At 68.3% G+C, this 55053-nt stretch carries 59 protein-coding genes and 3 pseudogenes (2 of these 62 cut by a window edge); 34 read left to right on the top strand and 28 right to left on the bottom strand.

Annotated elements, in window-relative coordinates; genetic code table 11:
* From SALPAC2_RS0114360 to SALPAC2_RS0114325, 8 genes are all read left to right on the top strand, one after another.
* On the top strand, positions 1-602 hold the 3' end of the coding sequence (locus SALPAC2_RS0114360) for a sensor histidine kinase (RefSeq protein WP_018217336.1). 739 nt of this gene lie to the left of the window's left edge; 602 of the gene's 1341 nt are visible here — the last part of the coding sequence; its start codon lies off the left edge, out of view; the stop codon is at positions 600-602.
* Positions 599-1234: a response regulator gene (locus SALPAC2_RS0114355; protein WP_018217335.1), complete on the top strand. Its 636-nt coding sequence runs from the start codon at positions 599-601 to the stop codon at positions 1232-1234. The genes SALPAC2_RS0114360 and SALPAC2_RS0114355 overlap by 4 nt, the downstream gene beginning before the upstream one ends.
* Positions 1235-1785: 551 nt before the next feature.
* Positions 1786-1947, top strand: coding sequence for a hypothetical protein (locus SALPAC2_RS27320; protein WP_162561345.1), 162 nt, complete (start codon positions 1786-1788; stop codon positions 1945-1947).
* 85 nt (positions 1948-2032) lie between these two features.
* Positions 2033-2953, top strand: coding sequence for a phosphotransferase (locus SALPAC2_RS0114345; RefSeq protein ID WP_018217334.1), 921 nt, complete (start codon positions 2033-2035; stop codon positions 2951-2953).
* Positions 2954-3147: 194 nt separating this feature from the next.
* Entirely contained in the window at positions 3148-4074 is a 927-nt protein-coding gene (locus SALPAC2_RS0114340) for an aminoglycoside phosphotransferase family protein (protein WP_033661864.1), read from the top strand.
* A 423-nt stretch (positions 4075-4497) separates the two neighbouring features.
* Positions 4498-5115 carry a DUF4097 family beta strand repeat-containing protein gene (locus SALPAC2_RS0114335; protein ID WP_018217332.1) on the top strand — a complete coding sequence of 206 codons (618 nt, stop codon included), beginning with the start codon at positions 4498-4500 and terminating at the stop codon, positions 5113-5115.
* 323 nt (positions 5116-5438) lie between these two features.
* Entirely contained in the window at positions 5439-5771 is a 333-nt protein-coding gene (locus SALPAC2_RS0114330) for an ArsR/SmtB family transcription factor (protein ID WP_018217331.1), read from the top strand.
* Between the two features lie 11 nt (positions 5772-5782).
* Positions 5783-6088: a hypothetical protein gene (locus SALPAC2_RS0114325; protein WP_397540874.1), complete on the top strand. Its 306-nt coding sequence runs from the start codon at positions 5783-5785 to the stop codon at positions 6086-6088.
* A 24-nt stretch (positions 6089-6112) separates the two neighbouring features.
* On the opposite strand, the gene SALPAC2_RS26215 is transcribed toward SALPAC2_RS0114325, so the two are convergent.
* The 3 genes from SALPAC2_RS26215 to SALPAC2_RS0114310 all read right to left on the bottom strand — a co-directional run bounded on the left by SALPAC2_RS26215 (position 6113) and on the right by SALPAC2_RS0114310 (position 8522).
* Complete coding sequence (locus tag SALPAC2_RS26215; RefSeq protein WP_162561343.1) at positions 6113-6778, bottom strand: GOLPH3/VPS74 family protein; 666 nt, start codon at positions 6776-6778, stop codon at positions 6113-6115.
* An 86-nt stretch (positions 6779-6864) separates the two neighbouring features.
* Positions 6865-7998, bottom strand: a complete 1134-nt coding sequence (locus tag SALPAC2_RS0114315; RefSeq protein WP_018217328.1) for a TolB-like translocation protein — start codon at positions 7996-7998, stop codon at positions 6865-6867.
* Complete coding sequence (locus SALPAC2_RS0114310; RefSeq protein WP_018217327.1) at positions 7995-8522, bottom strand: SigE family RNA polymerase sigma factor; 528 nt, start codon at positions 8520-8522, stop codon at positions 7995-7997. Before SALPAC2_RS0114310 ends, SALPAC2_RS0114315 begins: the two co-directional genes overlap by 4 nt.
* A gap of 144 nt (positions 8523-8666) precedes the next feature.
* Between SALPAC2_RS0114310 and SALPAC2_RS0114305 the strand changes: the two genes are divergently transcribed.
* From SALPAC2_RS0114305 to SALPAC2_RS0114250, 11 genes are all read left to right on the top strand, one after another.
* Positions 8667-10160 carry an MFS transporter gene (locus SALPAC2_RS0114305; protein WP_018217326.1) on the top strand — a complete coding sequence of 498 codons (1494 nt, stop codon included), beginning with the start codon at positions 8667-8669 and terminating at the stop codon, positions 10158-10160.
* A 145-nt stretch (positions 10161-10305) separates the two neighbouring features.
* Positions 10306-10992 carry an ABC transporter ATP-binding protein gene (locus SALPAC2_RS0114300; protein WP_018217325.1) on the top strand — a complete coding sequence of 229 codons (687 nt, stop codon included), beginning with the start codon at positions 10306-10308 and terminating at the stop codon, positions 10990-10992.
* On the top strand, positions 10989-12557 hold the full coding sequence (locus SALPAC2_RS0114295) for a DUF6297 family protein (protein WP_018217324.1): 1569 nt from the start codon (positions 10989-10991) through the stop codon (positions 12555-12557). The genes SALPAC2_RS0114300 and SALPAC2_RS0114295 overlap by 4 nt, the downstream gene beginning before the upstream one ends.
* 190 nt (positions 12558-12747) lie before the next feature.
* Positions 12748-13293 (top strand): RNA polymerase sigma factor, encoded by a 546-nt coding sequence (locus SALPAC2_RS0114290; RefSeq protein ID WP_033661855.1) that lies wholly within the window; start codon positions 12748-12750, stop codon positions 13291-13293.
* The gene (locus SALPAC2_RS24845) at positions 13290-14156 is read left to right on the top strand and encodes a cupin domain-containing protein (RefSeq protein WP_018217322.1); all 867 of its coding nucleotides are present in this window, start codon (positions 13290-13292) and stop codon (positions 14154-14156) included. The genes SALPAC2_RS0114290 and SALPAC2_RS24845 overlap by 4 nt, the downstream gene beginning before the upstream one ends.
* Before the next feature lie 30 nt (positions 14157-14186).
* Positions 14187-15074, top strand: coding sequence for an ATP-binding cassette domain-containing protein (locus SALPAC2_RS0114275; protein WP_018217321.1), 888 nt, complete (start codon positions 14187-14189; stop codon positions 15072-15074).
* Entirely contained in the window at positions 15071-16651 is a 1581-nt protein-coding gene (locus tag SALPAC2_RS0114270) for a hypothetical protein (protein ID WP_018217320.1), read from the top strand. The genes SALPAC2_RS0114275 and SALPAC2_RS0114270 overlap by 4 nt, the downstream gene beginning before the upstream one ends.
* Entirely contained in the window at positions 16645-17328 is a 684-nt protein-coding gene (locus tag SALPAC2_RS0114265) for a hypothetical protein (RefSeq protein ID WP_027657304.1), read from the top strand. The genes SALPAC2_RS0114270 and SALPAC2_RS0114265 overlap by 7 nt, the downstream gene beginning before the upstream one ends.
* Positions 17329-17604: 276 nt before the next feature.
* A complete protein-coding gene (locus tag SALPAC2_RS0114260) occupies positions 17605-18852 on the top strand; it encodes an MFS transporter (RefSeq protein ID WP_018217318.1) in 1248 nt (415 codons plus the stop codon).
* Between the two features lie 135 nt (positions 18853-18987).
* Positions 18988-19173, top strand: a complete 186-nt coding sequence (locus SALPAC2_RS0114255) for a hypothetical protein (RefSeq protein WP_018217317.1) — start codon at positions 18988-18990, stop codon at positions 19171-19173.
* Positions 19170-20024: an ABC transporter permease gene (locus SALPAC2_RS0114250; RefSeq protein ID WP_018217316.1), complete on the top strand. Its 855-nt coding sequence runs from the start codon at positions 19170-19172 to the stop codon at positions 20022-20024. Before SALPAC2_RS0114255 ends, SALPAC2_RS0114250 begins: the two co-directional genes overlap by 4 nt.
* Before the next feature lie 34 nt (positions 20025-20058).
* On the opposite strand, the gene SALPAC2_RS0114245 is transcribed toward SALPAC2_RS0114250, so the two are convergent.
* The 3 genes from SALPAC2_RS0114245 to SALPAC2_RS0114235 all read right to left on the bottom strand — a co-directional run bounded on the left by SALPAC2_RS0114245 (position 20059) and on the right by SALPAC2_RS0114235 (position 22244).
* The gene (locus SALPAC2_RS0114245; RefSeq protein WP_018217315.1) at positions 20059-20667 is read right to left on the bottom strand and encodes a mycothiol-dependent nitroreductase Rv2466c family protein; all 609 of its coding nucleotides are present in this window, start codon (positions 20665-20667) and stop codon (positions 20059-20061) included.
* A 349-nt stretch (positions 20668-21016) separates the two neighbouring features.
* Positions 21017-21343 (bottom strand): thiamine-binding protein, encoded by a 327-nt coding sequence (locus SALPAC2_RS0114240; RefSeq protein WP_018217313.1) that lies wholly within the window; start codon positions 21341-21343, stop codon positions 21017-21019.
* Between the two features lie 193 nt (positions 21344-21536).
* Complete coding sequence (locus tag SALPAC2_RS0114235; RefSeq protein ID WP_018217312.1) at positions 21537-22244, bottom strand: DUF4386 domain-containing protein; 708 nt, start codon at positions 22242-22244, stop codon at positions 21537-21539.
* A 185-nt stretch (positions 22245-22429) separates the two neighbouring features.
* On the opposite strand from SALPAC2_RS0114235, the gene SALPAC2_RS24840 reads away from it, so the two are divergent.
* Complete coding sequence (locus tag SALPAC2_RS24840) at positions 22430-25429, top strand: ATP-binding protein (protein WP_033775283.1); 3000 nt, start codon at positions 22430-22432, stop codon at positions 25427-25429.
* Here the strand turns inward: SALPAC2_RS24840 and SALPAC2_RS0114225 are convergent.
* Together SALPAC2_RS0114225 and SALPAC2_RS0114220 are read right to left on the bottom strand one after the other, a co-directional pair.
* Positions 25380-26192 carry a nucleoside-diphosphate kinase gene (locus SALPAC2_RS0114225; protein WP_018217310.1) on the bottom strand — a complete coding sequence of 271 codons (813 nt, stop codon included), beginning with the start codon at positions 26190-26192 and terminating at the stop codon, positions 25380-25382. The two genes, SALPAC2_RS24840 and SALPAC2_RS0114225, sit on opposite strands and share 50 nt — an antisense overlap.
* Positions 26193-26603: 411 nt before the next feature.
* Positions 26604-27050, bottom strand: coding sequence for a hypothetical protein (locus SALPAC2_RS0114220; RefSeq protein WP_109745457.1), 447 nt, complete (start codon positions 27048-27050; stop codon positions 26604-26606).
* Positions 27051-27605: 555 nt separating this feature from the next.
* On the opposite strand from SALPAC2_RS0114220, the gene SALPAC2_RS26700 reads away from it, so the two are divergent.
* Positions 27606-28349: a DUF4097 family beta strand repeat-containing protein gene (locus SALPAC2_RS26700; RefSeq protein ID WP_223874148.1), complete on the top strand. Its 744-nt coding sequence runs from the start codon at positions 27606-27608 to the stop codon at positions 28347-28349.
* Between the two features lie 194 nt (positions 28350-28543).
* On the opposite strand, the gene SALPAC2_RS0114210 is transcribed toward SALPAC2_RS26700, so the two are convergent.
* Complete coding sequence (locus SALPAC2_RS0114210; protein ID WP_018217307.1) at positions 28544-28975, bottom strand: DUF2000 domain-containing protein; 432 nt, start codon at positions 28973-28975, stop codon at positions 28544-28546.
* 6 nt (positions 28976-28981) lie between these two features.
* Between SALPAC2_RS0114210 and SALPAC2_RS0114205 the strand changes: the two genes are divergently transcribed.
* Positions 28982-29827 carry a helix-turn-helix domain-containing protein gene (locus tag SALPAC2_RS0114205; RefSeq protein ID WP_018217306.1) on the top strand — a complete coding sequence of 282 codons (846 nt, stop codon included), beginning with the start codon at positions 28982-28984 and terminating at the stop codon, positions 29825-29827.
* A 137-nt stretch (positions 29828-29964) separates the two neighbouring features.
* Here the strand turns inward: SALPAC2_RS0114205 and SALPAC2_RS0114200 are convergent, their stop codons facing one another.
* The 3 genes from SALPAC2_RS0114200 to SALPAC2_RS27315 all read right to left on the bottom strand — a co-directional run bounded on the left by SALPAC2_RS0114200 (position 29965) and on the right by SALPAC2_RS27315 (position 32418).
* Positions 29965-30633, bottom strand: a complete 669-nt coding sequence (locus SALPAC2_RS0114200; RefSeq protein WP_018217305.1) for a dTMP kinase — start codon at positions 30631-30633, stop codon at positions 29965-29967.
* A 66-nt stretch (positions 30634-30699) separates the two neighbouring features.
* The gene (locus tag SALPAC2_RS0114195; protein ID WP_223874150.1) at positions 30700-31713 is read right to left on the bottom strand and encodes an aldo/keto reductase; all 1014 of its coding nucleotides are present in this window, start codon (positions 31711-31713) and stop codon (positions 30700-30702) included.
* Between the two features lie 63 nt (positions 31714-31776).
* Complete coding sequence (locus SALPAC2_RS27315; protein WP_162561341.1) at positions 31777-32418, bottom strand: hypothetical protein; 642 nt, start codon at positions 32416-32418, stop codon at positions 31777-31779.
* A gap of 197 nt (positions 32419-32615) precedes the next feature.
* On the opposite strand from SALPAC2_RS27315, the gene SALPAC2_RS0114185 reads away from it, so the two are divergent.
* The 5 genes from SALPAC2_RS0114185 (at position 32616) to SALPAC2_RS0114165 (ending at position 35920) form a co-directional block, all read left to right on the top strand.
* On the top strand, positions 32616-33803 hold the full coding sequence (locus tag SALPAC2_RS0114185) for a sensor histidine kinase (RefSeq protein WP_018217302.1): 1188 nt from the start codon (positions 32616-32618) through the stop codon (positions 33801-33803).
* 130 nt (positions 33804-33933) lie between these two features.
* Positions 33934-34665 carry a DUF4097 family beta strand repeat-containing protein gene (locus SALPAC2_RS0114180; RefSeq protein ID WP_018217301.1) on the top strand — a complete coding sequence of 244 codons (732 nt, stop codon included), beginning with the start codon at positions 33934-33936 and terminating at the stop codon, positions 34663-34665.
* 64 nt (positions 34666-34729) lie between these two features.
* Positions 34730-35035, top strand: a complete 306-nt coding sequence (locus SALPAC2_RS27930; RefSeq protein ID WP_018217300.1) for a hypothetical protein — start codon at positions 34730-34732, stop codon at positions 35033-35035.
* A 30-nt stretch (positions 35036-35065) separates the two neighbouring features.
* A complete protein-coding gene (locus SALPAC2_RS28210) occupies positions 35066-35197 on the top strand; it encodes a hypothetical protein (protein WP_018217299.1) in 132 nt (43 codons plus the stop codon).
* Between the two features lie 51 nt (positions 35198-35248).
* Complete coding sequence (locus SALPAC2_RS0114165) at positions 35249-35920, top strand: response regulator (protein ID WP_018217298.1); 672 nt, start codon at positions 35249-35251, stop codon at positions 35918-35920.
* 144 nt (positions 35921-36064) lie between these two features.
* Here the strand turns inward: SALPAC2_RS0114165 and SALPAC2_RS0114160 are convergent, their stop codons facing one another.
* From SALPAC2_RS0114160 to SALPAC2_RS24830, 4 genes are all read right to left on the bottom strand, one after another.
* Positions 36065-36781 carry a GAP family protein gene (locus SALPAC2_RS0114160; protein ID WP_080636923.1) on the bottom strand — a complete coding sequence of 239 codons (717 nt, stop codon included), beginning with the start codon at positions 36779-36781 and terminating at the stop codon, positions 36065-36067.
* A gap of 237 nt (positions 36782-37018) precedes the next feature.
* Positions 37019-38263 (bottom strand): MFS transporter, encoded by a 1245-nt coding sequence (locus tag SALPAC2_RS24835; protein ID WP_018217295.1) that lies wholly within the window; start codon positions 38261-38263, stop codon positions 37019-37021.
* Positions 38260-38529 carry a hypothetical protein gene (locus tag SALPAC2_RS0114145; RefSeq protein WP_018217294.1) on the bottom strand — a complete coding sequence of 90 codons (270 nt, stop codon included), beginning with the start codon at positions 38527-38529 and terminating at the stop codon, positions 38260-38262. The genes SALPAC2_RS24835 and SALPAC2_RS0114145 overlap by 4 nt, the downstream gene beginning before the upstream one ends.
* Positions 38526-39752: a Gfo/Idh/MocA family protein gene (locus SALPAC2_RS24830; protein ID WP_109745459.1), complete on the bottom strand. Its 1227-nt coding sequence runs from the start codon at positions 39750-39752 to the stop codon at positions 38526-38528. The genes SALPAC2_RS0114145 and SALPAC2_RS24830 overlap by 4 nt, the downstream gene beginning before the upstream one ends.
* A 233-nt stretch (positions 39753-39985) precedes the next feature.
* Here SALPAC2_RS24830 and SALPAC2_RS28515 point away from each other — a divergent pair, with 233 nt between their 5' ends.
* Entirely contained in the window at positions 39986-40108 is a 123-nt protein-coding gene (locus tag SALPAC2_RS28515) for a hypothetical protein (protein WP_397540893.1), read from the top strand.
* Positions 40109-40135: 27 nt separating this feature from the next.
* Here the strand turns inward: SALPAC2_RS28515 and SALPAC2_RS0114135 are convergent, their stop codons facing one another.
* On the bottom strand, positions 40136-41323 hold the full coding sequence (locus SALPAC2_RS0114135; protein ID WP_018217292.1) for an MFS transporter: 1188 nt from the start codon (positions 41321-41323) through the stop codon (positions 40136-40138).
* Between the two features lie 258 nt (positions 41324-41581).
* Here SALPAC2_RS0114135 and SALPAC2_RS0114130 point away from each other — a divergent pair, with 258 nt between their 5' ends.
* The 4 genes from SALPAC2_RS0114130 (at position 41582) to SALPAC2_RS0114115 (ending at position 45077) form a co-directional block, all read left to right on the top strand.
* The gene (locus SALPAC2_RS0114130; protein ID WP_018217291.1) at positions 41582-41986 is read left to right on the top strand and encodes a VOC family protein; all 405 of its coding nucleotides are present in this window, start codon (positions 41582-41584) and stop codon (positions 41984-41986) included.
* A gap of 156 nt (positions 41987-42142) precedes the next feature.
* Positions 42143-42949, top strand: a complete 807-nt coding sequence (locus SALPAC2_RS0114125; protein ID WP_018217290.1) for an alpha/beta fold hydrolase — start codon at positions 42143-42145, stop codon at positions 42947-42949.
* On the top strand, positions 42946-43908 hold the full coding sequence (locus SALPAC2_RS0114120) for an adenosine kinase (RefSeq protein ID WP_050563101.1): 963 nt from the start codon (positions 42946-42948) through the stop codon (positions 43906-43908). Before SALPAC2_RS0114125 ends, SALPAC2_RS0114120 begins: the two co-directional genes overlap by 4 nt.
* Positions 43909-44000: 92 nt before the next feature.
* Positions 44001-45077 (top strand): nucleoside-diphosphate kinase, encoded by a 1077-nt coding sequence (locus SALPAC2_RS0114115; RefSeq protein WP_018217288.1) that lies wholly within the window; start codon positions 44001-44003, stop codon positions 45075-45077.
* A gap of 74 nt (positions 45078-45151) precedes the next feature.
* On the opposite strand, the gene SALPAC2_RS24825 is transcribed toward SALPAC2_RS0114115, so the two are convergent.
* Positions 45152-45640, bottom strand: coding sequence for a TetR/AcrR family transcriptional regulator C-terminal domain-containing protein (locus SALPAC2_RS24825; protein ID WP_263404678.1), 489 nt, complete (start codon positions 45638-45640; stop codon positions 45152-45154).
* Positions 45626-45724, bottom strand: a pseudogene (locus SALPAC2_RS28205) (TetR family transcriptional regulator); the annotation flags it as partial. The gene SALPAC2_RS24825 and the pseudogene SALPAC2_RS28205, both read right to left, overlap by 15 nt.
* 115 nt (positions 45725-45839) lie before the next feature.
* Between SALPAC2_RS28205 and SALPAC2_RS26200 the strand changes: the two are divergent.
* Positions 45840-46016: pseudogene (locus SALPAC2_RS26200) on the top strand (ATP-binding cassette domain-containing protein); the annotation flags it as partial.
* Between the two features lie 148 nt (positions 46017-46164).
* On the opposite strand, the gene SALPAC2_RS0114100 reads toward SALPAC2_RS26200, so the two are convergent.
* The 7 genes from SALPAC2_RS0114100 to SALPAC2_RS0114070 form a co-directional block, all read right to left on the bottom strand.
* Positions 46165-47442 (bottom strand): MFS transporter, encoded by a 1278-nt coding sequence (locus tag SALPAC2_RS0114100; protein WP_026184731.1) that lies wholly within the window; start codon positions 47440-47442, stop codon positions 46165-46167.
* Between the two features lie 576 nt (positions 47443-48018).
* Positions 48019-48462: a hypothetical protein gene (locus SALPAC2_RS0114095; protein WP_018217284.1), complete on the bottom strand. Its 444-nt coding sequence runs from the start codon at positions 48460-48462 to the stop codon at positions 48019-48021.
* 629 nt (positions 48463-49091) lie between these two features.
* Positions 49092-49214, bottom strand: a complete 123-nt coding sequence (locus SALPAC2_RS28200) for a hypothetical protein (RefSeq protein ID WP_018217283.1) — start codon at positions 49212-49214, stop codon at positions 49092-49094.
* Entirely contained in the window at positions 49195-49755 is a 561-nt protein-coding gene (locus tag SALPAC2_RS0114085; RefSeq protein WP_018217282.1) for a DUF2087 domain-containing protein, read from the bottom strand. Before SALPAC2_RS0114085 ends, SALPAC2_RS28200 begins: the two co-directional genes overlap by 20 nt.
* A gap of 193 nt (positions 49756-49948) precedes the next feature.
* Complete coding sequence (locus SALPAC2_RS0114080; RefSeq protein WP_018217281.1) at positions 49949-50863, bottom strand: NADP-dependent oxidoreductase; 915 nt, start codon at positions 50861-50863, stop codon at positions 49949-49951.
* Between the two features lie 199 nt (positions 50864-51062).
* Positions 51063-51542: a YqeB family protein gene (locus tag SALPAC2_RS0114075; RefSeq protein WP_033662052.1), complete on the bottom strand. Its 480-nt coding sequence runs from the start codon at positions 51540-51542 to the stop codon at positions 51063-51065.
* A gap of 487 nt (positions 51543-52029) precedes the next feature.
* Complete coding sequence (locus SALPAC2_RS0114070; protein WP_018217279.1) at positions 52030-52446, bottom strand: hypothetical protein; 417 nt, start codon at positions 52444-52446, stop codon at positions 52030-52032.
* A gap of 494 nt (positions 52447-52940) precedes the next feature.
* Here SALPAC2_RS0114070 and SALPAC2_RS0114065 point away from each other — a divergent pair, with 494 nt between their 5' ends.
* Positions 52941-53807 (top strand): NAD(P)H-binding protein, encoded by an 867-nt coding sequence (locus SALPAC2_RS0114065; protein ID WP_033662057.1) that lies wholly within the window; start codon positions 52941-52943, stop codon positions 53805-53807.
* A 196-nt stretch (positions 53808-54003) separates the two neighbouring features.
* Here SALPAC2_RS0114065 and SALPAC2_RS0114055 read toward each other — a convergent pair whose 3' ends face one another.
* On the bottom strand, positions 54004-54417 hold the full coding sequence (locus SALPAC2_RS0114055; RefSeq protein WP_018217276.1) for a RidA family protein: 414 nt from the start codon (positions 54415-54417) through the stop codon (positions 54004-54006).
* A gap of 273 nt (positions 54418-54690) precedes the next feature.
* Positions 54691-55053: pseudogene (locus SALPAC2_RS26695) on the bottom strand (condensation domain-containing protein) (its annotated part continues 126 nt past the right edge of the window); the annotation flags it as partial.

Raw genomic sequence — 55053 nt, 5'->3', positions numbered from 1 at the left:
TGCACGCCGAGCGGCAGCGACTCGCCGCGGACATCCACGACACCATCGCGCAGGGGCTGTCCAGCGTGTTGATGCTGATGCAGGCGGCCGAGGCCGATCTCGAACAGTCACCTGGGAAGGCGCGGCGACACCTGGCCCTGGCGATGGAGACCGCTCGCGACAACCTGACCGAGGCGCGGGCGCTGGTCGGTGCGCTCACGCCGGCCGCGCTCGACGACTCCTCGCTGGCGCAGGCGCTGCGTCGGCTCGTTGACCGCTTCCGCGCGGAGACCGGCCTGCACGCGGAGTTCGCCACCGAACTCCACGGACCACCGCTGCCCAAGGCGCTCGAGGTGGTGCTGCTGCGTACGGCGCAGGAGTCACTCACGAACGTCCGCAAGCACGCCCGGGCCAACGCGGTTGTCGTACGGCTGGAGCGCCACGACGGGTCGGTGGTACTGGAGACGCAGGACGACGGGTGCGGCCGGGCCGTGACGGCGGAATCGGGAGGCTACGGGTTGGCGGCGATGCGCAGTCGCGTCGAGCAGATGTCCGGCACGGTGACGGTGAGCTCCGAGCCCGGTTCGGGCACCCTGGTCCGGGTGGAGGTACCGGTCTCGTGATCTCGGTGCTGTTGGTGGACGACCACCCGGTCGTACGGGCCGGTGTCCGCGGCATGCTCGGCGGCGAGCCGGACATCACCGTCGTCGGCGAGGCCGCCTCCGGGGCCGAGGCGCTCACGTCGGTGCGGGCCCTGCACCCGGATGTGGTGTTGATGGACCTCCGCATGCCGGGCCTCGACGGGGTGGGCGCCACCGGTCAGCTGCGCACGGTGGCACCGGACACGCGGGTGCTGGTGCTCACGACGTACGAGTCTGACGCGGACGTGCTGCGAGCCGTCGAGGCGGGCGCCACCGGGTATCTCCTGAAGGACTCCTCGCGTACCGACCTGCTCGGTGCCATCCGGGCGGCCGCGCGGGGCGAGACGGTGCTGTCACCGACGGTCGCGACCCGGCTGCTGAACCAGGTGCGGCACCCGAAGCGGGACGTGCTGTCACCGCGCGAGGTCAACGTTCTGCGCCTCGTGGCAGTTGGCATGTCTAATCCAGACATCGCCCGGGCCCTGACCATCGCCGAGGCCACGGTCAAGACGCATCTGCTGCGCGCGTTCGCGAAACTCGGCGTCTCCGACCGCACGGCGGCGGTCACGAAGGCGATGTCGCTGGGGCTCATCTCACCCGACGCCGGCACCTGACTCTGCCGGAGGGGTGGAGCTTCAGCATGGCCAGCCACCTGTTTTTGCGAGCCCGAGCTTGGTACGGTTGACCATCGCGAATGGTTCGAAATTCTTCAGAAATGAATGAGGATTTAATGGCGCAGGGATTTATCTTCGGCGTTGCAGCCACTATTGCGGGTTACCTTCTTTTCCGCGCCTTCAGTAAGCATGGCTAGGGTCGGCACTTCGTTACCGTAAGGGGTGTCCAAGGAGTGGACCGGCGCCCCCGGGGGCCAGCCCAGGCGGGCGCTGTTCCGCACGCTGTCGAGCTGCCCTCACGGATGGGGCGCAGGAATACCCCGCGCCCGTCCGGCTGGCAGCCCGCCCGGTGCCTGGCCTACCGCCGAAGGGCCGCGCCGGCCGCAACCTGTCGCGCTCGGCAGTGCTGGCGGGTGGCCTGGCGCTCGGCGCCGCGGGTTTCGGTGTTAGCAGGAGGCAGGCAACGATTCCGTAGCGGACAAAGTAGAACGGCAGCACCAGCAACCAAATCTCCAACGACGTAGATCCAAACAGGATCTAGCATCGTCGGCATGACGAAGCGACTGGTGCAGCTCAACATGAAGGCACGAAACGATGCCGCGTTGGGGCAATTCTGGGCGGATGTCCCCGGCTGGGAGATATCCAGTGCGGCGCTCGCCGTGACGAACCTCGAACCGGCAGGTTCGGATCAGGGTGACAAACATGTGGGATAGGCCAGAAAGCCTGAATGAGGATGAACTGCGCGCGGTGCTGCGTACAGGATGGTGCATTCGCGTCGAATCACTGACCCACCTTCCGGTGGGCTTCGGCAGTCACCATTGGTCGGCGACCGATCAGCGTGGCTCGGAGTGGTTCGTCAAAGTTGACGACCTCGGCTTCGTGGCGGACGGGCGGGACGAGGAGTTCGGCCGGCTCAGCCGCTCCCAGGAGACCGCCCTGGCCCTACACCACGACGCGGGACTTGGCTTTGTGCTCGCGCCCGTTCCGGCCGAGAACGGGGCACCGTTGTGGAGACTGTCGTCCCGGTACGCCCTGTCGGTGTTTCCGGCCATCGCGGGAACCGCCGGGCAGTTCGGCCCCCATCGGCGTGAGGAACTCGCCGAGGTGACCGGGCTTGTCGCCGAGGTGCACCGGGCCACTCCCGCGGTCGCGCAGCTGGCGCCCCGCGCCGACCTGCTGCTGCCCGGCAGGGACGGGCTGAACGCGGCCCTCGCCGACCTGGGGCGACCCTGGACCGGTGGCCCGCACTCCGCGGCTGCCCGGGAACTGTTACTTCGGCACGAGGAGCGGGTCCGGCAGTGGCTGGAGAGGTTCGACCAGCTCGTTGCCGAGGTACGCGGTGACGGGTCCGACTGGGTGGTCACCCACGGTGAGCCGCATCCCGGCAACGTCCTGCGCTCACCCACCGGGGCCTGGCTGATCGACTGGGCCACCGTGCAGCTGGCGCCCCCGGAGCGGGACGTGTGGATGCTCACCGACGCGTTCGCCGGAATGCTCCGGGAGGAACCCACGGGCGCGGACGCGCAGGTGCACTCCCGGTACCGCCGGATCAGCGGCCGTACCGTGTCGCCGGCCGGGATCGCCCTCTACCGGCTCTGGTGGCCGCTCGCCGACGTCGCTGCCTTCCTCGGCGACCTCCGCCGTCCACACGGTGACGGTGCGGACGCCGCCGCGGCGCTGAGGTACCTCACCGGCAACCTGGAGAGCGCGTTGGCCTGAGCCCGCCGCTGCGGCACCGAGCGAACCAGGGCATCGCTGGCTGGTCCTCCCGGTTGGTCCCGAGGCGTAGGCGATTCCGGAGCGTAGCGATGGTGCAATCACGATTGCCACTGTCCGGTGGTTAACCTGTGGACGCGCTGCGGGTTAACCACGACGATGTCCCGGACTGTGGCGACCCGGGAAAGGCGGAACGCATGGATCGAAACGCGATCACGCCGGATCTGATCCGGGAACTGCTCGAGGAGCAGTTCCCGCAGTGGGCGCAGTTGCCGATCCGACCGGTCGAACGGCCTGGGTGGGACAACATCACCATGCGGCTGGGCGACACCATGTCGGTTCGCCTGCCCAGCGCCGAGATGTACTCGGCGCAGGTGGAAAAGGAGCACCGTTGGCTGCCCAGCTTGCGCAGGTACCTGCCGGTGGACATTCCCCGGCCGCTCGGTCGCGGAGAGCCCGGTTCGCGCTTCCCGCGCCCCTGGTCGGTGTACGAGTGGCTGCCTGGTCACCACGCGACCGTTGATCGAGTACCGGACCTCGTGGGGCTGGCAGTTGAACTTGGTCGCTTCCTGGCTGCCCTCTACGCGGTAGATGGAACGGGCGGGCCGGCGGCGGGTCGGCACAGCTTCTACCGCGGCGCCAGCCTTTCCCACTGGGACGAGTCGGCGTGGACAGCGATCGACGCTCTCGCGGACGTTATCGATGCGCCCGGCGCGACGGAGGTGTGGAAGACCGCTCAGGAGAGCAGTTGGACCGGTTCACCGGTCTGGTATCACGGTGACATGAGCGCCGCCAATCTGCTGGTGCAGGGCGGCCGGTTGAGCGCGGTGATCGACTTCGGCACCTGTGGAGTCGGGGACCCGGCGTGCGACCTGGTGATCGCCTGGTCGTTCTTCCACGGCGACAGCCGTGCGGCCTTCCGGCGGGAAGTGAGCCTCGACGACGCCACCTGGGCGCGCGCCCGGGGCTGGATGCTCTGGAAGGCTGCCGTCACGCTGCAGCACGCCTTTGTCGAGACCCCCGACCTGATGGGATCGGCCGGCATGCAGTTCGGATGGCGCACCGGCGCGCTTCAGGTGATCGAGGACGTCCTGGCGGAGCATCGGCACGCGACGGCGCACTGATCAAGCCACCCCACGGTGTCGACCAGTGCGCCGTCGCCGTGGTTGTCGGAACGCTGCACCGGCATCAGGTAGACCGGTGCTGCTGGCTACCTCCGGGACCTTGCGGACGGCATTCATCACGCCTGTCGGCAGGGGGATGCTGGGCCTGACCAGGGTCTGATGAGGACGACCCGGTGCTCACCCGTTCGGTTAACCCGGACACGTGTCTGATTTCTTTGACAGGTCCTGGGGTTGCCTGTAAGGTTTTTCTTACACCTCACCGAGCCTTGGTGAGGGACGGCCTTACCTCTGGTTTAGGTGCGCTCGTTGGCGTTCTTTTGGCGCCGCGATCCGTGTTGCGTTGTGCCTGGCTTAGCGGGCCCAGGCTGGAGGCCGTCCGAATGTGGAACTGGGGAGTCCGGCAAAGCGACGAGGAGAGTTCGAATGAAGGCAAGTGTGAAAGGGCTCGCGATCGTGACGCTTGCGGTCCTCGTCGCGGGCTGTGAACCGGGCGGATCCAACAATAGCTCCGGGAGCACGTACGAGATCAGTGGTGAGGTTACAACCGTGACCCTGACGGGCCGGGGTGGCAACGTGACGCTTACTGCCTCGGACTCCGGTTCGGTCAGGGTTATCGAAGACCTTCGCTACTCTGACTCTGAGCCAGAGACGTCCCACAACGTTACTGGCAGTACGTTGAACCTGGTTGACAACGGTTGTGGCAACGATAATTGTTACGTTAATTATGAGATCGAGTTGCCCCGGCGCACCATGGTGAAGATTCAGACCGACGGCGGTGATATTACCGGTCGTGGCCTTGGCGCGGATACTACGGTAACCACGGCAGGTGGCGATATCGACCTGCAGTACGCCAATTCTGCTGACCTGGTTGACGTGACCAGTGCGGGGGGCAATGTGATGATTAAGGTGCCGTCCGGGCCATACGACGTGGACGCGAGCACCGACGGCGGCGAGCGTGCGGTCTCGGTGCAGGCTGTCGCTGGTTCCGTTCACAAGATCAGGGCTAGGTCCGGTGGTGGCGACGTCACGGTTGCTAGCTGATCAGCCGCAGACGAGGAAGCTGGATTCGCGAGTCACAGCCCGGTCCCGGACGGTCATGCCGTCCGGGACTGGGCTGCTTGCCGGCCATGATTGAGGGCCTCCTGACGTATGTCCGCTTGCCGTCGTTCGAGAGTGCAGTGCCGCGGTAGCGGTTTCACGCGGTCCGCGGTGTCGATCGGCTCTACCGCCGCTGAGCCGGGGGTCGGCCGTGACGCGGTGGAGAGGTTACGAACCCGCGGGCTCAGCGTTTGCTATGACCTGTCAGAACTTGTTGACACCCACTCGATGGATGTGCGAGGCTTTACCGGCGCCGGAAAGAGGTCATGTGGGTGGAAGTCACCGGGGATGATGTGTTGAAAATGTTGACGGCGCTGAGCAATCAACATCGCCTTAGGATTATTGGGATGCTCTCCAGTGAGCGGGAATATGTCAGCCGTCTGGCTGTGCGGTTAGGCATGGGTCGCCCGCTGCTGCACATGCATCTCGCACGGTTGGAGGCTGCAGGTCTCATTGAGGGGAGCCTCGAGCTGTCCGAAGGCGGCAAAGCGGTGAAGTTCTTCGAAGTCGCACCGTTCGCACTGCACCTCACGCCCGAGACGGTGGCGGAAGCTGTGAAGACCCTGACCGACCGGCGTGGCGAGAATGGCGCAGAGTAGTGAAGGCTGGGGTGAGTGCGTTGGCTTCCTTTGACGACGATTGGACGGGCGTAAGCGTAGGCGACGATTGGATGGGCGTCAGCGTATTAGCTGTTGGGTGCATCTCCGTCGTTCTTGTCGTGGTCGTGTGGCAGGTTGCCGCGACGTGGCGGGCGCGGATGCTCTCGGCGCGGGAAAGGCAGAATCAGGAGCTCGTCGTGAAGTGCGTGCGCCTGCTGGAGGAGAACGCGGAGCTGCAGCGGCGCACATTAGCCGAGATCGCTCAGGTACGGGAGGTGACTTCGGCGATGGAGAAGATGATGCGTGCCGTCGGGTGACAGCAAGGTACCGCTTTCGGTTGGCTAGTCATTTAGGTTCGTGACAATCTTGGCAACGGTCGGGCCCCATGGCCCGGCCCGCTTTTCGCTGATCAGTTCCGACAGTGCGCTAGCTGGCCAGCATGAACGGCGCATCGCAGTGAACTGGCGGTCCACGTCTTGAGCGGGTAAATCAGGCACCAGGCCCGAGCTCCAGCCCAGGGCGCTAACCAGCGCACAGAGGCTCGCAGTTCTTTGATCGATATTTCGGGCATCAAGTACTGCGAGCCTGAGGCTTTGCCGCACCTCGGCTAGGGAGGATTCACCCAGGGTGGTCACTTGAAATCGTTCAGCCGGAAGTAGGGAAAACCTCTTTCGGCTCGCTCGAGTCAGTTGTTCATCTCGTGTCAGCTTGGTGATCACGCGGGTTTGGATATCCTTGGTCAAACGAACGACCCAGTGCCGCGGGGCGCGAAGTTTTCGGTCTTGCTCGACCTCGCGAAGTGCCGCATCGTTCAAGGGGTTACTGGTTAGCTCCGCACTCCTGACCACGACGTTGCCCTGGACGTGGTCGAGTTTTTCGGCGACAGACAGGTCTGCCAGCAGCCCGGCCGCCAGGCCAAGCTCGAGATACTCTGGTGGGCCACGAAATGCGCCGTCTTCGCACAAGGCAAGTAATGCCAGTTCCTCAGTTAGCGAAAGTGCAGTCACCCGGCAATAATACCCCAATATTGGTAGTGCGCAATCACCAGTTAAAGTGCATCCCGTGTTGCCGTCGGCCAGGTGTGGGAACGGATTCAGGCTTGAGTGCCGGGTGCCTTGATGACCGCCTCCTGGGGTAGCGTGGTGATCTCCCGGAGGTGTCCGTCTGCCTGGACGGCTATGAGCGTGGTTGCCTGCTGACCTATCAGGGTCTCCACCTTGCCGAATAGGACATCGGATCCATCCGATCCGACCACGTACCAGTATTGGAACCGGTTGTCCCGGGACGGGATGTCCTGGCGGTCGGTAATCTCTCCGGCGGCGTTGACCCGCAGCACTGCCCTGGGGTCGGGCCCCTCGCCGGGATAGGTGGCGACGACCAGCGAGTATCCGCCACCAACGGCGGGGTGCACGGCGTTGTGCCACACCAACGTCTCGGTGGTGTCGAGCCATCGGGTCGCGTCGACGTCAATCGCGCGTGCTGCCGTTCCGGTGCCGGCAGTGAGGGTGATTCGAGTGCTGCGTTGCCGGTCTGGGCCGAGCAGGTCCGGCGTCGTGATCACCTCACCGGTCGGCAGCAACCCGACGATGCGGTCCTCCTCGGCGACGTCCACCGCGGTGCGGGTGCCGGTGTCGAGTCGCAGCACCGTGTACGTGTTGTCCTGCCCGTCGTGGTAGTCGCCGAGCAGTAGCCGGGACGAGTCCACCGACCAGGCCCAGGCGCCAACCCGACGTTGCGGCCCGGACGAAGCGACCGTCCAGACGCGGTCGCCGGTCAGATCGCGGATCTTCATGTCTCGGCCCGCCGGGTAGCTGAGCCACCGGCCGTCTGGGGAGAGCGATGTGTTGTTCGCGGTTATGCCGACCTCGTCCGAGGGCACGAGGTGGTGGGCGCCGGTAGCAAGCACGATCTGGGTCGTGCACATCCGACACGGTGCGTACACCAATGTGGCGGGACCGACCGCGGTCGCGGGTAGGGGCGTTGCGGCCGCCGGTGCTTCGGCGGACGCGGTGACACTGGGTCCGAGGGGCTGTGCGGGTGCCGGGCCCGAATCTGGGCGTACCGCGAGGACGGTGCCGATGGTGATCACGACCGTCAGCACCGCCGGCAACACCAGGATGCTGTTTCGCCGACGGCGACGCGCGACCGCGATCGCCCGTTCCGGGTCTGCGTAGCTACCGGCCTCCTCGGCGAGCTCACGGTAGGCGCTACGGAAGTCTTGGGTCATCTCCTTGCCTCCGATGCGGGATGCGAATCCAACAGGTGCGCCGGCTGTTTTCGGAGGCGTACGAGTGCGTCGTGCGCATGTCGCTTGACCGTGCCCACCGAACACCGCAGTAGTCGAGCGGTGTCGACCTCTGACAGATCTTCGTAGTACCGCAGGTACAGCACTGCCCGTTGACGGGGCGGAAGCAGCGCCAGCAGGCGCGCGAGCGCAGCCTGTTGGGTCACGTGGTCGGCGACATCCGACCCGCCCGACCGGTCCGGCACGCTGGCGCTTGGTAGCTCGATCGGGTGCCGTCGTCGATACCACGAACGGAGCTGGTTCACCATGACAGCTCGGACGTAGGCCTCGGGGCGGCCGTCGCGCTCGATCCGCCGCCAGTGCCGCACGGTCCTGGTCAGGGCCTCCTGCAGGAGATCCTCGGCTGCCTGGTGGTCACCGGTCAGTAGGTAGGCGGCCCGGGAGAGCGCCTGCCCCCGCGACAGAACGAACTCCCGAAATCCCGCGTACTGGTCCTGACCCGACATCTCTGCCCCCTGACCCGTATCCGCTACCTGTCTAACGCCGGTCGGTGGGAGGTGGGTTGAGTCGTTCGAGTTCACGAATGGAAATTCGGCGTGGGTGAGCGTCCTGGGCGCGCGGCTGTGGTCACATCATGGTAAGAAGCGTTCATGTCCCCGGCTCAGGCCGCAGGCCACCGTCGCAGTTCGCGGGTGCTGGCTGCGGCGGGATTGGCCCGAGGCCCGGCCGAGGTGCTGGACTTCCTTTTGCCGCTGTGGGCCGGCGCGGCGATGGGCGCGACGGCTGGCCAGGTCGGCGCATTGGCCGCGACCGAGGCGCTGCTGTCCCTGCTGGGTCGGCCGGCCGCCGGGGTCCTGGCCGATCGTTTCGACCGGGCGCGGGTGGCCGCGGTCGGTGCGATCCTCTTCGGGCTTTCACTCTTCGGGTACGCGCTTGCCAACAACCTTGGCGTGGCGTTCGGCGCTGCTGTCTGCGGCGGAATCGGTGGCGCGCTGTTCTGGGTGGCGCTGCGAGCGCGCGTCGGTGAGCACCTGCGCGACGATGCGGCGATCTTCAGTCGGCTGTTGTCTGCCGAGGGGACCGGCATCTGGATCGGCTTCCTCATCGCGCTGACACTCCTCGACAACGACCGGTACCAGCTGGTTTTCGCCACCGCCGGGGTTGCCTGCCTCCTGGCCGCGGTACTGCTCCTGTCCACCCCGACGCAGATCGGCGGGCGTTCGCGCGTCCAGGCCGACCTGCGACAGGTCACCCGCCGGCTGCGCCCACTGCTCGTCGTGGTGGCGGTCACCGCCACCGTCGAGTTCGGAGTATCTTTGCTGCTCTTGCTGCACCTACAGCGGGGCTTCGGACTCACCGTCGGTCAGATCGCACTGGTCTTTCTGCCCGGTTTCGTCATCCTCACCGCACTGCCACTGCGCCTGTACGCAGTCGTACGGCGGGTCGGACGCGCGGCAACCCTGACCTCGTCGCTGGTGGCGAGCGCCATCGTCGCCGTCGGGCTGGCCTTCGCCGCTAACCCGGTCGTCATTGGGGCACTGTGGGCGGTCTCCGCTGCTTGCTTGGCTGCGGCGATCCCGGTGGAGCAGACCGTCGCCGCCGAGGCCTCCGACGGCAGCCTCGGGCGCGGCATGGGTATCTACCAGAGCGCGACCCTGCTCGGCGCGGTCCTCGGCCCGCTGAGTGCCGGCGCGCTCTACCAGAGTGGTGGTTGGCGTGGGGCCTGCGTCGGCGCGGCCGTCGTGCTCGTGGCGGGAGCGGCGCTCGTCCCCGCCGCACTCCGCCGCGTCGGTGTACCGGACCGGCCACCGCCCCAGTCTGCGGACCTGGTGGCGACGCCGGCGGCGGAGACCGTGCCACCGGCGCCGCCACCGCAGCGCCGCCGCTCGCCGGCAGAGCTGCGGCGTCGCTGGACCGTCCGGGCGGCCGTGTTCATCGCCGGGCAGGTGGCCTTCGCGGCACTCGGCCACTCCTGGCTCGCGGCGGTCGCGAGCGGCCGGTTCACCCTGTGGGAGGCCGTCAACGGCGACCTTGGCGGCGCGCCGTGGCAGATGGGTGCCAGTAGGATCTGGCTGATCATCTTTTTGGTCGACTCGATCTGGACCTGGACCCGCCTGCTCCGCCACCGGCGGTCCGGGGCGTGAGTAACAGCCGGTGTGCGGGCGGGGCCCACCGATGCCGGCGCGGTGCGCCTGCCGCACCCATTTCCTGTCCACAAGTTCAGTAGTGTGCCCATACGCTTACATTCGGCGAAACAGCCGCACCGGAGGGCGGTGGGGAGGAAGGCCAGTGCTTCTCGAGAGCCGTGACCTGTCCGTGGGCTACCGGGGCAAACCCCTGTTCGAGGCCTTACGAATGGATGTCGACTTCGGCGAGGTGTTGGTGGTGACCGGCCGCAACGGCAGCGGCAAATCCTCGCTTCTCCGGTGCCTCGCCGGCCAGCAACGGCCACTCGCCGGCGCGGTAACGCTCGAGGGAGAGCCGGCCGACGACCGCCAGCCCCGCTTCCGCCGGTCCGTCGCCGCCCTCCTCGATGGTGGGGCGTGGTACCCCAACCTGACCGCCGCCGAGCACCTGAGCTTCGTCCAGCTGGTCAACGCCCCGATGCCGGACGGCTGGTTCACCGCCGCTGACCTGGCGGCGGCGCTCGCCCTCGACGGCTTCGCCAACACTGTTCCCGGTCAGCTGTCGTCCGGGCAACGCCAGCGGCTGGCGGTGGCCATGGCGCTGGCCCGGCCGAGCCGGCTGCTGCTGCTCGACGAGCCGGAACGGCACCTCGACGAGCCCGGCCGGGACGGCGTCGGCCGCCTGGTGACCGAGTACGCCGATCGTGGCGGCGCGGTCGTGCTGGTCACCCACGACGCCTCGCTCGCCGCCGGCCCGGGCCGGCGGACGCTCGCACTGGACCGAGACGCCGGCGCCGGACCGGCCGGCACGTCGGAACAGCGAACCCGTCCACGCGGCGGAGCACGATGAGCGTGGTGCGGGCGGCACCCGCCGACCCCGCAGCGTCCGACGGGTGGAACGGGCGGGCCAACCCAGCCGGGCCGGCCCGGCGGTGGCTGAGGCAGCGCCGCCGCGAGCACCGGGGCCAGGTCGGGAACCTCTACTTCCTGTCGTTGTCCGTCCTGGTGGGCATCGCGGTCGCGGCGGGTACGCTACCCCGGCTGCTCAGCGGTCCCGGTCGCGTGGCCGATCCCACGGCGGCCCCACCACTGCTCGCCGTGGGTCTGCTCGGATACGCCCTGGCCCTGACCTGCGCCGCCCGGTTCGGTCCCATCACCGCCACCCCGGCGACGTTGGCGTGGTGGTTGGCCGGTCCGGTCGACCGGCGGGCACTTCTGCTTCCCGGCGCCGCGATGGTGTTGTCGGTCGCCGCCGTCGTCGGTGCGCTGCACGGCGCCTTCGTGGTTACGGTGATCGGCGCGGCTGAACAGACGGCAGCGGCGCTGATGGTGGGTGCCGGCATCGCCGGCGGCGTGCTGACCGGGGCCCTCGCCGTCGTGGTCCAGACTTTGACCGACACCTCGGCGGCGGTGTTGGAGCGGGTCGCGGTGCTCCTCGGCGCGGTGGCCGCGGTCCTGACCATGGTCCGGACGTCGGTGCCGGCGGTGCCGGCGTGGGTAGGCCCGTGGGGCTGGCCGCAGGCCGCCGGGGACGGTCAGGACGGGGCCTGGCTGCTGTGGGCGGTAGCCATGGCCCTGGTGCTAGCCGCGGTCGCCGGGTGGCGGCTCGACCGGCTTCCCCTACGTCGGCTCGCCGCCGGCAGCACGCTGGGGGCGATCGTGGGCGTGGGACTGGTCACCGTCGACCCGGGCATCGCCTCCAGGGCCGCCGAGGAACGCCGGTGGGCCACCCGGCCTCTGAAGGGCGGTGGGCTGCCGAGAATCACGGGCCCCCGCGCCGTGGTCGGCCACGATCTCGTCGTGGCCCGCCGGTCGCCCGAGCATCTCCTCGTCGCCGGGGCGACGCTGCTCCTGCCGACCCTCTTGGGCGTGCTCACCGGCTGGGGCATCGCGCTGGCCGCCGGCTGGCTGCTGAGCGGGCTTGCCGCAGTCGCCCCGTCCACCGTCAACGCGAGACGGGACCGGGACCTGCCGGCATTGCGTCGGCTGCTCAACCTCCCCGGCCCGGCCCTGGTGGGTGCCCGGTCAGTGCTGCCGACGGTCCTCGCCGTCGCGTGGGGTGCGGGAGCCGGCGCCCTGCTCATGGCGCGGACTCCTGGCGCGGAGAGCTGGGCCTGGCCGGTGTTGGGCGCCGCCGCCGGGCCAGGACTGGCGGCGGGGGCGCTCCGGGCCGCACGACGCGGCGCGGTCCGCCACGAACTGCCGCCGATCGTCACCCCCATGGGTGTCCTGCCGACCGGCCCGCTGCACTGGACCGCGACCGGCTACGACATCGCCATTCTCTTCACCACGCCGACCCTGGCCGCTCTGATCACCGGCGCACCGGCCGCCATGATCCTGCCCCAGGTGATCATCTCGGTGGCTGGGGTGGTGACGTTCGTGCTCCTCGCCGGTCGGGTCGACCGGTCGAGGTAAGGGTGCCAGCGATTCGGTCGACCAGGACGGATCGCTCCACCCGGCTCGGCGGCTGCGCCAAGAAGTGTGCCGCGAACGCGTTCGCCCCAAGGTCCGTGGCGGAGCTCTACCCCGTCGACGCCGAGAGTGTGTCCGGCGTCACATTCGCAGGTCGAACCGTTCTGGCCGTAGCTGACGACGAGGGTATGTGATGGCCGACCAGAGGGAGACACCCAGTGATGCGTGTCTTGTGCGCGGCATCGCCGAGCGTGACCGGCGCGCGTGCGCCGAGCTCTATCGCCGGTATGCCCCCTGGCTTGCCGCCCGACTGGGTTTCCGCTGTTCGGATGAGGCGGTCATCGACGACGTGATTCAGGACGTCTTCGTCTCGATCTGGAGCCGGCCGCCGCGCGATGACGTCGATGATGTTGCCGGGTGGATCTGGCGGATCGGGTACCGGCGTCTGATCGATCTTCAGCGGGGGGCCGGACTCCGCGCCCGGCTGCAGCGCAGGCTCTTCGGTCAACGTCTACCGCACGAACCATCGGCAGAGGAATCGAGCCTCGACGACCTCGACGACGGGGAGCCCGCGCGGGCGTTGGCCCGGCTTCCCGTCGATCAACGGGCCGCACTGCGAGCCACCGCGGTTGAGGGCCTCACCATGGCGGAAGCCTCTCGCCTTCTCGGAGTGCCGGTCGGGACGATCAAGACTCGTGTGCAGCGAGCCCGTCGAAAGCTACGTGAGGAGTTGGGGTGACTCGAATCGGTGGCCGTCGGGATGACACGCGGGCCACGCCGAGCAGGCACATCGCGACCGAGTTGCTCCGAGAGTACGCCGAGGGTGGGCCGGCTGCCGGCACCACGACCGGTGTCGAGGGGCATGTCGATGGATGCCCGGAGTGCCGGGGCGAGCTTGCCCGGCTGATGCCAACGGCCCGCTTCGGACGGGTCTGGACCGCCGTCGAGGAAGCCCTGGACGAGCCGCGTCGCGGGCCTGCGGAAAGAGCTCTGATCTGGCTCGGTGTGGCTCCGGATACCGCCCGGCTGGTCGCCGTCACACCGGCCCTACGCTGGTCCTGGAGCATCGCGGCCGGGCTGGTGCTCTTTGTCGCCGCGCTCGTGGCCCGGTTGTCGCTACTCGACTCTCCCTCGCTGCCGCTGCTCGCGATCTCACCGATGCTTCCGGTGCTCGGCGTCGCCGTTTCCTTCGGACCAAGGTTCGACCCGACGTACGAGATCACTCTGGTCGCGCCCGTGCACGGATTCCGGCTCGCACTGCTGCGGACGGCGGCAGTCCTGACGGTGGCTGCCGCGCTGGCGGCGGCGGCGAGCCTGGTCCTGCCCGGAAGCGGTCCCGCCGCTCTTGCCTGGCTGCTTCCGATGCTCGCGCTCACGTTGGTGACCCTGGCGATGGCCACGCGGGTCGACCCAGTCATCGCGGCCGCAGTGACCGGCGCTGGCTGGGTGACACTTCTCCTCACCACAACCCACTTTGGCAGTGGCCGGTCGCTCCTGCTGACCACCATGGGCCAGGCGGCGGTGAGCGTGGTAGCAGTGGTGGCCCTCGTCGCGCTGGCACTTGCCCGCCGTCGATTCGATGAAAAGTTCACCGCGATCTGATCCCTGACCCGGAACGACCTGGAGGACGCGATGTCGCACGCCCTGGACTTCTCGGCGGGACAGCTCGTCACTGTCGAAGGACTGACCTTCCGCTACCGGCGGCAGACAGCTCTCGCCGGCGTCTCGTTCGCCGTCGGTGCGGGAGTGACCGGCCTGCTCGGGCCGAACGGTGCGGGGAAAACGTCACTGCTGCGGATTCTGGCCACCGCGGTGCCGCCGAACTCGGGCACCGTACGGATTCTTGGTTCCGACCCGCTCACGGCTGCCGGTCGGCTGGCGGTCCGCCGGCAGCTGGGATACCTACCGCAGCAGCCGGGCTTCTTCCCAAACTTCACCGCATACGAGTTCATTGACTACGTCGCGATTCTGAAGGAGATAACCGATCGTAGGCGGCGGCGCGAGGAGACGCTGCGGGTACTGGCGGCGGTCGGCCTCAGCGATGACCGGGGGAAGCGGATCAAGGCGTTGTCCGGCGGCATGCGCCAGCGAGTAGCTCTGGCCGCCGCGATCGTGGGTGACCCTCGGGTGCTCATCCTCGACGAGCCGACCGTCGGGCTCGATCCCGAACAACGTCTTCGGTTCCGCGAACTGATCGCGGAACTCGGTGCAGGGCGGACCGTATTGCTTTCAACCCACCAGACTGAGGACGTTTCGGCCCTGTGCCACCGGGTGATCGTTCTGGACCGCGGCGTCGTGCGCTTCGACGGCGCGCCGGCCCGGTTGACCGCAGCAGCCGAGAACCGGGTCTGGCACAGCGCGGAACGCAGTCCCCAGGCGGTGGTGGCCTGGCGTACCGGGGTGGGTGCCGTACGCAACGTCGGTGTCCCACCACCGGACGCCGATCTTCTCCCCGCGACCCTCGAGGACGGCTACCTGTTGCTTCTCGACCCGTCCACCGCTACCGAAGTTGCGGCATGACCGAGACCAATCTGGCGGTGCGTCCGACCTCGCCGGTGCCGCACCGCTCTCGGGACGCCGTTGGAGCGCTCTTCCGGATCGAGTCCGTTCGGCTGCTGCGCCATCCGGCAGTGCTGACCGGTGTCTTCTTCTACCTTGCACTGTGGGCCTACGAGTGGGGCACCGGGGCGCTTCTGCACCGCTACCCGATCCTGCAGGACGAAGACCGGTACTCGCAGGTGCCGCTGCTGCTGATCGCTGCCGGGGCGTTCGTGGGGAGTAACCTGATCGCCACCCGGGCCCAGCGCTCCGGTGTCGCCTCGGTCACCGACCTGTTCGCGCTGGCGCCCTGGCTACGTACCCTCGCCCAGCTCTTGATGCCGCTGCCGTTGGCGGTGCTCAGCGGGCTCCTCGTCAGCGTACGCATCGCGCACCTCGCCGCCATGCCGGGGGCAGTCGGGCAGCCATCCCCGCTGGAGATGGCGACCGGACCGCTAATCGTTCTGCTCGCCGGCGTCGCCGGGGTCGCGGTGGGACGGCTGACCCCGATGGTCAGCGTCAGCCCGCTGGTGATTCTCGGCATGGCGGTCTTCACGCTTGTCGGTACGGTGACGCTGAGCCGGCCGATGCTCAAGTGGTGGGGTCTCGTCGCGATAGAAGACGAGTTCGAGCCGCCGCTACCGGCGGACCTCATGTACCGACCCGTGGCGATGCACCTGGTCTACCTGGCCGCCTGCGCCGCCGTGTGTTGCGCGACGGCTCTCGCGCAAAGTGGTATCCGTCGGCGGGTCGGCGTGACCGCAGTAGGCGTCACGACGGTGCTTGCCGCGGTCGCCGGGGCGGCGCAGTCGGTGACGTTGCCCGAGGACATCGCCTCCCGTCGAACGGCCGCCGAACGGCAGCCTTCCCCGCAGCAAGTGTGTCAGACGGTGAATGTGGTTACGTACTGCGCATTTCCTGACTTCGAGGGGCGGATAGGGCAGTGGTCGAAGGTGGCCGACGGGGTGCTCCGGCACACGCCGCCCACGGCCACCGAAAACCGCTACGTCGTCCGGCAGCGCCTGCTGTTCGGTACCGCCAGCGGAGGGATCAGTCTCTCACCGCCGCTCGCCGCCTGGGCAGCGGACGACGCGCAGGCAGGAACTCCAGGCTCCGTACCCATCGGCACGAAGTGGGGCACGGACCAGATCGGCGGAGGCGCAATGCTCAGCTTTGCCGGACACTTCGCTGCACGGGTGGTCACCGGCGATCCGCCAACCGAGGAAACCGCGCTCTCCGTATGTGGGTCGCGCGCCGTTGTCGTGCTGTGGCTCGCCGCAACGGCGACGGAGGAGACCGCCGCGGCGCTGCACAGCCTGCTACCACGAACCGGCGGTAGCGTCGTACTTCCGCTGTTGGGCTCCTCCCTCGCTCTGTCGATCGGCCGGCAGGAGGTCCTCATGGTCAGATCGCTGTTGGACAGGCCAGCCGACCAGGTAAGTGAGCAGGTAATCGCCAACTGGGACGAACTGACCCGGCCAGAGACCGACACGGAGCGGGCGGCGAGGCTGCTCGGCACCCGGGTGCAGGGTGCCGTAGCTGAGGGGGCCCGATGCTGACCACAGTGTGGCTCCTGGCGCCGCACCTTGCTCGGTCCAGCCGGAAAGCCCCGGTAGTGCTCTGTGGCGTGCTTGCCGTCGCACTCGCTGCACTGCCGCTGACGGCCTCCTACCAGCTGGAGATCCCGTACGCAGTCACCCTGATCCGGGTGGTGGCGGTGACCGTGGCCCTCGGCGTGGCATTCGCGCTGGATGACTCCGCCAGCGCGACGACGCGGGTGACTCCCACCTCGCGCCGTCTGGTGCACCTGACGCGGATCGCGCTGTCGGCCCTTCCCATGGTGTCGGTGTGGGCCGCAGGACTCCTGCTCTGCCGGATGGCGGTGCCGGCGAACGCGCGTCAGTATCTGCCGGTCGGCGGTCTCGCCCTGGAAGCAGCGGCGCTGATGGCGACGACCCTGGCGCTCGCGGCGGTCGCGGTCACGGTCTCCGCCACCACCCACGGCGGGCTTACGGCCACGCCCGGTCTACTCCTCGCGACGACGGCCATGACCCTGCTGCCGGATGGCCTGCAGCCGTTCGCGGGCCCCGAATCGGCGCGCTGGGAAGCGTCCCGATGGTTCTGGCTGATCCTCCTTGTCGGGGCGATGTTTGTCCTGGGCAGCGTCCTCCGCGATGCGCGGCGCCGCCCGTCGGCAGCGGCGGGCACGACTGCCGTCAATGTCTCCATCGCGTGATCGCCAACGCTCGTTCACCGCGGGAAGCAGACCCCAGCCTTCACCTCGCTGACCAGCGACCGGCGTAGACCGCGACCCTGATTCGCGGCGCTGCCACGGGACACGTCCGAGATGTTGTGCAAACCGGCTGCCGGCGACGGGCGGTCTTGCTCCGGGCCGGCCACGACACGACAATCTGCTGCGGTGGGCGTAAATGCTGATGTATTCGGTGTCGGGTCGAGTGGTGACGACTACCTGATGGGGTTGCTGGCGATACCGAGGAAAGGGTGACTGGCTTTGCGCGCGTACCGCGAGCTGCTCGGCACGCCGGGTGCTGCCCTCTTCGTGTCCGCCGGCTTCGTCGGTCGGCTGCCGATGTCGATGCGCAGCCTCGGCTGCCTGCTCATGATCTCCATTCAAACCGACTCGTACGGCCTCGCCGGCGTGGTCACCGCGGCGCTCACGCTGGCGCAGGCGGTCGCCGCCCCGGCGTTGGGGCGGGCCGCCGACCAGGTCGGGCAGCGGATCGTCATCGCCGTCTCGGTGCTCGTGCACGCCTTCGGGATGGTGGCGCTCGTAGTCCTGGCCGGCCGATCCGCCCCGGCGTGGACGTTGATCGGCTCCGCCGCGCTCGTGGGGGCGTCGGCCCTGCCACTCGGCTCGCTGGTCCGGGCCCGGTGGACGGTGCTCGTCGATTCGACCCGGGTGCCGACGGCGTACGCCCTCGAATCCATCCTCGACGAGGTCATCTACGTGGCCGGTCCGGTGTTGGTCACCGCCCTGGCGGTGGGGCGGTTCCCGGCGGCCGGGCTGCTGTGCGCCCTGGCGCTCACCGTGCTCGGCTCGCTTGCGCTCGCCGTCCAGCGGCGCACCGAACCGCCGCGGGCGCCCCAGCAGCGGCGGGCGAGTGCGGTCCGCGCCCGGGGCATGGGTGTCCTGCTCACCGTCTATGTCGGTCTCGGGGTGTTTCTCGGTGCGGTCGACGTCGCTGTGGTGTCGTTCAGTTCCGAGCGCGGCGTCACCGGCGCCGCGGGCGTGCTGCTCGCGCTGTTCGCGGTCGGCAGCCTCGTCGCCGGGCTGGTGTACGGGTCGGTGCCGATCGACCGGATCACGTCCCTGCAACGCCTCGTGGGATCAGCCGCCGCGCTCTGCGTGGTCGCCGTACCGATGGTGTTCGCGGACACCGTGCCGGTGTTGGCCGTCGGCATCGCACTCGCGGGTGTCGTCGTGTCACCGATCCTGATCTCCGGAAGTTCGCTGGCCGCGTCGCTGGTGCCCCGCGCCGCGTTGACCGAGGGGTTCGCCTGGCTGTCCAGCGCGGTGACGGTCGGCTTGGCCGCCGGAGCTGCCGTCGGCGGCCAGGTGGTTGACGCGACCGACAGCACCGCCGCGTTCCTGCTCGCGGTGGTGGGTGGCTTCATCGGGGCGCTCGCGGCTGTTCTCGGGCGCCGTCGCCTCCGGCCTCGGTCCACTCCGATCCCCGGCACCGGCCCGGTGGTGGCCGCTACCGCATCGACCTCGCTCCACAGTCCTGATCGCCCTTGACGGGCGCCGGCTCGGACCTCGCACCGAGCACGGCGTGCAGTGACTCGTCGTGCGGTCATCGGCTACTAGAGTGACCACGGGATGTAGCAGATGTACTATCATTCGTACAAGGAGACCTAGCGGAGGGCGTAGTTTATGGCGAGCGTGCAGAAACTGGAGGAGGCAGCGCCGACCGTCGGTCCGCCGGACGAGACGGTCCCGATCGAAGCTCGCGACCTGCGTGTGCGGTACGGGCAGCAGGATGTCCTCGCCGGGGTTGTCGTCGAGCGCCCCGAGGTGCTGACCGAGGCGGCAGCGTCCTGCGAGGGGACTCGGGCGTGAATCCGACGACCTATGCCGTACGCCTCGGGCTGCGCCGAGGCTGGATCGAGTTCCGGCAGAGCCTGACGAACGTGGGTGACATGGCCTATTGGTTGCTGCTGGCGGCCGTATTCCTGACGGTCCTGTTCTTCCAGCGGGACTCGACGGTCGAGGGGACTGATCTGTCGCTGGCCACCGTCGTGATGCCGAGCCTGCTCGGCGGCCTGCTCGCCTTCCAGACGGTGGGCGGCGCCGCGTACTCCTTGGCGGCCGACCGGGAGGACGGCACGCTGCTACGGGCCAAGACCATCCCGCAGGGCGTCCTCGGCTACCTGAGTGGACGGGTGCTCGGCCTGTCGATGAACACGCTGCCCCTGCTCGTCCTCATCCTGGTGCCCGGCCTGCTGCTGGTGGATGGGCTGGCATCCCTGCACGTCAGCAGCTGGCTCACCCTGCTCTGGGTGTTCGTGCTCGGGCTGCTGGCCACCATGCCGCTGGGCATCATCGTCGGGTCGCTGGTGAAGGGCCCCCGGGCGGCGAACACCTGGGTCACCTTCCCCACGATGGCCCTGACCGGCATCTCCGGCATCATCTATCCGATCCAGAGCCTGCCGGTCTGGGTGCAGAACATCGCCCAGGTGTTTCCGGTCTATTGGCTCGGGCTCGGCACCCGGTCGGTCTTCCTGCCCGACTCGGCCGCCGCAGTGGAGATCACCGGCAGTTGGCGCCAGTTGGAAACGGCGGGGGCGCTGACCGCCTGGGCCATCATCGGCCTTCTGCTGGCGCCGATCGTGTTGAGCCGCGCCGCACGCCGTGAGTCAGGTTCGAAGATGCAGGACCGCAAGCAGGAAGCCATGAAACGTGTCGGCTGAGCACCGGTGACGCTCGCGGGCCGCGGTGTAGGCACTACCCGCCGAACTGCGGCTCCGCGTGCGGTCGCCCCTTCAGCTCGTGAAAACCCGCCACACCGGCGACCAGCACCGCGCCGTCAAAGAGCCGGCCCGCCTCCTCGCCCCGCGGGATCCGCGAGATCACCGGCCCGAAGAAGGCGACCCGGTTCCCGTCCGTGTCGTCGGCGGCGATGATCGGGGTCCCGATATGGTCGCCGACCAGGGCGATTCCCGCCGCGTGCGACGCCCGGACCGCCTCGTCGAACTCGCTCGTCCCCGCCGCTGCGGCCAGGTCCGCCGGGAGGCCGGCGTCGGCCAGGACATCGCCGAACTCGGCCCACTCGCCACCCTCGTGGACCCGCTTTCCGTACGCGGTGAAGAAGCGGGCCAGTCCGTCCGGGCCGTGCCCCTGCTCGACGGCCGCGCAGACGCGTACCGGGCCCCACAGGTAGCCCTCGGTGTCACCCTCCGGGTCGACCTCTCGGTCTTCGTTGAGCACCGAGAGGCTCATCACGTGCCAGCGGATCTTCAGCGGGCGCACCGTCGCCGCCTCGACGATCCATCGCGACGTGATCCAGGTGTACGGGCAACTCGGGTCGAACCAGAAGTCCACTGACCGATCCACCGCCGGGCACCCTCCTTCGTGCATCCAACAGCCACAGCCTGGCCGTGGCCTCGCGTGTGCCGCTGAATGCTGACGTGCTTCGGACAAGTGGTCAAGTATCTGTTCGTCCGGGCATCGCATCACCCGCCTTGAACTCGGCTACTCGGCACGCCCCGGAGAAGCGGGACGTCGGCAGTTCGCCGCCCCACCACTGTCCCTGATGTCAGTTGAGCACCTCACACCCGCCATCGAAGACCGGGCGTTGGAAGTGCAGATGTTGCTCGCCGACCGCGGGCAACACCGCGCCCCAACCGCGGAAGATCAAGCTAGTATCCGCACGACCCGGCCCGACCGCGGACCCACCACGAGATTAAGCTGATGACTTTTCTTCGTGACCAGATGCAAGGTATCGGTCGACGGCTTCCATTCTGGCCGTTATGGCGTTCGATTTATATTGGTGGTAATCCATTTTAATGACTGTGCTGACCCGCGGCGACCGCAATGCCACCGCATCGACTGCGTCCTTGACCACCTCGAACACCTGATCCCAGGTCTCGCCCTCGATCAGAGTAAACATCGCATCGGTGTGGTTCGGTAGACCCGAGGCGCGGACCACGCGTACGGCTTCAGCCACAAGCTCACCGATGTCTTCGCCGACGTCGAGTGGAGTGACCGAGAACGCGACCAGAACGGGCATAGCTGCATCCTCCAAGCTTGGCGAAGCTGGCCTGCTCAGCGTATCTGCAAGGAGTCGGTGGGGAAGCTGAAGCGCAGACTGAAACCAGTGTTACTGGAGTGGATCCGCGCTGGAGTATCCCCGGTGACCCGACGCTGGCTGGGCCGAATCGAAGGCCGCCAACCTTCGTTCATGATCGAGTTGAGCTGCTTCGTCATGCTGTTCTCACTTCGTCGCTCTCCTTTGCGCCGGTGAAAGGGGCGAAGGCGGGGTCCGTGGACCGTAGGCCCTTGATGAGGAGCCAGCCACCGGTGGCGATTTCGAAGGCGAGCATCGGCAGCCACAGCAGTATTCCGGCGCCTTCGGCGGTAACGGCGCCGGCGGCGCTCTGCACGGGGACGCTGACGGCGAGCAGCAGCGATGCGAGCAGGCCGAGGCTGGCCAGCGGTCGGGGGATCGCGCGGGACCGCAGCAGTAGGTAGGCGAACACGGCACTGCCGACGGCGAAGAAACAGGCGCCGACGTTCGTGCTCCACGCGGCGATGTCGACCGTCGCCGCACCCAGTTCCCGGGCGCTGTCCGTGCGTTGCCCGCTGAGCGACAGGAGCAGCATGGCACCGAGGATCTGAACCGCGTAGAGTCCCGACTCCACCGCCCGGCAGGCCAGGGCGAAAGCAGCCAGGGACGGGTCCTGTCGGCGGGTGATGGCGTGCAGCATGGCGGCCAGACCCAGCGTGGCGATGCCGGCGATGGCCAGCAGCACGATGCTGAGCCGTACCCCGGACGGGTGTGTGGCGATGTCGTCGAGCCGTTCCGCGATGCCGCCGGTGCCGCTGCCGGCAGCAGCCGAACTGGCCAGGACGACCGCGATGACCAGTAGGAAGAGAGCGCCGGCGAGGCGGGCGGCGGACCGGTCGGACATTGTTCCTCCAGCAGTATCGTGGCAACCCTGGGTCGGGCTGCGGCGGGTTCGAGCGACGGGCGGCGACCTGCCTCCCGCGATCGAGGTGGACCGATCGTGCCGGGCAGGCGTTGGACCGGCGTTGTGCCGGCGTTGCGAAAATGTTGAGCTGCGGGTCGGGGCGGGTATCGGACGCGGGAGTGGCGATGGCAGGGCCGGCGGTACGCATCCGGTTGCTCGGCGGAGTCGAGGTGTTGGACGGCAACGGCGCCGCCGTCGACATCGGGGCGGGTAAGTGCCGTGCGCTGCTGGCGGCCCTGGCGTTGCAGCCCGGCGTGGCGGTGCCGGACTGGCGGCTGATCGATCTGCTGTGGGGCGAGCAACCACCCCGTACCGCCGTTCGAACCCTGCAGTCGTACATCGCTCGGCTACGGGGTGGTCTGGGCGCCACGAGGATTGTGCGCTCGGGTGCCGCGTACCGTCTCGATGTGCCCGCCGATGCGGTCGATGTGATCCGGTTCAGCCGGCGGGTCGAGGCCGGCGACCTCGCCGGGGCGCTCGCCGAGTGGACCGGCGACCCGCTGGCCGGGGTGCCGGTGCCCGGCCTGGCTGCCGCCGTGGACGGCCTGGTCGAGCGGTGGCTCGGCGTGGTCGAGGCCGATCTCGCCGCCCGGGTGGACGTGGACGCCGCAGCGACCGTGGGGCCGTTGACCGAGTTGAGCGCGCGGTATCCGTTCCGGGAGGGCATCTGGGCGCTGCTGATGACAGCGCTGTACCGGGTGGGCCGGCAGGCCGACGCGCTGGCCGCGTACCGCACTGCCCGTCAGCGGCTGATCGAGCACCTGGGTGTGGAGCCCGGGCCGCGACTGCGCCGCCTGGAGTTGGCGATTCTCGGCCAGGACCACCGTATCGGCGGCGCGCGGCGGCCCGAGCGGGTCGACCGGCTGCCCCGGCGCACCGTACGACTGCTTGGCCGTGACGCTGCCCTCGACCTCGTCGGCCGGTCGTTGGTCGAGAGCCCGGTGGTCACCCTGGTCGGGCCGGGCGGTATCGGCAAGACCGCGCTCGCCGTCGCGGCCGCCCAACGGGCCCGGCTGGAGCACGGCGCCTGGCTGGTCGACCTGACCGAGATCACGACGGACCAGGACGTTCCCCAAGCTGTCGCCGCGGCGGTACGCGTCGAGGAGGGCCCAGGCCGGTCGCTGAGTGAGTCCATTGTGTTGGCCTTGAGTTCCCTCCGGGCGCTGCTGGTGCTCGACAACTGCGAACACGTCGTGGACGGCGCAGCCCGCCTAGCCCAGGCCGTCGCGGACGGCTGCCCGCAGGTGCGGGTGCTGGCCACCGCCCGGGAACCGCTCGGCCTCAACCACGGTCACGAACGGCTGGTCGCCGTGCCACCCTTACCCGCGGCCGGGGCCGGCGCCGACCTGTTCGCCGAACGTGCGAACGCGCTGACCGGCGCGGCGGGCACGACGGACGCCGTACGGGAGGTGATCGAGGAGATCTGCCGCTGCCTCGACGGGCTTCCCCTCGCCATCGAGCTGGCCGCCGCCCAAACCGTCAGTCACACCCCGCAGGAGATCCGGGAGCGTCTCGACGATCAGCTCGGGCTGCTGGTCGGCGGGCGGCGGACCGGTGCGGACCGGCACCGCACCATGCGCGCCACGATCGAATGGTCCTACCGGCTGCTCACCGCGGCCGAACAGGACCTGCTGCAACGGCTGTCGGTGTGCACCGGCCCAGTCGACCGGGCCGGAGCCGCGGCCGTTGCCGCCGGCAGCGGCCTGAAGGTCAACGATGTGCTGCACCGCCTCGTACAGCGCTCGATGGTGGCCGCCGAACCCGGCCCGTTCGGCCAGCGGTTCCGGTTGCTGGAGCCAGTACGCCAGTTCGCCGCCGAGCACCTCGCCGCCGGACCGACGGCCGCATCCGCCCGGGCCGCACACACCCGATACGTACGGGAACGGGTGGTCTCGCTGCACGACCAGCTCACCGGCCTGGCGGAAGCCCAGGGGGTCGCCCGGCTGGACGAGCTCTGGCCCAACCTGCGCGTAGCGGTTGACCGGGCTTTTGCCTGCGGCGACTACCGCCTCGCCCATGACCTGTTCCGGCCGGTCTGCACCGAGGCCGCCCGGCGGCACCGGCACGAGATCGGGCAGTGGGCGCAACGCCTCCTCGAACAGGCACCGGCCGAGGAACGGACGCCGGCCGAGGACCGGACGCCGGCCGAGGACCGGCTGCGGGTCGAGGACCGGCCGCGGGTTGTGGCCGGCCTGATCGCCGCCGCGTCCCGCTATCACGTCCGTCAGGAGCCGGCCGGGTTCGACACCCTGGTCCGGCAGCACTGCGATCCGGACGACCCGGTAGCCCGGCACCTACGGGCCAACGTCCACGACGACTACGCCGCGCAGATCCACACGGCGCCCCCGGCGCTGGCCGAGCTGCGCCGGCTCGGCGCCGAGGATCTCGCCGCGCAGGTCGAGGTCGACCTCGGCGTAGCGTTGGTTTTTCAGGGGCAGTACGCACGCGGCGAAGCCCAGCTCACCCCGCTCATCGACCGGTTCCGCAGCCACGGCCCGCCGACCCTGCTGCACTGGACGCTGATGCTGCTCGGATTCTCCGCCGCCTTCCAGGGGCGACGGGCTGCCGCGGACCAGCTGTTCGACCAGGCGCTCGACGTGCCGCTGCCGGCACGCACCCACTCGCCGAACCAGTCNGTGCGCGCCCAGGCACTGTTCCGGCGCGGCGACCGCAGAGCCGCCTATCAGCTCCTCCGTGCCCACGTCGAAGAACTGCTCGAGGCCGACAACATGCACGCCGCCTGCGTGGTCATGATCAGCTTCGTCGCGATGATGACGGCAGTGGCACGCTTCGCCGACGGCGCCCGGATCCTGGCCTTCCTCGACACGACCGGCACGCTCGACAACGCAGCCTGGGCGGCCATGGTCGCCGACGCCCGGGAAAAGCTCGCCGCCGTTGCCCCCGTACCGACTCGATCCACGATCGTAAGTCAGCGGCAAGCCCTCGCGATGATCGGCGAGACTCTCGACGACCTTCTTGTCGAACAGACCAGCCCGGCCAATCGGCCCGGATTCCGGCGAACAGATCCCGTTCCGGGGCCGGGGTTGTGGGCTCTCCGTCAGGACGGGGCATGCATCACGGGGTCTCCAGACAAAGATCGAGGTAGCGCAGGGTGGTGTATGTGAGGTAGGAGGGCCAGGGGTCGTCGTCGATTCTGGTCCGATCTCGCCATCCGTCCCACGTCGTCTCGCCCGTGCGGATACCAGCCAGGATCCGGGCCGTGCCCGGCGACGACGAAGCCGCGATTTCCTCGACCGCCCGGGTCGCCACCCGCAGCGCATGGGGTCGCGGGCCATCCGAGTCCGCCGGCCAGTCCACCCCGGCCAGCGTCGCCTCAGCCACGCCTGCTTCCGCCGCCCACCGGAGGAGAACACCGCCGACAGTGCTCCATAAGGGAAATGGCGTGGGCGGTCGAGTGGCAGCAGCCGACAGCTCAGGCTCATCGAAGACAGGGCCGTCATCGAAGAGGACGCGGGACTCCCTCCGGACGCTCGCCGGGTCGTCCGCGGAGTGCACCAGATTGAAGATGGGGTTCAACGCACCGAGATCTGCTCGCATCGTGCCGGGCTGCGCCTGCGACGGACGGAAGTCGCCCTTGAGGTGCCCGGACACGAGGCTCGCCGCCGGGAGGTCTCCGGCCGGACCGCGCAGGAGAAGGCTCTGTACCGGCCCCAGGGTGTACAGGACGGCGTTGAGGTGCCAGTCGAGCCGACCACCACTGCGGGTCGTACGGTAGAGGTTGGCCCGGCACTCGGCGGACAGCAGGAATTGCCGGAATCCGACCGGCTCGAACCCCCGCTCGGCCAGCCAGCGCAGTAGCGGGCCGGTCAGCTGCTGCCGTACCGCGTCAGGCTTCAGCATGACCAGTGCCAGTCGTTCGTCGTCCACGCACCTACTCCTGAATCTTGTCCACTCTCAATCTCGGCCCGCGCCGTGGTGCGGGAAGCCGGGACTGTGCCGCCGCGTACTCCACCAAGGAGCAAGATTCGAGGATGGTAATCCCCGGTTCGCACAGTTGACGCGGCACTGCTGCGGGCCAGGATGCTGGTCCCCGAATCGAGGTGGGCGGGCTGGGCCGACGCGCCATGCATGACCTACTATTCGTTGGATGGCAGCTGGAGCTGAGCGGGGCATTGACCGGATCGGTCGAGCCGTCGGCGTCATCTCGTTGACCGTCCTGGCCGTCACGCTGGTAGCCGCGCGGACCCGGAGGGCTTCCCAGTAGGGTTCGAGTCGGTTCGCGCCGAGAGCCGTCGATGTGAGGACGAGGAAGTCCCGTCTGCCGGCGTGCCATGGGGGTCATGCCAGACATCTGACTCGGACCGCGACAGGCATCTGCTGGATGCCACCGGTGTCCCAGTCAATGACGGTCAACTCAGCGCGGCGGTGGTACATGGAAACTGAATCGCCGCCCTCTTCAGCAAGACAGGTCGGATAGGTGCGACCTGAGTGACTCGTTCCCGCAGCGTCCTGCCAATCGTATGCGATCACGGAGTAGAACTCGGTCCGATCGTTTTGCTTACGGACGACGCCATCCGTCTCGAACGCGATCAGTCGCGTCTCCTCGTTAGACCAGGTGACGGTCCCCGTCAACACGACCGCGGTCGCCGAATGCCGCTCACGCGCCACCCCCACGCGATAGCCGCCGAGCCCGGCGATGACCGCGGCGATGACCGCGAGCGCTATCGACACCCGCGCACGCCGAATCTGACCGGTAAGACGTTTTACTCCCATGATCGACATCATGGCAGGGGTATGGCAGCGAGGCACGGTTGCCCCATCTGGTGAACACCTCCTGCTGGTGACGCAGCACGTCGATGTCGCAGATCGCCGCACCCGAACCGCCCGCGGTCGCCCGCAGATCCCTCGACCGCGCCGCAAGCCGCACCTTGGGAGTGCCTCGCTCGAACGGAAACCTGTAGATGTCGCAAGCACGAGTGTCCTTGCAGGGCAGGCACTTCCGCTCATCTACATGCCGACGAACGGCGCCTTGCAACGATCACCGTGAATTTCTCGGGCTAGTGCCTCGTCATGCAGCCTTGAACGGATCCTTCGCCGTCCTGGTGATCCGCTGCAACAGAGGTGGAGTGCCGCTGGGGGTGTGATCACCACGACCAGGTCAGACACAACCTCAGCCGACGACGCGAAGCCCCTGGAGCGGGCGCGGGTTCGGCGTCACCTGCCCGCCGGTCGAGCCAGCGGGCAGTAGGGCACCCGAGCAGAGTGTGTGCACATTAAGGTTCGCGTGTGCCTGGTGATCATCGCAGGTGCAGGGAATGTTGATCGACTGAAGGGGCCGCGGTGACGGGCGCACTGAACAAAGCAATGGGCATGGTGGCGGCGATCGGTGTGGTGACGGCGCTCTCCGCCTGCGGTGAGTCGGGGTTCGGCGAACACAGAGCCTCGTCGTCCTACGAGATCTCCGACGCGGTGACCAGCCTGCGGGTGGACGAGTACGGCGGCGACATCGAGATCAAAGTCGGCGATGGCCCGGTCAAGGTCACCGAGACGATGGAGTATCGGGATACCAAGCCGGTCAGCCGGCACAGCGTCAGTAACGGCGAGCTGCTCCTCGAGGCCGACCGCTGCCACGTCGATGGCGTCTGCAACGTGGATTACGAGATCACCGTGCCGGCCTCGCTTGCGGTCACGCTGGCCAGCGGCGGTGGCGCGGTCGATGTGTCGGGCGTGACTGGTGCCGTTGCTATCCGGTCGGGTGGTGGCGCGGTCGATGTGTCGGGCGTGACCGGTGCCGTTCAGGTCGACTCGGGCGGCGGCAAGGTGGTGGCCGTCAAGCTCTCGTCCCCGAAGCTCGGGGTTGACTCCGGCGGTGGTGGTGTCAAGGTCGCCATGAGCGTGGCCCCGCAGTCGGTGAGCGTGCGTACCGGTGGTGGCGGCGCCGACGTGGCTCTGCCCGGTGGCCCGTTCCAGGTGAATGCTGACGCCGGTGGCGGGCCGAAGAAGGTAGCGGTAGCGACCACGGCGTCGGGTCCGAACGTCGATGTCGACACGGGTGGGGGAAAGCTCGTGATCAAGGCAGCCTGAGCCCCTGATTTCCCCCGAATCGGCGGGTGTTCTCCCACGAGGAGGACGCCCGCCGAGGCGTATTTCTGGCGGCGCGACACACTGTCTACCCTGAGGGCCACCGGCCGCGCAGCTCCTCGGCGTCGGTCGGCCGGCGGGAACCTGGTGGGAACCTGGTGGGAATGCGCGCCGATCCCGGCGGCGGACCCGGCCGGTCAGTGATGCATCTTTGCGCCCTTGAGTGCCTTGTCCACCGCGTTACGCGGGCCGTAGGTGGCCATCCCGACTAGGTCCAGCTGCTCGGTCGTGACGGCGCGGACGGCGGCCCGGTTGTCCCGGTCGTTGTTCGTGGCGAACAGGTCGGAGGTGAAGACCGACACCGGGAGGTTACGGCCGATCGCCCGGGAATGTGCCGCCTGGAGCAGTTCTTTACCACCCACGAACACGAGTACGGGCTGCCGGAACATCGACAGGTACTGCACGTCGCTGGCATCCTCGTACGGCTGGCCGATCACCTCGGGCACCGCGGTGCCGATGCCACTGACCAGGAACGCGGTGATGTTGAGGCGCTGCCACGTGAGCAGGTCGTCGCGCAGGAGAACGGCGATCTTGGTGTCGAAGCGTGCGGGTGTGGTGTCAGATTGCATGATCCGATGATCGGCCGTGCCGGTCCCGCTGTCTTGTACGATTTTGACGTGTCGGTGACCAGCGCTGGCGCGGCGGGCATGGCGATCTCCGCTTGGCGTCCGCGCCTGGGCGGTGTGGTGGAGGTGCTGCGCGCCCATCTCACCGGTCACGCCTATCCGATGCACGCGCACGACACCTGGACGATACTGATCGTCGACGACGGCGCCGTACGGTACGACCTCGACAAGCACGAGCGCGGCGCGTTCGGCGACCTGGTCACCCTGCTCCCGCCGCACGTACCGCACAACGGCACCGCCGCCCACCCGCACGGATTGCGCAAGCGCGTGTTCTACCTGGAGCCGGATCGGCTGCCCACCGGGCTGATCGGGGCCTCGGTGGACAATTCGGCGTTCGTCGATCCCGCTCTGCGTCGCCGGATCTCAGCCCTGCACGCGGTGATCGGGCAGGCCGGCGAGGAGCTCGCGGCCGAGACCCATCTAGCGGAGATCACCGAGCGGCTGCGCGCTCGGCTCGGCCACGCGGGCCGGCCCGAGCGACTCGACCGGGCCCCGGCGTACCGGCTGCGGGATCTGCTGGAGGAGCACGTGGTGCCGGGCGTCTCGCTCGACGAGGCGTCCCGCGTGCTGCACTTTCACCCGGCCTATCTGGTGCGGTCGTTCACCCGCGAGTTCGGCATGTCGCCGCATCGGTACCTGATCTCTCGCCGGGTCGACCTGGCCCGCCGGCTGATTCTGGCCGGGGAGCCACTGGGATCGGTCGCCGGGGCGAGCGGCTTCTGCGACCAGCCGCACCTGAGCCGCCACTTCAAGCGGATTCTCGGCGTGAGTCCGAAGGCGTTCAGCAAGGGCTGAGCCGCCCGAGGCCGATAGAAGGGCAGCCAGACGAACTCGACGAGATGGCGCCCTGCACGGTTGCGCGCTCTGACAAAGCGCTGGTCCTCGTAGGACTGTCGTGGTTCCCGGCTCGACTGCCGCAACCACGTCAGTGTCTACCGGTCGGGGTCGTGCCCTGTGGGTGGCTGGGGAAGGGGCGCCGGCATGTCGAGGGCGGTGGCGACGACCTCACGCAGAGCCCGCTGCACCGCCTCCCGCCCACCGTTGCCGTCCACAACGACGAAGCTGTCGAACTCTGGCAGGGACCGGTAGGCGCGCCGGTAGCCGGCGAGAAAGTCGATGCTCTCCCGATCGATGCCGCGACTTTCGATACGTCGTTGAGCGGCAGCGGGATCGACGTCGAGGAAGATGGTCAGGTCGGGGGTGGGGAGCGCGCGGTTGAGGCGCCGCAGGAACTCCTCGTTGTCCGCCCGCTGCAACCGAACCGCCGCATATTGACAGTAAGTGTAGCGATCCATCAAGGTGACAGATTCCGGATCGGCTGCCGTTCCCTTCAGCGCGGAGAGCGTAACAAATTTACAGCACGCCGAGATCAGGCGGATGATTTCTGGACCCAACATTGCGAGGTGATCCTCGAAGCCATCTTCCCGAGCGATCTCGTCGAGGGACTGTCGGACCGGGAGAAGGGTCTGATGCGGCAGTTGACATGCGGGAACACCGAGCGTTTTGAGCCACGACGTGAGCTCCTTTGCCTGTGTCGTTTTGCCTGCTCCGTCGATGCCGACGATTGCGATCAACCGGCCGGGAACGTTCAGGTCAAACACGCATCAGCCTTTCTTTAGGGCCAGCGAGCATCGCCCGCCCCGCCGGGGCTACGCGGTCTACCCAGGTCAGCGTTCGTTCCACGCCGACACTTCCGTGAGGAACGTGTAGGGGTAGTCGGGAGTCGCCGGTTCGCTGACCTTGTTAAGAATCTCCATGGCAGCGGGATCGAGGTGCAGGTTCTCTGCCTGGAGGCTTGTGCGTAGCTGGTCGGCCGTGCGGGCACCGACCAGAGCAGCGGTGATGCCGGGCCGGTCCATTACCCATGCCAGCGCGACGTGCGCGGGGGTGAGGCCGTGGTGTGCCGCGACCTCAGCGAGTGTCTCGACGATACGCCAGTTCCGCTCGGTGCCCCGCCGGGAGAATGCCTCCAGACCCCGGTTCGGGTCGTCACCCAGCCGGCTTCCCGAAGGCGCATTGGAATCGCGGCGATACTTGCCGGTTAGCCAGCCCGCCCCGAGCGGGCCCCACACCATGGTGCCCATGTTGAGCGCCTGAGCCGCCGGAAGCTGCTCCCACTCGGGCTCGCGCACGAGCAGGCTGTACTGAGGCTGCAGCGAAACCGGTGCGGCAGCCCCGGACCGTAGCATCTCGGAGTGCAGCAATGCCGTCTGCCACCCGGCGAAGTTGCTGACCCCGAGGTGCGCCACCTTGCCTGCCGCGGTGGCCTCGACGGCGAAAGCAGCGAACTCCTCGGGGGGTTCTCGGGGGTCGGGCCCGTGCGCTTGGTAGATGTCGATTCGTTCGACGCCGAGTCGCCGCAGGCTGGCGTCCAGCGCCCGGTGCAGATAGGCCCGGCTCAGACCCGCACCCGGCTGGCCGGTCACCGGAAATCGCCCCTTGGTAGCGAGGACCAGGTTCTTGCGGTGCTCCGGGCGGTCCCGCATCCAACGGCCCAGAATCTCCTCGCTGCGGCCGTCGGCGTAGACGTCGGCGTTGTCGATCAGCGTGCCGCCAGCCTCGACGAAGGCGTCGAGGATCGCGTACGCCGAGTCCTCGTCGGTTTCCTGCCCGAAGGTCATGCAGCCCAGCGCCAACCTCGACACCATCGGCCCGTCAGCACCTAGTTTGCGCAGCTTCATCGTCCACATCACCTTTTCTGGAGTGGGAGCCTCGGTGCAGCAGACCCATGAATGATGCCCGGTTTACTTGTCATACTCAGGCTCGCACTCCACAGTAGCTGGCGCACAGTAGGCCACATAACTTGGGATAAATGCTATATGTCGATTACCTTCATATTCGTAGACAAGTTCGATGCCGCGACGCACGGAGCGGCCCGGCGCGATTACCTCAAGGCCAATCTGGAGCTCGATCCAGCGATTCTCGCCCGGTTCAGGTGGCTGAACGATTAGCCCTTCGACGGGCATGGCGCCTGCCGCATGAGGCTGTGTAGGTGGAAACCCGAGCCCCTGCTGGAACGACCCCACTTCAGCGTTCGGCGGTAGCATGTCCGGATTGATTCGCGCCAGGGTTTCGATGACAAGTACGCTCTTGCCGGAATCCATGACTGGCCTCGCTGAGATGAGGCGCAGTGGACCTCGTCCGTGCGGTGTTACCGTAACGAGATTGAGGCCGTCCGTGAATTTTGTGCCGACATCTTCAGAGGTGTGCCATCCGTAGGGTGGTGGAAGCTTGAGCTCGCCTCCCGGGGGTTTCGGTCCCCGGTTGTTATAGATGAAAACAGACACGGCCACTACGCTAACCATCACAAAAGCAGCAATAAATACCGGAGCGTGGCGATGGCGCAAGTTTTCGTCGGAGGTGGTCTTTATATCCTTTTCGCTCAAAGTGCGCACCAACCTCTAAGCTCAGCGGCCCTCCGTGTTTACGCGATGGCAAGTATAGAGCCTGCACCCCCAAATGGGGCTGGGCTACGGCGGCGCACCTGATCATCCGCGCCGCCAATCACGTAACGATAGACGTTCCGAGGTAGGTGCTCCGCTGGCGGTCATCGCCGGACCGCGATGCTGCCTAGGCTCTCGTCATGCTGACCAAATTCCTGCGGTGGTGGCTCCGCCGCGATGTCTGGTGCGGCATCGCCGTTATTATGGTGCTGCTCCTGGCCCTGCTCGGGCCGCCAGTCGGCTGGCTGTGCGCGATTCCGGCCGCGATGGCGCTCGCCGCGGCGATCCTGCGCTGGCCGGCCGGGCCGGTCTCGCTGGCGATCGCAGCCAGCGCCGCCGCCGGGGTCTCGCTGGCCGTCGACCTCGGCTATCCGGGGCCGCACGCTCTCACCCTGCTGTGGATGCCATTCGAGATCGTGGCACTGTGGGCACTGATGGCCCGGGTCGTCCGGCGGGTGCCAGACCGGCAGGTCGTCGCGGTCGCGGCGGTGACCGGCGCCGCGGTGCTGTTCCTGCCGCTGCGGTTGACGCTGCGGCTGCCCACGTCCGGCTGGGCCGAGTCGGTGGTCGGTTTGGCGCTGGCACTCTTCCCGGCCGCCTGCGCAGTCGGCGTGGGGCTCTACCTGCGGTCACTGGACCGGCGGCGGGAACGGTCCGTGGTTCACGCCCGGCGGCAACAACGCTTGGAGGTAGCCAGCGACCTGCACGACTTCGTCGCGCACGACGTGATGGGCATCGTCTTGGAGGCCCAGGCCGCCCGGGTGTCGGACTACGACCCCGAGCAGACCCGGCACCTGCTGGCCCGCATCGAGGAGGCCGGCCTGCGCGCCCTGGACTCGATGGACCACACCGTGCAGGCGCTGCGTAGTCCGGACGTCACCGAGCCCGACGACCAGCCGTCGACCCGGGTGTACGGCCTGGCCGACCTCGCCGAGCTGGTTGAGCGGTTTGCCGCCGGGGGCACGGTCCGGGCCGAGCTGGCGATGGCCGACAGCCTGCCCGACACCCTTGGGCCCGAAGTGGAGAAGACCGTGTACGCGGTGGTGCTCGAAGCGTTGACCAACATCCGGCGGCACGCCGCCGGAGCGACGGCAGTCGCCGTCTCAGTGACCTCGATGCCGGGGCCGGCGGTATCGGTGTCGGTCACCAACGACGGTGGCACGGGCTCGCCCCTCCGGGTACGCCATGGCGGCGGCACCGGCCTAGCGGGGCTCGTCGGGCGTACCGATGCCCTCGGTGGCAGCTTGACCGCCGGACCGCAGGGGACCGGTTGGCAGGTGCTCTGCGTGTTGCCGGTTCCGACGGCAGCTCCCGGCCGTAGCTGGTAGCTCCGCTCGCGGTGGACCACCGACTTGCTGGCGTGAGCGCCAGGACAGATCTCTGCCGAACAGCAGATGCACCGGCGCGCGGGGGCCGCGAGGCTGAGTACGTACAGCAAACGAGTCGCTGGAGGAACTGGTGGTTTTGCGCAAGACATCAGCAGGTGTCCTACTGGTAGCCACGACCCTGCTCGCCGGGCTGACCGGCTGCGATGCGGGGCCGGCCAAGACGGAGAGCCGAAGCTTCCCCTTCTCCGGCACGTTGCTCGTAATCGACACCAGGGAGACGGAGCTGAGGATCGCCAACGGCGACGGCGCCGACATCGAGGTGGAGCGGTCGCTGGAAGGCGACGCCGAGGACGACGGCGACGCCACCTGGGCGCTGGATGGCGACACGCTGAAGCTGAGCGTCAACTGCAGCGGCCTGGTGCTCGAATGCTCCAGCGAGCACACGGTCAAAGTGCCCAAGGGCGTTGCGATCGAGTTGAAGTCGTCCGGCAGCCCGGTGAAGATCGACGCGTTGGCCGGCGACCTCACCGCCACGCTCACCAACGACGGATCACTGCGAGCCAGCAACCCGGCCGGAAAGCTGCGGTTGAAGAGCGGTGGCGGCGACATCGTCGTCACCGGAGCGCGCTCGCGCGACGTGACGGCGAGCACCACGGCCGACGCCAACATCAAGCTCGGCTTCGCCGTGGCCCCGGACCGGGTCGAGGCCAACGCAAGCGGTTCGGTCGAGGTGACCCTGCCGAAGGGTCCGGAGACGTACAAGATCGTGGGCAGGGCCGACGGCCTTGACTCCGACCCGGCGAGCAAGCGAGTCATTACGGTGACGGCCGTCGATGGCCGAATCCGCGTCAACAAGGCCTAGGCGGACCCGACATGTTGGAGATAATCAACGTCACCAGCGCCCGCTCGGGAAGTACTCCGGCGGCATGCTGCGGCGAATCGGCATCGCGCAGGCGCTCCTCGCCGACCCACGAGTGGTCATAGTGAACGAGCTGACCACCGGGCTCGGCTACCTGGCCGCGGCGGCCGCGGACACCCACGGGGTGGTCATGTACATCGGGCCGTACCGCGGCATCTACAACAGCCCCTACATCGGTACGCTCATTGCCTTCGCGAGCGCCCTATGGCTCACGCTCGGCGGGTTCTACGTGGTGCGCAACTCGATCGCCCGCGACCGGAGTACCGGCGTCGGGCAGCTCATCGCGGCCACGCCGGTGCGGACCGGCAGCTGATGGTGGCTGCGCGTCGCCTTCGTGGATTTCATGGGCGCGGTCCGTGAGTCCGGTCGCCCGACTGGCCCGTCGCCGCTGCTGGTGGCCGGTACGGCGGCGCTGATGCTGGCTGTCGTCTTTGCAGCCGGCGTGGTGCGACGGCAGCGGCCGGACGAGACCTGACCGGACCATCGGGAATGTGTGGCTCGTCACGGGCGCCGGCCGCGTGCCACCATGGCGCCCGTGACGATACGGGTACTGATCGCCGATGATCAGGACATGGTCCGGCGGGGCGTGCGGCGCATCCTGGAGAGCCAGGCGGACATGGAGGTCGTGGGTGCGGCCGCCGACGGGGTAGCCGCGCTTGACCTCGCCGACCGGTTGCGCCCGGACGTGCTGCTGGTTGACATCCGGATGCCGAAGATGGACGGTCTCGAGGTCACTCGCCGGCTCACCGGGCCGGGCTCACCCGGTCAGGTACGCGTGGTTGTGGTCACGACCTTCGACCTCGACGAGTACGTGTACCCGGCGCTGCGCCACGGCGCCTCGGGGTTCCTGCTCAAGCGTTCGGGGCCGAACCTGCTCATCGAGGCCGTCCGCGCCGCAATGGCCGGTGACAGCCTGATCAGCCCGTCGATCACCGTACGGTTGCTCAAGAATCTGACCGCACCCCCGAAGCCGCAGCCGGCGCTGATCGAGCCGCTGACGGCGAGGGAGATCGAGATCGCGGTACAGGTCGCCGGTGGCAAGACGAACGCCGACATCGCCGGTGAGCTGTTCATCTCGCCCGGCACGGTCAAGACCCACGTCGCGGCGATCCAGCGGAAGCTCGACGTGCGCAACCGGGTGGGCATCGCGGTCTGGGCCTGGGAGATGGGCCACGTGGCCTCCCGAACGATCCGCTGACGGTTCCGCGATCCCGGTACCGTGCCAAAACTACGTTCGGCGGGACCCGTGCTGTCGTCGCGCGGGACCGGCGCCGGAAGCCAGGGCTGAAACCCGGCACCGACCGGTCCGGGTCTCCGCTGGCGGGATCGGACCGTTGCCATGTCACTTCGGCGGTGTGTCGGCATCGCCGATGTCCACTAGGCCGTCCACCAGGCCGAAGTCCACCACCAGATATGCGGCGCCGTTTCGCGCCAGCAGGAATCCGGCGATACCGACCAGGGTCAGCCATGACCCGCGGGAATTCGACAGCTTGTCGAGCCAGCGTTGAAAACGCTCACGTTGCCGTTCGCGGAGGATGATCGCGACGAAGACGATCGCGACTGTGGGCAGGACGGCGACGATGTTGTAAGCGATCAGCAGGGACAACCACTGCGGCGTCGTGAAGTCGCTACCGGCGAGGATGCCGACGGCACCGAAGTACGGCAGGGCGGTGAGGAACTCGGCCAGGGTCACACTGAGGGCGAGCCCGATGACGATCGGAATGCGCTGGGAGGTGGGGCGTCGCACCGGCTCCGCCGGCTTCTTGGACCAGCCTCCGGCGATGCTGTAGATGAGCAGTGAGACGCCGACGACGACCTGCAGTATGTGAACGATCGTTCGCCCAATGTCGTTGCTCATGATGTCCGCCAGGGCACCGAATCCGAGCATCAGGGCGATGCCGAGCCCGAGGTAGACCGTCACTACCGTCGCTACGTAGACGGCCACCCGGGAGACGTAGCGCTCGGTCTTCAGCACGAAGTACAGGCTGACCGCGAGCATTGCTGGACTCAGGCTGTCCACGAGTGCCAGGCCGAAAATCGTTGCCAGAGTAATGACCATCTATCGACCGCTCGTCGATTTGTTGGGGTTGCTCAACGTATCAGCTCGAGAGTCCGGGTGTTGTCCCCGAGAGTCTGGTGTGCGGTCTGCCGGGCGGCCGCGGTCAGATCGCTACCGGTCGGCGCCATTTCGAACGCCCGCGCGACCCGGCGGCGTGATGAGTGAGTCGATCCGTGCTGGCGCGGTGGGTCGTCATGCCGCCTACCCGCCTCGTCATCAGATGGTCGGCCTCAGTGCTCAGGCTCGGACCGTCGTGACCGCTCGCGGAGCGGTGACCCTGAGTGAAAGTACTGCCACGGCCAGCATCAATGCGATCAGGACGGCCAACGCGGTACGGAGCCCGATCCAGTGGGCGAGTACGCCGATGATCGGTGGTCCGCCGAGCAGGCCGACGTACCCGAAGACGGACACCCGCGCCACCGCCCGGCCCGTCCAGCGGGACGCGCCCTCACCGGCCCAGCGGAACAGTTGCGGCCCGATGCAGGCCAGACCGAGGCCGAAGACGCACAGGCCGAGCACCCCGACGATCCAGTTGGGGGCGAGCACGAACAGGACGAGGCCGGCGGCCGCCAGGAGGGAGCTCGTCTGGACCACTCGTTCTGGGCCGAACCGGGCAACCAGCCGGCTTCCGGTCAGCCGCGCGGTCACCATGGCGACGGAGAAGAAGAAGAAACCGGCCGGTGCGAAGTGCGGCGAGGCCTGCAGGTCGTCCCGCAGGAACACTCCGGCCCAGTCGGCGATCACACCCTCGGCCATCAGGCAGGCGAACCAACACAGCCCGAGAAGCGTGATCCGCGCGCCCAGCCGCGGCGGCGGTTGTTCGGCCGCGCCGATCCCGGAGCGTTCGGCTTCCACGCCGGCTCCGGCATGCTCGGCTTCCATGCCGACGTCGGGCGGCAGCGGACGTTCCGGCACGACCCACCGGGCCGCCAGCAGCGACGCCGCAGCCGCCCCCACCCCGAGGACTGCGAAGGCGACGGACGGTGATAGCCGGGCCGCCACCGCGAGCGCGCCGAGGCCCGCGCCAATCAGGCCACCGGCGCTGTACGCGGCGTGGAAGTACGAGATGATCGGCCGGCCCGCCACCCGATCCAGCGCTACGGCCTGCGCGTTCATCGCAACGTTCAGTACGCCGCTGGCGAGTCCGAACACCAGCAGCGCGACCATCAGCCACGGCAGGCTCCCGGCCAGGCCCGGACCGATCAGGCCGAGCGCGACCAGCAACGCCGCCAGGACGACGACCCGATGGCTGCCGTACCGGTCCAGCCGGCGTTCCATCCACAGCAGCCCGATCACGGTGCCAACCGCCGCCACGAACAGCGCGGCGCCCAGCTGGCGCTCGTCTAGCCGCAACCGGTGCATGATGTCCGGGATCCGCGACACCCAGGACGCGAAGATCACCCCGTTTATGAAGAAGTACCCGCCGATAGCGAGCCGCGCCGCGGCTTGCGTCCGGTCGGTTCCGGGAGATGCTCGGGTCATCGAACCGCGCCATCCGTTGCCAGCGTCCGGGGGAACTGGGGGGACCAGGCGTGGAACTGGTCGACGAGATGGGCCGACAGATCATCGCGGGCTCCGAGCACCGTGTCGGCCAGGTGGTACTGACCCTCCCGCCGGCAGGTGTGCGCGAGCCGGTGGAGAAAGCGGTCGAACAGCTCGATGGACTGCGCGACGTCCATCCGGATCTGACCGAGCGTGATGGCGGTCCGGCCCGCGGCGAGGACGCCCCGGCGGACGGGGTCGCTCATGACCTCAGCGCCACAACGTCGGCCTCGAACTGGTCTGTCGCCCAGTCCTGTGGCGCGAGCGGAGCGAAGGTGCTGTCGATCCGCACCCGGGCGGGTTCGGCTGCCGAACGGGCCATGGCCAGCACGATCTCCAAGACGTGCACGGCGTGCTCCGCGGTCAGGTGCTGCCGCCCCTCGCCACGTACGCTCGCCGCCAGGTCGGCCACACCACGCGCGAAGTCCATGTCGTGTGTGTCGGTGTAGCGGTGCGGATAGTCGGCGGGGCGCACCAGCGGGTAGGTGCGTGGCCCGGTCAGGTAGTGGTGCCGGGCCCGCGCACTGTCCGCCCGGGTCCGGACGGTGACCGGAGCGCCGAAGTTCCAGCAGTCGTCGACGGAGAGCACTCCCTCGTCGCCGACGATCGTGAACGTGTGGTTCTCGGGTGCGACGGTGCCGCAGGTCAGACGGGCGATTACCCCGGAGGCGAACTCGATGACGGCGCAGGCGAAGTCGGGCGCGGGTGGGCCCGGGTCGACACCGGCCAGCCGGTCCGGGACCAGCAGACCGGCGTACGACGTCACGGCGGTGGCCGGGCCGAAGAACGCGGTCAACCAGGTGACGTAGTAGCCGGCGTGCTCCATGATCGGCCCGGTACGGAATTCGTCCACGTAGGGCCATGGCGCGCCGGAGATGCTGATCCAGTTCTGGAACGGCATCTGATGGATGGCGCCGTCGTCGAGCTCGGCGTAGGCCAGCCGGGGTTGACCGATGACCCCGCCGCGCAGCGCGTGCCACAGGCTTTGCGCCGTTTCGCTGAGCAGGGAGCACGGTGCGGAGGACAACCCCAGCCCGCGGCGGCTGGCAAGCTCGAGCAGGTCGCTCGCGTGGTCCAGGCGGAGAGCCAGCGGTTTCTCCGAGTAGACGTGCTTGCCGGCCTCCAGACAGCGACGCGAGACGTCGTAGTGGCTGCTCGGGTTGGTCAGGTTGACCACTATCTCCACGGAGTCGTCGGCGAGGATCGCCTCGATCGACGGGTACACCGGCACCTTGTGGAACGCGCCGAAAGTCTCGGCCCGCTCCTGCCGCGCGTCGAACACGCCGCGCAGATTGAGTCGGTGGTTGGGCAGCGTCGCGGCGTAGAAGTCGGCCACGTAGCCGCAGCCGACGAAGGCGATTCCGGTGTCGGGGCCACAGAGGACAGCGGTTGGCGTCTTCTTTTCCGCAAGATTATCCACAGCGCTCATGTCCTTGGTCCCCCGGTGATCCAAGAGCCGCCCGTCGATGCGGACGCCATCAGCAGGGCGATGCCATCACGATCCATTAGCTAATGTCAACCGTCATTACGCTTAGCTACGGTGCCTCTTCACCCATGACCTGATCGACAACGCGCCACAACGTCGCCGCGGACCTGGCAGATGGCCGGTGGACGTTCATCCCGGGCGACGCCTAGGAGACGCTCCGAGACCACCGGTACGACATCGACTACCTGTTCGTCGACGCGCCGCACACCGCGAAGTTTGCCCGCTGGTTCGTCGGTCAGTTGTTCCCGACGGTGCGCTCGGGTGTCCCGGTGAGTGTGCACGACGTGTTTGCGCGGTAGGCCCGCCAGTCGCGGGCGCGCTGGCGGCTACTTTTCGGCGTCGTTCGACACTGAGGGGAGACGATGAACCGCGACCATCGCGATGATTGGCATGACCGCCAACGTGAGCAGTGCCGCGTTGAGGCCGGCACCGTCGGCGATCAGCCCGAAGACTGGGGCGAGAAAGCCTCCCACCGACACCGCGAGACCGAGTGTGACGCCGGAGGCGGTGGCCGCCCGCCCCGGTAGGTAGCGCTGGCCGAGTGTGACGTTCACCCCGAAGGGCAGGTAGCTACCGACGCCGAGCAGGGCGACCGCCATCCACGCGATCCACGGAAGCGGCGCCACTGCCAGTACCACCAGGGCCGTAGAAGTGGCGGCGTACCCGAACCAGAGGGGCAGGGTTTCTCCCCATCGGTCGGCGACGTGACCGCCGACGAGCGTGCCGATGAGGCCCGCCGCGAAGAACAATGCGAGCGAGTTACTGCCCATCTGCTGGGTGGCCCCGAACTCCCGGATGAACAGCAGCGGGAGGAACGAGGCGACTCCGACGATCACCGCGGAGCGTGCCGAGATCGACAACGTCAACCAGCCGAAGGCGCGCCAGTTGTCCCGGGCGGACGCCGCGTTGGACCGGGCCCGCCCACGGTCCGCCCAGTCCGAGCGGCGACGCATCACCAGGCTGCCCGCGATCGCCGCCCCGACCGCTGGTACGACCAGCCAGGGGCTCGCGTCGAGACCGAGCCAGAGGAGAAATGGCGTGGCCGCGAGCGGGCCGAGCGTGTAACCGACATTGCCCCCCAGGGCAAACCAACTCATCGCCGTCGCGGAGCCGCCCCCCACCTCCCGGACGGCCCGCGCGCTTTCCGGGTGGTAGGCGGCGATCCCGAGACCGGCGACGACGGCGGCGGCACACGACAGCCAGTAACCCTCCGTGATGCCAAGCAGGGCACATCCCACACCGGAGGTCAGTACGCCAGCGGACATCATCCACGGTGTCCGATGGCGGTCCGCGATAAGCCCCAGGATGGGCTGCACGATCGAAGACGATGCGGTGACGGCCAGCAGGAGCCCGGTCACCCCGACGAAGCTGTAGCCGTGGCGTACCGCGAGCAGCGCGATGATCGCGCTCGTCGCCCCTTGGTAGAAGTCGTTGACGATGTGGGTGCCGGTCAGGACGGCGAGCCGAGGAACCCGCGTGGTGGGCCTCTGCCCACCAGGCGACTTCCTTAGCACTGCACGACGACCAGGTCCGGGATGCGCTCGTCGGCTCCGCCGTCAGCTTGAGGCGAGCATGAAGAGATCCTCGTCGTCTGCAATCTCATGCGTTCTCTGCGGGGGGTCACAAAGGACATCCTCAGGTTCGTGCATCAGGTAGGCAACCCCAGTGGTCCCGTTGTTGGGCTGGACCGAGTACTCAGGAGGTTTTCGGCTAGACAGTCCGTCGGTGCGAGCCAATACTCTTGGGGCCCGTCCACACTCCCTAGGAGCTACATGACAAGCAGGTTCGAGGTGCTGAGCATCGACTGCCACAACCCGGAACGGCTCGCTGCCTTCTGGTGCGAGGTCTTCGGCTTCACGGTTCTCGACCGCAACGAGGACAGCGTCGAGATCGGCTCCTGGGAGCCGAACGTCGAGGACGTGCGGGCCCGTCAAATGCCGGTCACCCTGGTCTTCGTCCGGGTGCCTGAGGGCAAGACCGTGAAGAACCGTCTCCACCTCGATGTCAGCCCGTTCGACATGAGCACCAAGGACGAGGTGCAGCGGCTGATCGCCCTGGGCGCCGGCAGAGTCGATGTGGGTCAGGGCCCGGACCGCGGCTGGGAGGTCCTAGCCGACCCCGAAGGCAACGAGTTCTGCGTCGTGCGCTCGCTGGCCCCCGGCGAGTTCGAGGGCTGAGACCCCCGCACCGGCCCTGGAAGGGCGACCACCGGTACCTGCTCAGAGGTGTCCAAGGGTTCGCCGAGCTTGTGTCGCCGGCGGATCGAGGCGGGGGCATCAGCACGTCACGAAGAATCGATGAAGGGCCAACGTAATCTGATGGAGTCTCGTCGTGTGACCGTTCCTGGCGGTTCGCTTTTCACCAGCAGCGGCGGTGACCCGACTCGACCCGCCGTCCTCCTCGTGCACTCCGGCATCGCGCACTCGCAGATGTGGTTTCCCCTGATGCGCGCGGTCGGCGACGAGTTTTTCACGGTCTCCTACGACTGTCGTTGCTTCGGTCGATCCACCACGTCGCTGGACGGCACCTACTCGGACCTGGCCGACTTGGCCGCCGTTCTCGACGCGTACGTCCTGGACAGCGCCGTCCTGGTGGGAGAGTCGCGGGGGGCCAGGCTGGCTGTCGACTTCGCGCTCACCCATCCGCAGCGGGTACGCGGCCTGTTCCTCCTGGCGCCGGACATTGGCGGGTTCGACGCGCCGGTGGCCGACAACGAGCGGGAACTGGTAGCGGCGATCCGCGCGGCCGAGGACGCGTGGGAGGTCGAGGACGTCATCGCCAACGAGGTCCGGTTACTGGTCGACGGTCCGACCCGTGACCAAACCGAGGGGCGCCAGGCGGTCCGCACGAGCGTGATCGAGATGTCCCGGGTGAATTACGCGCAGCAGAAGGACACTCCGGAATTCACCTCCGTCGAGCCGGCGGCGGCCACCCGGCTGTCCGACGTCACCTGCCCGGTACGAGTGCTCGTCGGTGCGGCCGACACCGCCGGGACGAAGGCGATGGCGGCCGCGCTCGAGAACGCCATCCCGAAGGCCAGCCTCCTACGGGTGCCGGACACCGCGCACGCGCTCACCCTGGAGCGTCCCGAGCTCGTGGAGCGCGAGCTTCGCTCCTGGTTGCGCGACTTCCGCCGATGACGGGTGAGCCGCGGGGTGAGCGTCGCCCCCGACGTCCGGAGATCGACGTTCTTGTCCTGGGCGGCGCCGGCGTGGACACCATCGTCTACGCACCGCAGTTGCCCCTTCCGTTCGCCGACAGCTATATGGTGCCGGCGATCACGACTCGCGCGGGGCAGACCGGCGACTTCGTGGCGATGGCGGTTCACGCCCTGGGTCTGCGTACTCACCACGTCGATGTGATCGGCGACGACCATGAGGGTGACTTGGTCCGCGCCCTGCACGACGAGCGGGGCATCCCGCTCACCGCCTCTCCGCTGCGGGCCGGTACCCGCCGCGCGGTCAACCTCGTCGCCCCGGACGGGCGGCGGTTGTCCCTGTACGACAGCAGCCGATCCGAGGCGGGGGACCGGCTCCCGGTGGAGCTGGTCACCGCCCTCGCCGCGGCGAGCCGGCACGCCCACGTGTCGATCACCTATCCGTGCGCCTTCGCCCTCCCTACGCTGCGCGCGGCGGGCGTAACCATCTCCACGGACCTACACAACTGGGACGGCCACGAGCCGTACCACGAGGACTTCGCCTACGCGGCCGACCTCGTCTTTGTGTCGTCGGCCGCACTGGCCGACCCCGAGCAGACGATGCGGCGCATCGTCGAACGCGGCCGGGCCCGCACGGTCGTCGCCACCGCCGGAGCCGAGGGGGCGTACCTGCTGGTCGACGGGGAGTTCAGCCATGTTCCGGCGGTCGACCCGCCGGCGCCGGTGGTGGACTCCAACGGTGCGGGCGACGCCTTCGCCGCAGGCTTCCTGTTCGGCTGGCTCGCGGGGGAGCCGGCGCGGCGGTGCGCCCTGTACGGCGCGATCTCCGGGGCTTACGCCTGTACCGTGGCGGCGACGAACGTCGACTTGATCGACCGGGGCGCGCTGCTCGCCCGGGCGGCGGAACTGGACCCGCCCGCAGGTCGAAGCCGCCGCTGGTGACGGCGACGCGTGCCGAGGACGGGACGGCCAGGCGCATGCGTGGGGAGTGCCCGACTTGGCGGCGGAGCGGCGGGCACCGGAAGGGCAGAATCATGGGGGACGAGTCGATGGCGGGGCTGTTGGCGGCGCTGCCGGTGGACGATTGGGCCGAGCCCCGGCGCTTGCTCGACGCGCACCCGGCGGCGGCGCGACGCACAGCCTTCATGCTCGCGCGGCCCGAAGCGGTCCGCCAGGGCCAGGTTCCGGATATCGTCGCGTGGCTGGGCGAGCGGGGCTTCGGCGTGACCGCCCTTAAGGTGGTGCGCCCGCACCACCGCCGGCTCGAGGAGCTCTACCGCTACACCCAGGTGAGGCTGATGGACGCCGGCAGCCGCCCGTTGTGGTGGTATATGCCGCGCTACTACCGACTCGGCCCGGCGGTGGCGCTCCTCCTCGACCGTCCCGGTGACGTCCCGGCGGCCGAGTGGCTCTCCGAGCTCAAGGGGCCTTCCAACCCGGGTCTGTCGGAGCCCGGCCTGCTGCGGTACGAATTCGGCTCGCAGAACATGGTGATGTGCGTCGTCCACACGTCCGACCTGCCGGAGACCGCGGTACGGGAGTCCTGCCTCTTCCTCGGCGGCGACGCGGTGGAGTCCGCCCTGCGCGGCGCCGACGACGGCACCCGCCGTGACCTGGCCCCGGCCGAGGTGGTCGATCGGCTGGTTGCCGGCGGTGCACCCACCCGGGCCGTGCGGCTGCCCAACTTCCACCAGATCCTGGCTGGCCTACAGGCCCGGATCGTCCGGGAGAGCGCCAGCCCCACCTCCGATCGGGCGGCGCGGTCCCTGGAGCAGCTCGCTGCCGGGCCGCTCTCGGACCCCGACTATGGCCGTCGTACGGCGGCACTGCATGAGTGGTGGAGCACCGAGGGGCGCGACGTGCTGGCGGTCCTCGACCCCGGTGCCGAGGCGGAGGCCTTCCTCGCCTGGTCGGCGCGGCTGGAGGGCACCTCGGCGGCTCTTACTGACCGGGTTATCGACCGGCTTCGCGAGTTGGGGCACGACATCGACCTGTGGGCCGAGGTGAGCCTGGAGACGGGCCTGGGGTTCCACGACATGGTGATGACCCGGCTCGCGCCCACCACGGACGACGCGGCGATGTCCCTGGCCGATCTGAAGGCGTCGCCGTGATCAGCTGCGGGATCAAGGCGACCCGCGACCGTGGGGTGGCGCCCGTTGAGGACCCGCTGCCTTGGCTGTTTCGGCTAGGCCTGGTGGTCGACTCGGCTGAGAAGTTCGGTGATGCCCCTGGTGAAGAGGTCGTCCTCGTCCCACTGGCTGCTGTCGAGGTGGCCGGAGGCGACGAGCGTGGGGTACGTGGCGGGCCGTGCCGTGATGTGTTCGCGGGCCTGGTTGTGGGTCCGGTCGGGGGAGACCTGCCGCCACGTCGCCTCGGTGAGCGCAGCGCCGATCACGAAGTTCGCGATCACCCGGGTGGAGACCACCAGCCGCACGCCGGTGAGTCCGCCCCGGACCAGCGCCGACTGGAAAAATTCGGTGCGGGCTAGGACGTTCGGGCCGAGCATCGGGCGTCCGATGAGGCCGGCGGCCCACGGGTGTCGCAGCATGACCTCGCGCCATCGGTGAGTAAGCAGCCGTACGTCGTCCTGCCAGTTCTCGCTCGGCTTGGGCAGGACTACGTCTGCGAAGATCTGGTCGACGGCTAGGTCGAGGATGTCGTCTTTGGTGCGCACGTGCCAGTACAGCGCCGTGGGGGTGACGTCGAGGCGCTGTGCGAGGCGGCGCATGGTCAGGCCCTCGAGGCCGCTCTCGTTGAGGAGCGCGACCGCCTAGGCGACGATCCGTTCGCGGGTCAGTGGTATGCCGCGGGTCGCTCGTTCCGGCTCCGGGCGTAGCCAGATCGAGTCAGCGAAACCGCAGACCCTCAACGACGCGATGTCGGCATTGGCCAGGTATGAGTTGGCGCCGGCCCGAAACCAATTATTCGAGACGCTCTCCGGCGGTCAACAAGCAAGGCTCCAAATTCTGCTCCTCGAACTGTCCGGCGCCAATCTCCTGCTGCTGGACGAACCTACAGACAATCTTGACATCGCAAGTGTGGAAGTACTGCCCCTCGTCGTTGCGCAGCACGACAAAGTCGCCGGCCTCGACCTCGAACGGGTTGGACATGACAGTCCCCTCCTCGACGCGTCGGTAGCCGGCGTACGGCGACGCCGGCTACCGGGAGGTTCGCTCAGCAAGACGGACTCAAGACAGGTCACCCACCGGCAGCGGACATCCCTCCGGACGCGATCTTCGTTGGGGCGGCACGTTGAACAGCCTGCCGGGGCCGCACGAGTGCGATGACAGTAGATGCCAGGGTGGGAGCCGCCGCTGCCACGAAGCACATGGACAGAGGAACCTGCCCCAGGAGCAGGCCCGCAGTCGTGGTCCCACCCGAATTACCGGCGTTGAAAGCGCTGTTGACCCACGTGCCGGCTTGGATGCGCGTCTTCTCCGTGGCGCACTCATCCGCGACAAGGTAGGCCGTCGACAAGGCCGGCGCGACGAAGAGACCGATGCACCCAACCGCGATGGTCAGTACGAATAGGTTGGAGACAGTCCCTGCGGCTGCCAGCACCACGGACAGGGCGAAGGCCAACAGAAGCAGGCGTTGCCTGCTGGGCAGACGCCACTTGCGGGCCCCATATGCCATGCCCCCGATGGCGCTGCCCACTGAGAGAGCAGCTTGAATCCATGCCACGGCCGCGACGTGGTGGTGCTTTTCTGCGAAGGCGACCACCAGTAGTTGCAGGGCGCCCAATGCCATGCCGACTCCCCCTGCCACAACGACTGGGGCCAGCAGCTCAACCCAGCCGCGCGCTTTCTCACCTGTCGGAGGCCCCTGGTCTGAGCTGGTCTCGGGGCTGTCGTCGGCGCTTGTCGGATCGGTGTTCAGCTCGTCCGTTGCAGCTTCGGAAACCTGGCTCCGCAGGAGAGGAGAGGTGACCAGCGCGAGCGTGCCGGTCAGGACCAGGACGGCACTGAAGCCCACGCCAAGGGCGGGATTACCGAAAGCGATGAACAGCCCAGCCACCATGGGGCCGAACACGTACAGCAGCTCCTCCACAACAGTGTCCAGGGCGAAGGCGCGCTGCCGTAGTTGCTCGTCAGGCATCAGGTCACTCCACAGGGCCCGCATCACCGGCCCGAGCGGAGGCGCGCAGGCGCCCGCCGAGAGCGTCAGGACCAGCAGTATCCAAGGCGACGTACCCGAACCCCAGGTGGCAGCTGCCAGTGTCGCGAGCAAGGCCGCATAGACAGTCGCCATGACCGGCAGAACCTGCCGTGGTCCTCGCCGGTCGAGCAGTCGGGCACGCAGTGGCGCCAGGAAAGAAGAGCTGAGCCCGAAACACGCTACGGCTGTGCCCGCCCAAGCGTAAGAGCCAGTCGTCTGGCTGAGTGCCACCACCAAAGATAAAAAGACGATGCCGTATGAGAAGCGGCCGACTGTGGCTGCAGCAAAGGTCCGCAGCGCAAATGGCTGACGCAGCACCGTAGAATACGAAGGATTCCCCGATAGGGAAGACATATGACGTTCCTCGTCGAACGTGGCGCGCGCACGCGCCAAAGGCAGGTCAAAGACAGTAGGGCCTTCCGCGCCAGGGCGGAGGCGGTCTTTGGTCTACGCACGAAGGAGGAACATCCGGTAACAGTAGCAGCACCCACGGAATCGGCCTCCGACGACGGGGTGACCGGCCGTCTGACAACTCGGCAGCGCCCTCGTGCTCCCAGAACCCTGTATTGACGTCAAGTCCACCAACGCCCCACCATGGACCGTGACTACCTCGGTAAATGCCCGGCCCGGCGCCCGCTCCAACGCCTTGCGCTCCGGTCACCCCACACGAACGGCCGTGCACCCTTAGCCGCGGCACCACCAATCCTGTCGCACTCGCCTAACTGAAGCTTGGAGTAGGCCTCCGCTATCGCCTTCCCCGCTGGAGATCACCACGCTGGTGGTGGTCACCTCGGTGCCGCGATGCTCCAAGACGTACGCGGCCGATCGGCACGGTGCGAGTTGCGACGCCCCGGCCAGCCTCGGGGCCCGCCGGGACACGTGTCGTCGGGACCGTCAGGCGTCGACCGGGCGATCGCCGCGCTCGCGGACGGGCAGCCCACGCCGCGGGGTGGTCGCTGCGATCGCCGCCGCGCCGAGGACGAGCGCTGGGACCACGACGTAGACCCCGTCGCCAAGACCCAGGAGCAGGCCCCACGCCAGCATCACCAGCGCGCAGAGCGCCGTCGTGGCGCCGACGGCGCGGCCGATCAGGTCGGCGGCGAGGGGCAGCAGGGCCGCGACCACCGGCACACCCAGCAGGTAGCCGGTGGCCGCGCCGTTGTCGGACACGGTGTCGGGCAGCAGGGCGACGACGATTCCCAGGGTCAACCCCAGGGCGACCAGCCGCAGTGACCGGCCGAGTGCCGGCGGGGCGCCCCGCCGTCGGCTCAGGTGGAGCAGTGCCGCCACGATGACGAACAGCGCGAGCACTCCGCCGACAATGGCAGCGACAGTCATGACGACTCCTCGGCCTCGATGATGTCGGCGACCCGGGCCTCGTTCACCTCGACCGGCCGCCGCTTCCGCAACGAATCGGTGAGCCAACGCAGCCAAAAGTGTCGATGCCGCCACCTGTGGTGACATTATCATCCGCGCGCATCTAAATTCAATAGACATTCTTCGCTGAAAAATTCGATGGTCCGCTCGCGCTCGGCAGCGGGAGTATGGATCCGAGGGCAACTCTCTCGTCAATTCGCCGGCAGCAGAGAGGTCCCCGTGCCTTTGGCCATGGTGGCACTTCGAAGGAGCGGGTTCGCGGTTGACGGTGACCCGGACTTAGTGGGCTCGTAGCTCATCGGCGATCATCTGAGCGTCTGGATCGGATGGTCACAACTGAAGAGCTCTAGGCATGAACGTGGTCGTCCGGTCCGGAGGACACCAGATGCGTACGGAAGAGCACCTCGGCGGTCAAATCGATCGGTGTCCGGGCCAGCTCCCCACATCGGTGCCGTCCGGGTGCCGGCGCAGCCGGGGTAGCGGTGTTCGCCGGCCGGCAGCACTCGCCGCCCCTGGTCACTGACGAGGGTGCGTAGCACCGCGTGCCGCTCGGCGACTGCGGTGACGGCCCCGGCCCGGGGCGGACTCGTTCAGCCGCCCCGGATCCGGACGGCGATCGGAACGGGGAACCCGGTGTCGGCCGAGTCGGCGCGGTGCAGGAACCAGGGGTGGCGCTGGGCGGCGGAGAGCAGGTCAGCCGAGACCGATTGCATCCATGTATCTTTCTGCTTCGCCCGCCGCCGGGAGAACGTCCTGGGTGCGGGCATAGACACCCTGGACGCGGAACATGAGCTGATGGTCGATCAGGTAGCGCCGGATCGCAACGTGGTCGACGCCGCTGCCCGCGCACCAGCGCTCGAGAACGGTGTTCACCGCCTTTTCGTCGAACGTCTTTTTCTCGTCGAACGACTGCTCCACGAGGTGGGCGAGCACGGTGTGCCGCCGGGTGCGTTTCGACGGCAGGCTGGTCAGGCGGCCGTCCTGCACGAACCGGCTGACGTCGTCCCGCGGGCTGGGTGCGGTCTCGGTCTGCAGGAGACCCCGCACTCTCTCGTAGTTGACGCGAAGGGCGCCGTCCTCGTCGGCGAGGAGCCCGATGGACTCCAGCCGTCCGATCGCGGCTTGCGCGCCGCGGGCGTCCACGCTCGCCCGGGACCTGATCTCGTCCCGGCTGGAGGCTCCGAGTGCCACTGCCGCGAGCACCCGGAATCGCTGCGGATCGGCGAGAGCTTTGATCACATCGGTCGCTTCCATCCGGCGATCATAGGCAGACCGGACATCGACATCCTCGATCACCCTGCCGGAGTCCGGGCGCGACCGCCGGGGCTTGAGGGGCCGGACATCGCGGACGCAAGGGGTCGCGTTTCATAGCCCAACGGGGCCGCGGAGAAGCCCCGGGGAGCTCAGGTTCGACGGGCGGGTGGCACCTCAACGCCTGGCGGCGGGGTCAATCAATGGTGATGACGATCTTGCCCCGGATGTTCCCGGCCTGGTAGGTGCGCTGGGCGTCGGCGGCGCGGTCCAGCGGGAAGGTGGCGAGGATGGGCAGGTGCAGGTCGCCCTGCGCGTAGAGCTGCGCCAGGGTGGCCAGCCGCTCCGCCGAACGGGCCAGTGGAGTCGTCCGGATGCCGAGCTCCGCGGCGCGTCCGTGGTCAACCAGCGTAAGCACGCGGTTGCGGTCGGGCACCAACTCGAGGGCGGCATCAAGGGCTTCGCCGCCGATGCCGTCCATGCACGCGTCCACGCCCTGGGAGGCCAGCTCGCGCACCCGGCCGACGAAGCCTTCGCCGTAGGCGAACGGGGTCGCGCCCAGCGAACGCACGTATTCGTGCTGTGCCTCCCGGGCGCCGCCGATCACCGTGGCGCCCCACAGCCGGCACAGCTGCACACCGATGGTGCCGACCGCCCCGGCAGCGCCGTGGATCAGGACCGTGTCGCCCGCACCGGCCTTGATCTCCTTGAGGCCGATGTCCGCCGTCTGGGCCGCCGCACTGAACCCGCCGGCCACTGTCCAGGGCATGGCCGCCGGCTTGGCGGTGAGCTGGTCCGGTCCAACCACGATGTACTCGGCGTAGCTATTCAAGGTGCCGTAGCCAAGGACTTCGTCGCCGGGCGCGAAGCCCTCCACGCCGGCACCAACTTGATCGACCACACCGGCGAACTCGTTTCCCGGAATCTGCGGAACCGTCGGGTCCGCCGCCTTGTGGATGATCCCGGCCACGACCGCGACGTCGAACGGCTGCACCCCGGCGGCCTTGACCCGGACCCGCACCTGCCCGGGCTGTGCCTGCGGTTCCGGCACGTCCATCAACCGCAGCACCTCCGGGCCGCCTGGCTCGAAAAAGGCCGCTGCTTTGCTCATGATGGTCTCCGTTCGACGATGTCTTCGTGCCGCACATCCGGCATTGGACCGGCTCTGCCAGCCTGCAACCTCAACCTAGGTAGAGGTCAACAAAAGATCGGTGAGCGCCCCGTCCAGCCAGCGTTTTTCGGAGAGCAGCGCGCCGGCCGCCGCATGCCCCGTGGCGGCAGCTCCGCGCGGCTACCGCCGCGGGGTCGGGTCAGGGTCGCGCGCCAGCGTCGCTCTCCCGCCAGGGGTAGCCGTACTCCCGCAGCACCGTCCCGGTCCGCCCGGGCTTGCTCTCCAGCGGGCCGCGGACGACTTCCCGGGCCGCTCGGTCGACGACCACCAGTTGCTTGCCTTCCAGGAACACGGCGGCCACGTCGGCGCGGGAGACGTGGCTGGTGGCGCCGCTCTTCTCCACGGTTAGCGCCTCACGAGTCACCGTGAGGCGCACCGTGTCGCGAAGCGCCTTCTGAGCGGTCGCCAGCCCGAGGAACACACCGGCTCCAGCGCCGACCACCATGCTCAGGACCGGGTTCAGCGAACCAATCGACTGAAGGGGCCCGCGCAGCGGCATCCAGTACGGCTCGGCGGCGACCTCCGCGAGCCATGTCAGGACGGGAAGGGCGACCGCACAGCCGATGACCACTGCGATGAAGAGCACAGCCAGGTCACCGGTAGACAGGCCGAGACGCACGCTGTCAGCCGAGTCACGACTACCTGTTGCGCGATCATTCATGCCCAATCGCCCCATTCGCCACGTGGCTGTGACTAATCGCTATCGTAACGACCACTCGCACGCGTCGCGTTCTGCCCATCCACTGTGACGTATTAGCCGGATCGGGGCCGCCGACAGACCCGTCAGCCGTGGTCGACCAGCTCGTACGCCGCCCGGGGTGTGGCAGTGCGGCGGGCACTGTGCGATGACAGTCGCCAGTGTGGACGCTTTCTACGTGCCCAGCCGGTGGAGGACCGTCTCGCGTCCCGCTCAGTCTTCGCTGTCGCCGGGAAGAGCGAGCCACCACGAGTTACTGCGGACCCACTCGACGGTACGCGGTAGCCCGTCCCGCGAATCGGTGGTGTAGCGCCATTCCAGAGGCGTGCAGACTTTGCTGGACCAGATCAGCGCCGGACGGTCACCCTCACCGATCGAGGGCGTCGGAGAGGGTGACCGTCCCGCCGGCTCAGACTGCGGCTGCCGGGTCGGCCGGCGCTGGTGCGGACCGTCGCGCGGAAGTGCGGCGCCGCCAGTAGTGGACAGTGCAGATCCACACCAGTGGTCCCCACAGTACGAGCGGTAGGTAGGTAACCCAGAAAACCACCGCCTGCCCGTCGCTGAACTGCATGACCCCCAGGTCGCCGTTCAGTTTCCGGCCTAGGACCAGCATCAGGAAGGCGTACGGCCACAGGACGGTGCAGATCGTGGCGCCGATCGCGGCTGGTACGACCGCAGCGAGTACCGGTATGCGCCGCCCGCCGAGACCGGGGACCCAGCGCGGGACGACCTCACCCCAGACCGCGACCAGGCCGACCGTCAGTAGTGCGAGCAGTTCGCTGACGATACTCAGGGTTATCACGTACCCCGGACCGTCCCACACCACCGGACCACGTCCTCCGGGTGGCGGCGTCTCCTCCATGAGATGGACGCCTGCCGGGACGAGAGCGATGCGCCAGATGCCAGAGGGAAGGACCGTGAGAGGGACGGCATAGGCGCACCACACCACCCACCTAGGAACTCCGTCCACAATCCGGCCGTGTGGAAATATCACTCAAATACTCCTGTCGGGCGCGCTCTTATGAGGGTCAATCGGAATTTCTGGAGGGTCCTCACCGAGCCACGCTATACCGAGACGTCGATGGCGGCGTAGTCATGCGCCCTGCTTCGACGATGGCCACGAAGACTTTCAACTCCCGCTCGTGCATCGGGTCAGTCCCCCGGTTGTGGCATGGGGATAGTTAACTTGGCCTGGCTGACGGCCTCGCCCCTCGATCTTGTGTCAAGGTGGTGATCGCTATCGCAGGCGGTCTGCCCCCCGCCAACGCAGCCCCTGACGGGTCATGTTTCCGTGATACTGGGTAGCCATTGGGAGCGATGATGAGGATCCTTGTGACCGGTGCGACGGGTTTCGTCGGCCGCAACGTCCTGCCGCAGTTGGTGTCCGCCGGCGTCGACGTCCGCGCGCTGACCCGCGACCCCGCTAGGGCAAAAGTGCCAACCGGCGTGGAGCTGGTCCGCGGCGACCTGAGCCGGCCGGACTCGTTGACGGAGGCGCTCGAAGGCGTCGAGCGGATGTACCTCTTCCCGGCACCGGAGACCGCGTGTGAGGTGGTTGCCCGCGCCGTGAAGGCCGGCGTGCGGCGCATCGTCGTGCTGTCGTCGGGGGCGGTGACCACGGGCTACGACACCGAATTCCACCTGCCGGTCGAGCGGGCAGTCGAGGAGTCCGGCCTGGAGTGGACTCATGTCCGGCCCGGCGAGTTCGCGACCAACACCCTGCACATGTGGGCGCCGTCGATCCGTGCCGAGAACGCGGTGTACGACCCGCGTCCGGACGCCGTCGGCCTACCGACGCACGAGCGTGACGTCGCCGATACCGCTGCACTCGCGCTACTCGAAGACGGGCATACAGGTAAGGCCTACACCATCGTCGGGCCGCAGCCGCTCACTCACGCCGAGCAGCTAGACGCGATCGCAGCGGCGGTTGGGCGGAAGCTGTCCTTCAAGGACGTCACCACGCAGGAGGCCTTGGCGCACTACCAAGCGCTCGGTGGCTGGGCAGCAGCGAACGCACCGTTCCTGCTAGGTCTCGTTCCGTACTCCAACGAAGAAACGATGCCGGAGGCCGAGCACCGGGACGACAAGGACACGGTGGAGCAGCACCACACGGCCGAGAGTGTGACCAACCGGCCCGGGCGCACGTTCGCGCAGTGGGCTCAGGACCACGTCGGCGACTTTCGCTGACGCGCCCTGAAATCCGGCTGCTTCCCTGTACGTCGCTGTCAGTTCCCCGACCTTCCGAGCATCCACCGAGCACCCCCGGGGCGCTGCAGCAACACCACGAGGTCGGCTGCGGTCCCGGATCCCCGCAGCCGGAAGTGGATGCGGTAGCCGTCGGGTTGGGCCAAGGTCTGGACGCCGTGGATCGTGGAGCCGGTGATCACTGTCGGCTCACGATGGTCGGAGTGTCTTCGGCGCAGGCGATGGCTTCGATCTCGACGCGCAGGTCAGGCGTGGCCAGACCGGCGACGGTCATGACGGTCATGCAGGGCCGCAGGTCGTTCAGCCATGCGCTCAGTCGCTTCCTCCGACGGTCTAGGTCGATCTCGCCGACGAGGTAGATCGTTAGCTTGACCAGGTCCTCCGGACGCATGCCGGCAGCCGCCAGGTTGGCCGCTACGTTCTCCAACGCCAGGCCGAACTGCTCGATCGGATCGTCGGGAAGCTCACCGGCGGGCGTCATCCCGACCTGGCCGGAGAGCACGAGCCACCTGACCGACCCCGTGATCTCCGCCTGATGGGAGTAGGCGGCGAGCGGCGCTGCGATCTGCGGGGGGTTGCGGAAGGCTTTCATGATGCTCCATCTCAGATAGGCGGGTGCCGCCGGGTACGGAGGTGTTCGGTGCATTTTCTGTGGACACCTCCGCGGAGGCGGGAAATTCGGTGTAGTTGAACAGCGCGGCGTAGCGAAGCTCACCGGCCGTCGCCGCCGAGGCGGCGCATTCGTGATGGGCGACCGCACGCATTTCGGACGCGAACACCTGCTCGGTGATCTCCAGCCACGTCTGCGTGCGATCCGTACCCGGTGGGGTCGGAACTGAAGGAACATCCCGACCAGCGCTTCGGCGTCTTCGGTTTCCGGGCGGCCGTGGGTGAACACGCCGCTCACGACGTCCGAGTCGCCGGGGAGTAGCGCCAGCACGCGCAGGTGGGCCGCCAGTAGTACGTGCTTGAGCGGAAGGCCGACGCGGTGAGCCACTTCCTGTAGCTGCGCCTCCCGGGCCTCAGGGACGGCCAGGGCCGTCTCCGCCCAGCGTCCGTCGCTACCGTCGGAGCGGTAGCAGGGCAGAGTTGATCCGAGGCGATCCGCGAGGACGCCACGCCAGAAGTTCCGAGATTCCGTCGATGCGCGTGATGCCACCTCCGCCGTGACGTAGTCCCGGAACGCGTCGGACCGCCGCTCGGCAGCGGTCCGGTGGGCAGCGAATCT

The sequence above is a fragment of the Salinispora vitiensis genome (assembly GCF_000378825.1).
Taxonomy (GTDB): domain Bacteria; phylum Actinomycetota; class Actinomycetes; order Mycobacteriales; family Micromonosporaceae; genus Micromonospora; species Micromonospora vitiensis.
Note: the sequence above shows the minus strand (reverse complement) of the source record. Positions and strands in the feature narration are given on the sequence as shown.

Bases quoted from the DNA above. Each gene is read 5' to 3' on its own strand.
- SALPAC2_RS27320 (WP_162561345.1), top strand. From the start codon at position 1,786: ATGACGAAGCGACTGGTGCAGCTCAACATGAAGGCACGAAACGATGCC.
- SALPAC2_RS0114340 (WP_033661864.1), top strand. From the start codon at position 3,148: ATGGATCGAAACGCGATCACGCCGGATCTGATCCGGGAACTGCTCGAG.
- SALPAC2_RS0114335 (WP_018217332.1), top strand. From the start codon at position 4,498: ATGAAGGCAAGTGTGAAAGGGCTCGCGATCGTGACGCTTGCGGTCCTC.
- SALPAC2_RS0114330 (WP_018217331.1), top strand. From the start codon at position 5,439: ATGTGGGTGGAAGTCACCGGGGATGATGTGTTGAAAATGTTGACGGCG.
- SALPAC2_RS0114315 (WP_018217328.1), bottom strand. From the start codon at position 7,998: ATGACCCAAGACTTCCGTAGCGCCTACCGTGAGCTCGCCGAGGAGGCC.
- SALPAC2_RS0114310 (WP_018217327.1), bottom strand. From the start codon at position 8,522: ATGTCGGGTCAGGACCAGTACGCGGGATTTCGGGAGTTCGTTCTGTCG.
- SALPAC2_RS0114305 (WP_018217326.1), top strand. From the start codon at position 8,667: ATGTCCCCGGCTCAGGCCGCAGGCCACCGTCGCAGTTCGCGGGTGCTG.
- SALPAC2_RS0114295 (WP_018217324.1), top strand. From the start codon at position 10,989: ATGAGCGTGGTGCGGGCGGCACCCGCCGACCCCGCAGCGTCCGACGGG.
- SALPAC2_RS0114290 (WP_033661855.1), top strand. From the start codon at position 12,748: ATGGCCGACCAGAGGGAGACACCCAGTGATGCGTGTCTTGTGCGCGGC.
- SALPAC2_RS0114275 (WP_018217321.1), top strand. From the start codon at position 14,187: ATGTCGCACGCCCTGGACTTCTCGGCGGGACAGCTCGTCACTGTCGAA.
- SALPAC2_RS0114270 (WP_018217320.1), top strand. From the start codon at position 15,071: ATGACCGAGACCAATCTGGCGGTGCGTCCGACCTCGCCGGTGCCGCAC.
- SALPAC2_RS0114265 (WP_027657304.1), top strand. From the start codon at position 16,645: ATGCTGACCACAGTGTGGCTCCTGGCGCCGCACCTTGCTCGGTCCAGC.
- SALPAC2_RS0114255 (WP_018217317.1), top strand. From the start codon at position 18,988: ATGGCGAGCGTGCAGAAACTGGAGGAGGCAGCGCCGACCGTCGGTCCG.
- SALPAC2_RS0114240 (WP_018217313.1), bottom strand. From the start codon at position 21,343: ATGCCCGTTCTGGTCGCGTTCTCGGTCACTCCACTCGACGTCGGCGAA.
- SALPAC2_RS0114235 (WP_018217312.1), bottom strand. From the start codon at position 22,244: ATGTCCGACCGGTCCGCCGCCCGCCTCGCCGGCGCTCTCTTCCTACTG.
- SALPAC2_RS0114220 (WP_109745457.1), bottom strand. From the start codon at position 27,050: ATGATGTCGATCATGGGAGTAAAACGTCTTACCGGTCAGATTCGGCGT.
- SALPAC2_RS0114210 (WP_018217307.1), bottom strand. From the start codon at position 28,975: ATGCAATCTGACACCACACCCGCACGCTTCGACACCAAGATCGCCGTT.
- SALPAC2_RS0114205 (WP_018217306.1), top strand. From the start codon at position 28,982: ATGATCGGCCGTGCCGGTCCCGCTGTCTTGTACGATTTTGACGTGTCG.
- SALPAC2_RS0114195 (WP_223874150.1), bottom strand. From the start codon at position 31,713: ATGAAGCTGCGCAAACTAGGTGCTGACGGGCCGATGGTGTCGAGGTTG.
- SALPAC2_RS0114185 (WP_018217302.1), top strand. From the start codon at position 32,616: ATGCTGACCAAATTCCTGCGGTGGTGGCTCCGCCGCGATGTCTGGTGC.
- SALPAC2_RS27930 (WP_018217300.1), top strand. From the start codon at position 34,730: ATGCTGCGGCGAATCGGCATCGCGCAGGCGCTCCTCGCCGACCCACGA.
- SALPAC2_RS28210 (WP_018217299.1), top strand. From the start codon at position 35,066: ATGGGCGCGGTCCGTGAGTCCGGTCGCCCGACTGGCCCGTCGCCGCTG.
- SALPAC2_RS0114165 (WP_018217298.1), top strand. From the start codon at position 35,249: ATGGCGCCCGTGACGATACGGGTACTGATCGCCGATGATCAGGACATG.
- SALPAC2_RS0114160 (WP_080636923.1), bottom strand. From the start codon at position 36,781: ATGGTCATTACTCTGGCAACGATTTTCGGCCTGGCACTCGTGGACAGC.
- SALPAC2_RS24835 (WP_018217295.1), bottom strand. From the start codon at position 38,263: ATGACCCGAGCATCTCCCGGAACCGACCGGACGCAAGCCGCGGCGCGG.
- SALPAC2_RS0114145 (WP_018217294.1), bottom strand. From the start codon at position 38,529: ATGAGCGACCCCGTCCGCCGGGGCGTCCTCGCCGCGGGCCGGACCGCC.
- SALPAC2_RS24830 (WP_109745459.1), bottom strand. From the start codon at position 39,752: ATGAGCGCTGTGGATAATCTTGCGGAAAAGAAGACGCCAACCGCTGTC.
- SALPAC2_RS0114130 (WP_018217291.1), top strand. From the start codon at position 41,582: ATGACAAGCAGGTTCGAGGTGCTGAGCATCGACTGCCACAACCCGGAA.
- SALPAC2_RS0114120 (WP_050563101.1), top strand. From the start codon at position 42,946: ATGACGGGTGAGCCGCGGGGTGAGCGTCGCCCCCGACGTCCGGAGATC.
- SALPAC2_RS0114115 (WP_018217288.1), top strand. From the start codon at position 44,001: ATGGGGGACGAGTCGATGGCGGGGCTGTTGGCGGCGCTGCCGGTGGAC.
- SALPAC2_RS0114095 (WP_018217284.1), bottom strand. From the start codon at position 48,462: ATGACTGTCGCTGCCATTGTCGGCGGAGTGCTCGCGCTGTTCGTCATC.
- SALPAC2_RS28200 (WP_018217283.1), bottom strand. From the start codon at position 49,214: ATGCAATCGGTCTCGGCTGACCTGCTCTCCGCCGCCCAGCGCCACCCC.
- SALPAC2_RS0114085 (WP_018217282.1), bottom strand. From the start codon at position 49,755: ATGGAAGCGACCGATGTGATCAAAGCTCTCGCCGATCCGCAGCGATTC.
- SALPAC2_RS0114080 (WP_018217281.1), bottom strand. From the start codon at position 50,863: ATGAGCAAAGCAGCGGCCTTTTTCGAGCCAGGCGGCCCGGAGGTGCTG.
- SALPAC2_RS0114065 (WP_033662057.1), top strand. From the start codon at position 52,941: ATGAGGATCCTTGTGACCGGTGCGACGGGTTTCGTCGGCCGCAACGTC.
- SALPAC2_RS0114055 (WP_018217276.1), bottom strand. From the start codon at position 54,417: ATGAAAGCCTTCCGCAACCCCCCGCAGATCGCAGCGCCGCTCGCCGCC.